Source organism: Pseudarthrobacter sulfonivorans (assembly GCF_024391045.1).
Classification (GTDB): Bacteria; Actinomycetota; Actinomycetes; order Actinomycetales; family Micrococcaceae; genus Arthrobacter; species Arthrobacter sulfonivorans_B.
In genome coordinates this window covers 1-56,828 of record NZ_JANFCZ010000024.1, presented here as the reverse complement: position 1 = coordinate 56,828, position 56,828 = coordinate 1, and the positions used below count along the sequence as shown (strand labels likewise).

General features: G+C 66.3%; 52 protein-coding genes (1 of these 52 running past the window's edge). 30 read left to right on the top strand and 22 right to left on the bottom strand.

All coding sequences use genetic code 11. The features are described 5' to 3' along the window. On the top strand, positions 1-818 hold the 3' portion of the coding sequence (locus tag NQJ30_RS15180; protein WP_255770827.1) for an SLC13 family permease. Its footprint begins 454 nt before the window's first position; 818 of the gene's 1,272 nt are visible here — the last part of the coding sequence; its start codon lies beyond the left edge, outside the window; its stop codon occupies positions 816-818. 181 nt (positions 819-999) lie between these two features. Here NQJ30_RS15180 and NQJ30_RS15175 read toward each other — a convergent pair whose 3' ends face one another. Next, the gene (locus NQJ30_RS15175; protein WP_255770826.1) at positions 1,000-1,335 is read right to left on the bottom strand and encodes a hypothetical protein; all 336 of its coding nucleotides are present in this window, start codon (positions 1,333-1,335) and stop codon (positions 1,000-1,002) included. A 17-nt stretch (positions 1,336-1,352) separates the two neighbouring features. Beyond that, positions 1,353-2,045: a GntR family transcriptional regulator gene (locus NQJ30_RS15170; protein ID WP_255770824.1), complete on the bottom strand. Its 693-nt coding sequence runs from the start codon at positions 2,043-2,045 to the stop codon at positions 1,353-1,355. A 106-nt stretch (positions 2,046-2,151) separates the two neighbouring features. On the opposite strand from NQJ30_RS15170, the gene NQJ30_RS15165 reads away from it, so the two are divergent. The 4 genes from NQJ30_RS15165 to NQJ30_RS15150 all read left to right on the top strand — a co-directional run bounded on the left by NQJ30_RS15165 (position 2,152) and on the right by NQJ30_RS15150 (position 7,875). Then, positions 2,152-2,910 carry a LamB/YcsF family protein gene (locus tag NQJ30_RS15165; RefSeq protein WP_255770823.1) on the top strand — a complete coding sequence of 253 codons (759 nt, stop codon included), beginning with the start codon at positions 2,152-2,154 and terminating at the stop codon, positions 2,908-2,910. A 99-nt stretch (positions 2,911-3,009) separates the two neighbouring features. Next, on the top strand, positions 3,010-4,362 hold the full coding sequence (locus tag NQJ30_RS15160) for an MFS transporter (protein WP_255770822.1): 1,353 nt from the start codon (positions 3,010-3,012) through the stop codon (positions 4,360-4,362). A gap of 19 nt (positions 4,363-4,381) precedes the next feature. After that, positions 4,382-6,100: a 5-oxoprolinase/urea amidolyase family protein gene (locus NQJ30_RS15155; RefSeq protein ID WP_255770821.1), complete on the top strand. Its 1,719-nt coding sequence runs from the start codon at positions 4,382-4,384 to the stop codon at positions 6,098-6,100. Continuing rightward, complete coding sequence (locus NQJ30_RS15150) at positions 6,100-7,875, top strand: acetyl/propionyl/methylcrotonyl-CoA carboxylase subunit alpha (protein WP_255770820.1); 1,776 nt, start codon at positions 6,100-6,102, stop codon at positions 7,873-7,875. Before NQJ30_RS15155 ends, NQJ30_RS15150 begins: the two co-directional genes overlap by 1 nt. A gap of 85 nt (positions 7,876-7,960) precedes the next feature. On the opposite strand, the gene NQJ30_RS15145 is transcribed toward NQJ30_RS15150, so the two are convergent. Then, entirely contained in the window at positions 7,961-8,182 is a 222-nt protein-coding gene (locus NQJ30_RS15145) for a hypothetical protein (RefSeq protein ID WP_255770819.1), read from the bottom strand. Positions 8,183-8,412: 230 nt separating this feature from the next. Between NQJ30_RS15145 and NQJ30_RS15140 the strand changes: the two genes are divergently transcribed. Together NQJ30_RS15140 and NQJ30_RS15135 are read left to right on the top strand one after the other, a co-directional pair. Next, complete coding sequence (locus NQJ30_RS15140) at positions 8,413-9,123, top strand: HD domain-containing protein (RefSeq protein ID WP_255770818.1); 711 nt, start codon at positions 8,413-8,415, stop codon at positions 9,121-9,123. 48 nt (positions 9,124-9,171) lie between these two features. Then, entirely contained in the window at positions 9,172-9,966 is a 795-nt protein-coding gene (locus NQJ30_RS15135; RefSeq protein ID WP_255770817.1) for an IclR family transcriptional regulator, read from the top strand. Between the two features lie 75 nt (positions 9,967-10,041). Here the strand turns inward: NQJ30_RS15135 and NQJ30_RS15130 are convergent, their stop codons facing one another. Genes NQJ30_RS15130 through NQJ30_RS15115 form a run of 4 tightly spaced genes read right to left on the bottom strand, consistent with a single transcriptional unit; the run spans position 10,042 to position 15,215 of the window. Beyond that, positions 10,042-11,460, bottom strand: coding sequence for an MFS transporter (locus tag NQJ30_RS15130; protein ID WP_255770816.1), 1,419 nt, complete (start codon positions 11,458-11,460; stop codon positions 10,042-10,044). Positions 11,461-11,497: 37 nt separating this feature from the next. Beyond that, complete coding sequence (locus tag NQJ30_RS15125; protein WP_255770815.1) at positions 11,498-12,823, bottom strand: MFS transporter; 1,326 nt, start codon at positions 12,821-12,823, stop codon at positions 11,498-11,500. Positions 12,824-12,878: 55 nt separating this feature from the next. After that, on the bottom strand, positions 12,879-13,805 hold the full coding sequence (locus tag NQJ30_RS15120) for an MBL fold metallo-hydrolase (RefSeq protein ID WP_255770814.1): 927 nt from the start codon (positions 13,803-13,805) through the stop codon (positions 12,879-12,881). 30 nt (positions 13,806-13,835) lie between these two features. Beyond that, positions 13,836-15,215 carry an aldehyde dehydrogenase family protein gene (locus NQJ30_RS15115; RefSeq protein ID WP_255770813.1) on the bottom strand — a complete coding sequence of 460 codons (1,380 nt, stop codon included), beginning with the start codon at positions 15,213-15,215 and terminating at the stop codon, positions 13,836-13,838. Between the two features lie 160 nt (positions 15,216-15,375). Between NQJ30_RS15115 and NQJ30_RS15110 the strand changes: the two genes are divergently transcribed. The 4 genes from NQJ30_RS15110 to NQJ30_RS15095 all read left to right on the top strand — a co-directional run bounded on the left by NQJ30_RS15110 (position 15,376) and on the right by NQJ30_RS15095 (position 19,538). Then, on the top strand, positions 15,376-16,176 hold the full coding sequence (locus NQJ30_RS15110) for an SDR family oxidoreductase (RefSeq protein ID WP_255770812.1): 801 nt from the start codon (positions 15,376-15,378) through the stop codon (positions 16,174-16,176). Between the two features lie 149 nt (positions 16,177-16,325). Next, positions 16,326-17,162, top strand: a complete 837-nt coding sequence (locus NQJ30_RS15105) for an IclR family transcriptional regulator (protein WP_255770811.1) — start codon at positions 16,326-16,328, stop codon at positions 17,160-17,162. Positions 17,163-17,326: 164 nt separating this feature from the next. Continuing rightward, positions 17,327-18,292 (top strand): PDR/VanB family oxidoreductase, encoded by a 966-nt coding sequence (locus tag NQJ30_RS15100; protein ID WP_255770810.1) that lies wholly within the window; start codon positions 17,327-17,329, stop codon positions 18,290-18,292. A 46-nt stretch (positions 18,293-18,338) separates the two neighbouring features. Beyond that, positions 18,339-19,538, top strand: a complete 1,200-nt coding sequence (locus NQJ30_RS15095) for a cytochrome P450 (RefSeq protein ID WP_255770809.1) — start codon at positions 18,339-18,341, stop codon at positions 19,536-19,538. Positions 19,539-19,605: 67 nt separating this feature from the next. On the opposite strand, the gene NQJ30_RS15090 is transcribed toward NQJ30_RS15095, so the two are convergent. From NQJ30_RS15090 to NQJ30_RS15075, 4 genes are all read right to left on the bottom strand, one after another. Beyond that, positions 19,606-20,646: an NAD(P)-dependent alcohol dehydrogenase gene (locus tag NQJ30_RS15090; protein WP_255770807.1), complete on the bottom strand. Its 1,041-nt coding sequence runs from the start codon at positions 20,644-20,646 to the stop codon at positions 19,606-19,608. A 175-nt stretch (positions 20,647-20,821) separates the two neighbouring features. Further along, positions 20,822-21,712, bottom strand: coding sequence for a helix-turn-helix transcriptional regulator (locus NQJ30_RS15085; protein WP_255770806.1), 891 nt, complete (start codon positions 21,710-21,712; stop codon positions 20,822-20,824). A 105-nt stretch (positions 21,713-21,817) separates the two neighbouring features. Continuing rightward, positions 21,818-21,964, bottom strand: coding sequence for a lmo0937 family membrane protein (locus tag NQJ30_RS15080; RefSeq protein WP_255770805.1), 147 nt, complete (start codon positions 21,962-21,964; stop codon positions 21,818-21,820). A 143-nt stretch (positions 21,965-22,107) separates the two neighbouring features. Beyond that, the gene (locus NQJ30_RS15075; protein ID WP_255770804.1) at positions 22,108-23,313 is read right to left on the bottom strand and encodes an MFS transporter; all 1,206 of its coding nucleotides are present in this window, start codon (positions 23,311-23,313) and stop codon (positions 22,108-22,110) included. Positions 23,314-23,583: 270 nt separating this feature from the next. Between NQJ30_RS15075 and NQJ30_RS15070 the strand changes: the two genes are divergently transcribed. The 10 genes from NQJ30_RS15070 (at position 23,584) to ppsA (ending at position 36,126) form a co-directional block, all read left to right on the top strand. Then, on the top strand, positions 23,584-24,861 hold the full coding sequence (locus NQJ30_RS15070) for a cytochrome P450 (RefSeq protein ID WP_255770803.1): 1,278 nt from the start codon (positions 23,584-23,586) through the stop codon (positions 24,859-24,861). 5 nt (positions 24,862-24,866) lie between these two features. Then, on the top strand, positions 24,867-25,946 hold the full coding sequence (locus NQJ30_RS15065; protein WP_255770802.1) for a PEP/pyruvate-binding domain-containing protein: 1,080 nt from the start codon (positions 24,867-24,869) through the stop codon (positions 25,944-25,946). A gap of 66 nt (positions 25,947-26,012) precedes the next feature. Beyond that, entirely contained in the window at positions 26,013-27,881 is a 1,869-nt protein-coding gene (locus NQJ30_RS15060) for a PEP-utilizing enzyme (protein WP_255770801.1), read from the top strand. 37 nt (positions 27,882-27,918) lie between these two features. Further along, positions 27,919-28,662 carry an SDR family NAD(P)-dependent oxidoreductase gene (locus NQJ30_RS15055; RefSeq protein WP_255770800.1) on the top strand — a complete coding sequence of 248 codons (744 nt, stop codon included), beginning with the start codon at positions 27,919-27,921 and terminating at the stop codon, positions 28,660-28,662. A 62-nt stretch (positions 28,663-28,724) separates the two neighbouring features. Beyond that, positions 28,725-29,045 carry a 2Fe-2S iron-sulfur cluster-binding protein gene (locus NQJ30_RS15050; RefSeq protein ID WP_255770799.1) on the top strand — a complete coding sequence of 107 codons (321 nt, stop codon included), beginning with the start codon at positions 28,725-28,727 and terminating at the stop codon, positions 29,043-29,045. A gap of 2 nt (positions 29,046-29,047) precedes the next feature. After that, complete coding sequence (locus tag NQJ30_RS15045; protein ID WP_255770797.1) at positions 29,048-30,355, top strand: NAD(P)/FAD-dependent oxidoreductase; 1,308 nt, start codon at positions 29,048-29,050, stop codon at positions 30,353-30,355. 39 nt (positions 30,356-30,394) lie between these two features. After that, entirely contained in the window at positions 30,395-31,183 is a 789-nt protein-coding gene (locus tag NQJ30_RS15040) for an HD domain-containing protein (RefSeq protein WP_255770795.1), read from the top strand. Further along, positions 31,180-32,697: an aldehyde dehydrogenase family protein gene (locus tag NQJ30_RS15035; RefSeq protein WP_255770794.1), complete on the top strand. Its 1,518-nt coding sequence runs from the start codon at positions 31,180-31,182 to the stop codon at positions 32,695-32,697. Before NQJ30_RS15040 ends, NQJ30_RS15035 begins: the two co-directional genes overlap by 4 nt. A 52-nt stretch (positions 32,698-32,749) precedes the next feature. After that, complete coding sequence (locus NQJ30_RS15030; RefSeq protein ID WP_255770793.1) at positions 32,750-33,568, top strand: pyruvate, water dikinase regulatory protein; 819 nt, start codon at positions 32,750-32,752, stop codon at positions 33,566-33,568. A gap of 152 nt (positions 33,569-33,720) precedes the next feature. After that, positions 33,721-36,126, top strand: a complete 2,406-nt coding sequence (gene ppsA / locus NQJ30_RS15025) for a phosphoenolpyruvate synthase (RefSeq protein ID WP_255770792.1) — start codon at positions 33,721-33,723, stop codon at positions 36,124-36,126. Positions 36,127-36,215: 89 nt separating this feature from the next. On the opposite strand, the gene NQJ30_RS15020 is transcribed toward ppsA, so the two are convergent. From NQJ30_RS15020 to NQJ30_RS15005, 4 genes are all read right to left on the bottom strand, one after another. Then, a complete protein-coding gene (locus tag NQJ30_RS15020; RefSeq protein WP_255770791.1) occupies positions 36,216-36,920 on the bottom strand; it encodes an alpha/beta fold hydrolase in 705 nt (234 codons plus the stop codon). A 79-nt stretch (positions 36,921-36,999) separates the two neighbouring features. Beyond that, on the bottom strand, positions 37,000-37,386 hold the full coding sequence (locus NQJ30_RS15015) for a hypothetical protein (protein ID WP_255770790.1): 387 nt from the start codon (positions 37,384-37,386) through the stop codon (positions 37,000-37,002). A gap of 229 nt (positions 37,387-37,615) precedes the next feature. Then, positions 37,616-38,425 (bottom strand): ABC transporter ATP-binding protein, encoded by an 810-nt coding sequence (locus NQJ30_RS15010; RefSeq protein ID WP_255770788.1) that lies wholly within the window; start codon positions 38,423-38,425, stop codon positions 37,616-37,618. A 32-nt stretch (positions 38,426-38,457) separates the two neighbouring features. Then, a complete protein-coding gene (locus tag NQJ30_RS15005; protein WP_255770787.1) occupies positions 38,458-39,630 on the bottom strand; it encodes an ABC transporter permease in 1,173 nt (390 codons plus the stop codon). A 168-nt stretch (positions 39,631-39,798) separates the two neighbouring features. On the opposite strand from NQJ30_RS15005, the gene NQJ30_RS15000 reads away from it, so the two are divergent. Together NQJ30_RS15000 and NQJ30_RS14995 are read left to right on the top strand one after the other, a co-directional pair. Continuing rightward, entirely contained in the window at positions 39,799-41,172 is a 1,374-nt protein-coding gene (locus tag NQJ30_RS15000) for a sensor histidine kinase (RefSeq protein ID WP_255770785.1), read from the top strand. Next, the gene (locus NQJ30_RS14995; protein WP_255770784.1) at positions 41,172-41,825 is read left to right on the top strand and encodes a response regulator; all 654 of its coding nucleotides are present in this window, start codon (positions 41,172-41,174) and stop codon (positions 41,823-41,825) included. Before NQJ30_RS15000 ends, NQJ30_RS14995 begins: the two co-directional genes overlap by 1 nt. Before the next feature lie 65 nt (positions 41,826-41,890). On the opposite strand, the gene NQJ30_RS14990 is transcribed toward NQJ30_RS14995, so the two are convergent. Further along, positions 41,891-42,361 carry a MarR family winged helix-turn-helix transcriptional regulator gene (locus NQJ30_RS14990; RefSeq protein WP_255770783.1) on the bottom strand — a complete coding sequence of 157 codons (471 nt, stop codon included), beginning with the start codon at positions 42,359-42,361 and terminating at the stop codon, positions 41,891-41,893. Between the two features lie 171 nt (positions 42,362-42,532). Further along, positions 42,533-43,108, bottom strand: a complete 576-nt coding sequence (locus tag NQJ30_RS14985; protein ID WP_255770782.1) for an NADPH-dependent FMN reductase — start codon at positions 43,106-43,108, stop codon at positions 42,533-42,535. A 204-nt stretch (positions 43,109-43,312) separates the two neighbouring features. Here NQJ30_RS14985 and NQJ30_RS14980 point away from each other — a divergent pair, with 204 nt between their 5' ends. Beyond that, positions 43,313-44,464 (top strand): GGDEF domain-containing protein, encoded by a 1,152-nt coding sequence (locus NQJ30_RS14980; RefSeq protein ID WP_255770780.1) that lies wholly within the window; start codon positions 43,313-43,315, stop codon positions 44,462-44,464. A gap of 55 nt (positions 44,465-44,519) precedes the next feature. Beyond that, positions 44,520-45,722, top strand: a complete 1,203-nt coding sequence (gene lhgO, locus NQJ30_RS14975; protein WP_255770779.1) for an L-2-hydroxyglutarate oxidase — start codon at positions 44,520-44,522, stop codon at positions 45,720-45,722. Positions 45,723-45,732: 10 nt separating this feature from the next. On the opposite strand, the gene NQJ30_RS14970 is transcribed toward lhgO, so the two are convergent. After that, the gene (locus tag NQJ30_RS14970) at positions 45,733-47,259 is read right to left on the bottom strand and encodes a SulP family inorganic anion transporter (RefSeq protein ID WP_255770778.1); all 1,527 of its coding nucleotides are present in this window, start codon (positions 47,257-47,259) and stop codon (positions 45,733-45,735) included. Positions 47,260-47,473: 214 nt separating this feature from the next. Here NQJ30_RS14970 and mptB point away from each other — a divergent pair, with 214 nt between their 5' ends. The 4 genes from mptB to betT all read left to right on the top strand — a co-directional run bounded on the left by mptB (position 47,474) and on the right by betT (position 53,134). After that, positions 47,474-49,108 (top strand): polyprenol phosphomannose-dependent alpha 1,6 mannosyltransferase MptB, encoded by a 1,635-nt coding sequence (mptB, locus tag NQJ30_RS14965; protein WP_255770777.1) that lies wholly within the window; start codon positions 47,474-47,476, stop codon positions 49,106-49,108. 46 nt (positions 49,109-49,154) lie between these two features. Further along, positions 49,155-49,751, top strand: a complete 597-nt coding sequence (locus NQJ30_RS14960; protein ID WP_255770776.1) for a TetR/AcrR family transcriptional regulator — start codon at positions 49,155-49,157, stop codon at positions 49,749-49,751. Between the two features lie 256 nt (positions 49,752-50,007). After that, positions 50,008-50,388, top strand: a complete 381-nt coding sequence (locus tag NQJ30_RS14955; RefSeq protein WP_255770775.1) for a cupin domain-containing protein — start codon at positions 50,008-50,010, stop codon at positions 50,386-50,388. Positions 50,389-51,037: 649 nt separating this feature from the next. Beyond that, positions 51,038-53,134, top strand: coding sequence for a choline BCCT transporter BetT (gene betT, locus NQJ30_RS14950; RefSeq protein WP_255770774.1), 2,097 nt, complete (start codon positions 51,038-51,040; stop codon positions 53,132-53,134). A gap of 443 nt (positions 53,135-53,577) precedes the next feature. Here betT and NQJ30_RS14945 read toward each other — a convergent pair whose 3' ends face one another. Continuing rightward, positions 53,578-53,940, bottom strand: coding sequence for a cupin domain-containing protein (locus tag NQJ30_RS14945; RefSeq protein ID WP_255770772.1), 363 nt, complete (start codon positions 53,938-53,940; stop codon positions 53,578-53,580). Positions 53,941-54,053: 113 nt separating this feature from the next. Beyond that, positions 54,054-54,383, bottom strand: coding sequence for a cupin domain-containing protein (locus tag NQJ30_RS14940; protein ID WP_255770770.1), 330 nt, complete (start codon positions 54,381-54,383; stop codon positions 54,054-54,056). Positions 54,384-54,693: 310 nt separating this feature from the next. Between NQJ30_RS14940 and NQJ30_RS14935 the strand changes: the two genes are divergently transcribed. Further along, entirely contained in the window at positions 54,694-55,281 is a 588-nt protein-coding gene (locus tag NQJ30_RS14935) for a TetR/AcrR family transcriptional regulator (RefSeq protein WP_255770768.1), read from the top strand. 244 nt (positions 55,282-55,525) lie between these two features. On the opposite strand, the gene NQJ30_RS14930 is transcribed toward NQJ30_RS14935, so the two are convergent. Together NQJ30_RS14930 and NQJ30_RS14925 are read right to left on the bottom strand one after the other, a co-directional pair. Next, complete coding sequence (locus NQJ30_RS14930; protein ID WP_255770766.1) at positions 55,526-56,173, bottom strand: DUF5134 domain-containing protein; 648 nt, start codon at positions 56,171-56,173, stop codon at positions 55,526-55,528. 129 nt (positions 56,174-56,302) lie between these two features. Next, positions 56,303-56,828: copper amine oxidase (locus tag NQJ30_RS14925; RefSeq protein WP_441339098.1), on the bottom strand; the 526-nt coding region annotated here is incomplete at its 5' end.

Genomic DNA, 56,828 nt, shown 5'->3' with positions numbered 1-56,828 from the left:
TCGCCGTGTACTACAACATCGTCAACGGCGTCCTGGCAAAAGTGGGCGTCTCCGTGGACGCCGGTCAGCTCTTCCTCTGGACCTTCATCGCCAACGTTGTCATCAACGCGGTCGCGTTCATTCTGTTGGGGGGACCCGAACTGATGCGCCGCGGACGCGAGCAAGACACCGCGGACGCCACCACCTCATACCTCGGCGGCGGCACCGCAACCATCACCAAAACCGCCACCTGGACGGGCCAGAAAATTGCCACCGTGGTGCTCATGGTCAGCGTCCTGGTCGGCGCCCTGGGCTTCAAACTCGACGTCGGATTCCTCGCCCTCGCCGCAGCCGTGATTCTCTCCGCCCTGTACCCGCAACACACCAAGGAAGCCCTCGGCCACATCGGCTGGAACGTCATCCTGCTGATCGGCGGAATCGTCACCTACATCAGCATGCTTGAAACCGCAGGCGTCATCAAAGAACTCGCCAACTCCGTCGCCGGCATCGGCACGCCATTGCTCGCCGCACTCATGATGCTCGTAGTGGCCGGCGTCGTATCAGCCTTCGCCTCCACCAACGCCATGTTCGTCGTCCTGGTCCCCCTCGCAGCCCCATTGCTTGTCACTGGCTCCGTCGGTGTCCTGGGCTTCGTGATCGCGCTCTGCATCGCAGCATCGGCTGTGGACTCCAGTCCCTTCTCCACCGGTGGCGCACTCGTCATCGCCAACACCGAGGAAGAAAAACGCGAAAAGACCTTCCGCGGCATGATGATCTGGGGCATGTCCATGATCGTGGCGGCACCCCTGCTCGCCTGGCTCCTGTTCGTAGTGATCTAATCCCGAATACCAACAGAAGGCGGGCTGAGCTCTCAGCCCGCCTTCAGCACCTCCCGGCATATCACAACAAAGACGTGGGTATAAGACCAGGCCCGCTTCGGACTCGCGTTACTGAACGTCCGCATGGCGCAAATGCTCGCCTGGAGCGGAGCCATCCCGGGCTGCATCCCGCGGCCAAAACCTAAGCCGCGCACGCCTCCGTCAGCGCGTCGACTGAGCCAGCCGGCACCTGGTCGCCGGCTTCCGCGATCTCGCCCAGCGGCGTCGTAATTTCCGCCGGCACCCCGGCGGCGTCCGCTGCGGAGACCAGGCCGCCCAGCAGGGCTTTGTCCGAAGCGCTGACCAGCCCATCCTCCACCACGGTGCAGACCTGCTTGCGGACCTCGTCGGTGGCGGCGGTGGCTACCTTGGAAGCTGCGTCATTCGCGGCGTTCCGGGCGACGTCCTGGACTGATCCACAGCCGGCAATGAAGAGAATCAGGGGGACGGCGGACAGGGCGGCAAGGCGGCGTTTCATCCGCCCAGCCTATCGGCTCACTCCAAACCGCCCTCCCCGTGCACGTCAGCCATCTTGTCTTCGGAACGGTCCAGATAGGCCAGCATCAGGTCTGCGGCCCGGTCCAGTTCGCCGGCTTCCAGTGCCTCGCAGATCTCTTCGTTGTCCCTCAGATAATGCTGGTAGAAGTGCGCATCCACGGTGGCTTTGTGGAAGAAGAGCCGCATCTCGGCCAGCACCTGGGCCATCATGCTGTTCAGCCGCCGGCTTCCGGCCAGGGCAACGATGGCGCCGTGGAAATGCTGATTGGCGGTACCCAGCGCCTCCTCGTCACCGGCCGCGGCGGCACGCCTGCCTTCCTCCACCGCGGCCCGGACTGCGGCGACGCCCTCAGGCGTGCCGCCAGCCCGCAACGAGCTGACTTCGATGGCGCGGCGCACTGTATATACGTCGTGGATGTCGCCCGCCCCCAGGCTCGCCACAAAGACGCCCCGGTTGGGATGGCGGACCACCAGCCGTTCGCTGGCAAGTTCGGCAAAGGCCTCGCGCACGGTGTTCCGGGAAACGCCCAGGTCCTCCGCAATGGTGGATTCGGTGAGCCGCGCGCCGGGAAGCAGGGCACCCTCGGCCAGCTGCAGGCGGAGTTCAGAAGCCACCCGTTCCGCCACGGACGGAACGGCCACGCGAAGGCGGCCGGGTGCGCTGCGGACGGTGGGTTCTGTTGTGGCCATACTCGAGAATTTACACGATCGTCACATCGTTGAATCGAAGGATTGTTGAACAATCGCTAAATTTAGTGCATCCTAGTAGAACCACTCAATGAGACGGGGATCACAAATGACAACCATCGACCTGAACAGCGACGTCGGCGAATCCTTCGGACGCTGGACCCTGGGCGATGACGCAGCGATGTTCGCCTCGGTCTCCAGCGCCAACGTGGCCTGCGGCTTCCACGCCGGCGATCCCAGCGTCATCCGGCGGACCTGCCGCGAGGCGGCCGCCGCCGGCGTCACCATCGGCGCGCACGTCGGGTACCGCGACCTCGCCGGCTTCGGCCGCCGCTTCCTGGACATCAGCCCCGCCGAACTGGCCGACGACGTCGTCTACCAGATCGGAGCGCTGCAGGCTCTGGCATCGGCCGAGGGAGCCCGGGTCCAGTACGTGAAGCCGCACGGCGGACTCTACAACGCGATCGTCACCCATACCGCCCAGGCGCAGGCCGTCGTCGACGCCGTGAAAGCGGTCGATCCCGGCCTGCCCATCATGGGCCTGCCCGGCTCGGAAGTCCTGCGGCTCGCAGAGAAAGCAGGACTGCGGGCGGTGACCGAAGCGTTCGCCGACCGGGCCTACAACCCGGACGGAACGCTCGTTTCCCGCTCACTCCCCGGGGCGGTCCTTCACGACACCGCCGAAGTGGCGGAGCATGTATTAAGGATGGCAATCCAGGGCTCCGTGCGGGCCATTGACGGTTCCATCCTGAAGATCCGCGCGGAAAGCATCTGCGTGCATGGTGACTCACCCGGGGCCGTAGCCATGGCCACTGCGGTGAAGTCCGCTCTCGGCGACGCCGGCGTCAGCATCGGCGCGTTCGTCTAGCCCGCCCCGGGTCCGGCCCGGCCCTCGGCCTCACAGACCGGCCCCACACAAAACCCGGCCCCACCCTCAAAGCACCACCCTCACCCCCGGAGGAAACCCATGACCAGCACCAACAAGGCCGCCAAGACGGCGGCGAGGAAGCCGCCGGCCGGCGCCCTCAAGGCATACGTCGCCAGCCTCACCGGCACCTCGCTCGAGTACTACGACTTCGCCATCTACTCTGTGGCCTCTGCCCTCGTTTTCCCGAAAATCTTCTTCCCGTCCAACGATGAGTTCGTCGGGCTCCTCCTCTCCTTCTCGGCCTTCGCGGTGGGCTACCTGGCCCGTCCCATCGGCGGCGTGATCTTCGGCCGCCTGGGCGACAAAGTGGGCCGCAAATACGTCCTCGTCTTCACCCTGGTGCTGATCGGCCTCGCCACCGTCCTGATCGGTGCGCTGCCCGATTACTCCGTCATCGGCGTCGCGGCCCCCGTCATCCTGGTGCTGCTGCGCCTGGCGCAGGGGATCGGCGTCGGCGGCGAGTGGGGCGGTGCGGTGCTGCTCTCCAGCGAATTCGGCGACCCCAACAAGCGCGGCTTCTGGTCCTCCGCTGCCCAGATCGGCCCGCCGGCCGGCAACCTGATGGCCAACGGCGTCCTGGCCATACTGGCCGCCACGCTCAGCACCGAAGCGTTCCTCTCCTGGGGCTGGCGCGTGGCCTTCCTCGCCTCGGCAATCCTGGTGGGCTTCGGCCTCCTGATCCGACTCCGACTCGAGGAGACCCCGGTCTTCAAAGCCATCCAGGCCCACGGCGAGCGTCCCAAGGCACCCATCAAGGAAGTCTTCACCACCGAACCCAAGGCCCTGATTTCCGCGGCCCTCTCCCGTCTCTGCCCGGACGTCCTCTACGCACTGTTCACCGTGTTCGTGGCCGTCTACGCCACCAAGGAACTCGGCATGACCACCGGCAACGTGCTGGCCGCCATCCTCATCGGCTCCGCGTTCCAGCTCTTCCTCATCCCGGCCGCCGGCGCCCTGACCGACCGCTTCAACCGCCGCTGGGTGTACGGCATCGCGGCCGCGGCCACCGCAGTGTACATCCCGCTGTTCTTCCTGATGATCCAGGGCAAGTCCGTGCTGATGCTGACCATCGGCACGGTGATCGGCCTGGCCCTGCACGCCTTTATGTACGGCCCGCAGGCGGCCTTCATCACCGAACAGTTCCCGGCCCGCCTCCGCTACGCCGGCAGCTCACTCGCCTACACCCTGGCCGGCGTCATCGGCGGCGCCGTTGCCCCGCTGATCTTCACCGCCCTCTACGGCGCGGCGTCCGGCGGCTGGTACCTGATCGCCGGGTACATCGCCCTCACCGCTGTGATCACCATCGTGGGCATGCGCCTGGGCCGCGACCCGCAGCCGGAATCGGACCTCCACCTGCTCCAGAACGGCAACGCCCGGGAGAGCCTCGCCTGAGCGGCGCGGCCTGATCCCCATGGAAACAGTCAGCAATCCCGCCACAGCCGCCCGCATCCTCTCCGCCCGTGTCCTGGCCGTTCGGCCGGTAGGCACGACGGCGGTGCTCGCCGAACTCTCCGGGCTCCACGACGTCCTGGCCCTGCAGGCCCTCCTGCTGGAGCAGCCGCTGCCCGGCCAGGTGGACGTCCTGGCCGCCGCTGAAACGGTGATGGTCAGGGCAGACTCGCCGGCATCGGCGCGGCGGATGGCAGCCCTGCTGCTGGACATGGACCTCGCCGTCCAGTCCCACGCGGAGGGAAAGCTGGTCACCATCGACACCGTGTACGACGGCGAGGATCTCGCCGAGGTCGGCCGCCTCACCGGCCTGGGGGCGGAGGGAGTGGTGGCCGCCCATACCGGGCAGGTCTGGACCGTGGCCTTCGGCGGCTTTGCGCCGGGCTTCGGCTACATGGTGGGGGAGAACGAGGCCCTGGAAGTCCCGCGCCGCAGTTCGCCGCGGACCGAAGTGCCGGCCGGTTCCGTGGCCCTGGCCGGTAACTATTCTGCGGTGTACCCGCGGAAATCCCCGGGCGGCTGGCAGCTGATCGGCCGCACCGCCGCCCACATGTGGGACCTTAGCCGGGAACAGCCTGCCCTGGCCGCGCCCGGTGACCGGGTGCAGTTCCGGGCCGTGCGCGAGCTCGTGGAGGTCACGGAGACCGCGGCTCGGCCTGGTGCGGCTGCGCCAGCTGATACCGCTGCTTCCATTCAATCCGGGCTCCGGATCCTGTCACCGGGCCTGCAGAGCCTGATCCAGGACCTGGGCCGCCCCGGCCACGCCGGCCTGGGCGTGTCCGCGGCCGGTGCGCTGGACCAATCCTCCGTGCGCCGGGCCAACCGGATCGTCGGCAACCAACCCCATGCCGCCGTCGTCGAGACCGTTGCCGGCGGCCTGCGCGTGCAAGCTGTGGGGGACCAGGTGCTGGCGGTGACCGGCGCGCCGTCGGCACTGACGGTTGTGACGCCGTCGGACGTTACGGACGCGGGTGACGCGGACGACGACGGCCCGCCGGACCAGGTGCGCGAGGTTCCCATGGCCACCCCGTTTGCCCTGTTGGACGGCGAGATCCTGACCGTGGGCGCGCCCGAGCGCGGCTTCCGCAGCTACCTGGCCATCCGCGGTGGCGTTGCGGCCGATGTGGTGCTCGGCAGCAGGTCCACGGACACCATGTCCGGGATCGGACCCCCGCCGCTGGCCGCCGGGCAACTGCTGGGGGCAGGGATAGCCACATCTTCCAACGTGGTGGGCAACCCTGAGCTGCAGCCCGAGTTTCCGGATGCCGGGGTGACGGTGCTGGACATCGTACCCGGCCCGCGCGATGACTGGTTCGACGCCGCCGCGCTGGAATCGCTCTGCAGCCAGGAGTGGGCGGTGACCCCGCGCTCGAACCGGGTGGGCATGCGCCTGCACGGCGAACCGCTGCAACGGAGCCGGGACGGGGAGCTGGCCAGCGAGGGAACCGTGGCCGGCGCGGTCCAGATTCCGCCCGAAGGCCAGCCCGTCCTGTTCCTGGCCGACCACCCCATCACCGGCGGCTACCCCGTCATTGGCGTGGTGGTGGACCATCAGCTGGACCTCGCCGCCCAGATCCCCATCGGCGGTTCCATCCGGTTCCGCTGGGCTCCCGGGTACGGGGTGCCCGCCAACACGTCCCCTGATTCACCCGACGCTACCGAAGACAAAGTGAGCAACTGATGCGCAAGGTCCTGATCGCCAACCGCGGAGAAATCGCCGTCCGCATCGCCCGCGCCTGCGAGGACGCCGGGCTCGAATCCGTCGCCGTCTACGCGGACGTGGATGCCGACGCCATGCACGTCTCCGCGGCCACCGAGGCGTACAGCCTGGGCGGCAACGCGCCGTCGGAAACCTACCTCAACATCCCCAACCTCCTGCGTGTGGCGGCGGAATCCGGCGCGGACGCCGTGCACCCGGGCTACGGCTTCCTGTCCGAGAATGCCGCCTTCGCCGAGGCAGTCCTGGACGCCGGCCTGACCTGGATCGGACCGGGCCCGGAGGCCATCCGGCAGCTGGGCAACAAGATCACCGCCCGCGAGATCGCCGTCCGCGCCGGGGCCCCCTTGGTGGCGGGCAGCGACGGCCCGGTGGATTCCGCGGCCGAGGCCCGGGCCTTCGCTGAAGAGCACGGCCTGCCCATCGCCATCAAGGCTGCCTTCGGCGGCGGTGGCCGCGGCCTGAAGGTGGTCCGCGAGATGGACCAGATCGAGGAGTCCTTCGATTCCGCAGTCCGCGAGGCCGTGGTGGCTTTCGGCCGCGGCGAATGCTTTGTGGAGCGGTACCTGGACCGGCCCCGTCACGTGGAGGCGCAGGTCCTGGCCGACCAGCACGGCAACGTGGTGGTGGTGGGAACCCGTGACTGCTCGCTGCAGCGCCGGCACCAGAAGCTGGTGGAGGAGGCGCCCGCGCCGTTCCTGACGGAGGAGCAGACCCGGCAGATTTACGACGCCGCCAAGGCAGTGTGCCGTGAGGCCTCCTATGCGGGGGCCGGGACGGTGGAATTCCTGGTGGCCGCCGACGGCACCGTCGCTTTCCTGGAGGTGAACACGCGCCTGCAGGTGGAGCACCCCATCACGGAGGAGACCACTGGGGTGGACCTGGTCCAGAAGCAGTTCCGCATCGCCGCCGGCGAGATTTTGCGGTTTAAGTCCGATCCCGAGCCGCGCGGACACTCGTTTGAATTCAGGCTCAATGCGGAGGATGTGGCCCGGGGGTTCCTGCCCTCGCCCGGCACCATCGCCACGTTCAGCGGCCCCACCGGCCCCGGCATCCGGCTGGATTCCGGCGTCCGTGCCGGCTCCATCGTGGCACCGCAGTTCGATTCGCTGCTGGCCAAGCTGATTGTCACCGGCGCCGACCGGCAGCAGGCGCTCCGCCGCGCCCGCCGTGCCCTTGCCGAAATGGAGATCACCGGCGTGGCCACCGTGCTGCCCTTCCACCGTGCCGTGGTGGAGGCGCCGGACTTCACGTCCGAGGCCGGGCTGGGCATCCACACCCGCTGGATCGAGACGGACTTCGCCGGTTCAATCGCCGCTGATCCGGAATTCGGCACGGCCGTTCCGGACGGTGCGCGGCGCACCATCACCGTTGACGTCGATGGCCGGCGCCTCGCCGTCGGGCTTCCTGCTGCGCTCTTGGACGGTTGGGCGAGGTCCGGAGGTGCTGTTCCGACGGGTGTTTCCGTGGACGGGGCGCCCGTGGCGGGAGCGGCCGACGGCGGTGCTGCCGCCGGTTCCGCGCATCCGGGCGAGTTGCGCGCGGGCATGGCCGGGACGGTGGTGAAGTGGCTCGTGCAGCCGGGCGCCGAGGTGGCGGCCGGGGATCCCGTCGTCGTGCTTGAAGCGATGAAGATGGAAACCCAGGTGGCCGCGCACCGCGCCGGAACCGTCACGGATGTGCGGGCGGAAGCCGGCGGGGTTGTGCTCGCGGGGGCGGTGCTGGCGCTGATCCAGTAGCCCGTTGTGCGCGCGCTGCCGCGAACACGAAAGTCCGGCCGGAACGCATAATCCGGCCGGACTTTTTGGTGTGTGTCCTGGAGGCTTAGTCCGTGTGGTTGGACAGGGCCACGAGCACGCCTGCCAAGGCAAAGTACTTGTTGCTGCCGAGGTCGCGGACGGTCTTGATGCCCATTCCCGCGAGAATTTCGTCGTGCTTCTCTGTCAGGCCGGCCAGCGCAGACGGCGGGGCGTCGAGGATATCCTTCAGCCTCTTGGTCTCGTAGTCCTTGTCGAGTTTCTTGCCAAGCTCAATTGAAACGGCCATGATCATCCTTTGCTCGAACGAAACATTAGGCACAACCCGCCCGTCACATCGCGGCGGACTGCTGTGGCGCCAAGAATGCCCGGGCGCCATAGTGGCTACGCTATCCCAGGCATCGGCGCACGTGGAGCCTTTCAGAACGATTTTTTTCGAAGGATGCACTGCGACGAGGAGGCTTCCGCTGAGTGGGAGCTTTGGTTGCCGCCGCGACCCTTGGCGGAACAAGGTGGAGCATGACGAAGTTGCAGGCAACGGCCAATCACTTTGGACAGGACGTTTCGGCGGGGATCGAGGCGGAGCCTGACGGAGTGATTGCCTTGGATCCCGGTCTCACTGCCCTGTGGGAATCCGCGGCCCCGTTGCTCAAGGTGCGCAGCAATGACGCCCACACCCTTTATGCGTTCGGCCTGGCCAGCGCGCTGCTCGACGCGCACCCGGAAGCGGATGCCGCCGTCGTGCTGCCCGCGATCATGCTGCACGATATCGGCTGGTCACAGGTGCCGCCGTCGGAGGTCCTGCAGGCGATCGCGCCCGGAGGCGGCCGGCCGGACCTCGTGCTGCTGCATGAGAAGGAGGGTGCCCGCCTGGCGGCTGGCATCCTCTCGGAAGGCGGCTACGACCCGGCCAAAGTCCCCGCGATTCTTGACATCATCGACGGCCACGACTCCCGCCGCGAAGCGCTGTCCATCGAGGACGCAATCGTCAAGGACGCCGACAAGACCTGGCGGCTCAGCCCCCACGGCATCGACACGGTTATGGACTGGTTCGGCCTGGACCGGGGGCAGGCGCTCCGGCTGTGCAGCCAACGCGTGCACGGCCATCTGTTCACAGACGAGGCAAAGGCCATCGCCCGCGCGCTGTCCGCCCTGGAATCGGTCAACGGATGGCCGCAGCGCCGACGGCTGCTCACCGCCGGCGGGGACGCCGGCCCCGCTCCCATCTAGACTCGAAGCCGGACGCTGACAGGCGCGTCCGGAAACGAGGAGGTCCCCATGGCCGGCGGCAGCCGCGAACCCGGGCGCTCGGTGACGTCCAAGGTGCTGGCCATCCTGGAGGCGTTTGAGAGCTCCCGCGGCGCCCTGAGCCTGACCGACATCGCCGAGAAATCCGGGCTTCCGCTCAGCACGGCGCACCGGCTGGTCAACGAACTGACGGACTGGGGCTTTCTCTCCCGCGAGCCCAACGGACGCTACCAGCTCGGCATCCGGTTGTGGGAGCTGGCCCAAAACACCGGACGCCAGCTGCGCGACGCTGCCCAGCCGTACGTTCAGGACCTGTTTTCGCTCACGGGCGAGACCGCGCACCTCGCCGTCCGTGCAGGGCATGATGTCCTCTACATTGACCGGGTTTACGGCTCCAAACGTGTTCCCCGGGCCTCCCGCGTGGGAGGGCGCCTCCCGATGCACGCCACCGCCGTCGGGAAGGTCATCCTGGCGTTCGAAGATGACTGGGTCCGCGACGCTTACCTGAACCGGGACCTCGAACGGCCCACCGCGCACACCCACATCGACCCCCGGAAGTTCGCCGAGGAGCTGGCCCAGATCCGGGCCCAGGGGTACGCCACCACCCTGGAGGAGGTGCGGCTGGGCTCGTGTTCCATCGCCGTCCCCGTGTTTCATACCGGCCGGATCGGCGCCGGCCTCGGGCTGGTGCTGCCGACGTCGCACGCATCAACCATGACCCGGCACCTGCCCGTCCTTAAGGGCATCGCGGTCCAGATTGAGCGGGCCACCGCGCGGATCCCGTTGGAGACGCTGATCGGCATGCACCGCGGGGGGCGGGGCTGACAGCGAGTGCGGAGGCCGCGTCTGCGGCCTCCGCACTGGTGCCTTCCGGACTGGTGCCCCTCCGGGAGTGAAGCTTCAGGCCTTGGTGGCTGCAGCCAATGCTGCTGCCTCTGCTCCAGAGGCGGACGCCTTGAGTGAGACGCCGGCAGCGACGTCAAGGCCGAGCCGGCGGCGGTCACGCTGCTGGTTGACGAAGAGCAGGGCCAGCACACCGAAGGTCAGCAGGAGGCCGCCGGCCAGGGCAAACGCGGCGCGGTAGCCCTCCGCCGGGGTGGCGGCACCGCCAATCAGGAATCCGGACACTGCCGGTGCGAACACGCCGCCGGTGGTGAGGACCGCGTTGGCGATGGAGAGGTTGGCCCCGCGCTGGGCGATGGTGGTCAGTTCCGCCACCACCAGGTAGGTGATGGCGAAGAGCGCCGGTGCGGTTCCGAAGCCGAAGACCATCAGGGCGATGGACAGGGCGGGTGAGCTGGTCATGGTCGCGGCCACCAGGCATGCTCCGGCGAAGGCACCGGCGCCGCCGAGGACCCAGCCGCGGGCCTTTCTGGTGGGCACGCCCTTGAGGTGCAGGCGCTGGGTGAGTGCGCTGAGGCCAATGGTGGCGATGGTTCCCCAGGCGGCGGGCAGGGCGATCATGGCACCGGACTGCTGGCCGCTGAAGCCCAGGACGTTTTGGAAGTAGGCAGGTCCCCAGGACATGGCGAGGGTAAAGGTCCAGTAGCCGAAGAAGGAGGCCAGCACCGCGAAGATCCAGCTTGGGGACAGGATGGTGCGCCAGTAGCGGATCTTGGTTTCGGCCATCACGGGAGTCTCCTCCGGGGCGATTCCGTCGAGCTCCTGCTCCGCCTTACGGCTGGTGTAGGGACCCTCCTTGCCCGCGATGACCCAGAAGACGGACCACAGCAGTCCCACGATGGCAAGCACGGCGAAGGCGGTCTGCCAGCCGAACTGTCCGATGACCCACGCCAGGACCGGTGCGAACGCCACAATGCCCAGCGTCACGCCGGAAGATGCCAGGGCCGCAGGGGTGGCGCCCTTCTTCTCGGGGAACCACTTGTAGATGCCGTGCATCAGGACCGGCGCCAGCGGGCCCTCGCCGGCGCCGAGCAGCAGGCGGCTGGCCCAGAGCGCGGGAAGTGAGGCGAACAGCAGGATGGGGACCTGCGCCACGGACCACAGTAGGCACAGGACCAGCAGGATCCACTTGCTGGATACCTTGTTGGCGATGGGGGCAGCAACGATCTGCGCCACGCCGAAGGTCAGGAACATGGCGCTGCCCACGAGGCCAAACTGTTCGGGCGTGATGCCCAGCTGTTTCATCAGCGGGACGGCCGCGATGCCCAGGACTGCTTTGTCCGCCCAGCTGAGCATCATCAGGAAAAGCAGGCTGAACGTCATGAACCAGCCGTAGCGGTTGCGCTTGGCCCGGGACCAGGTCCGGGGGTCGCGGGAGGTCGCGGAGCCCGGCGTCATGCGGGGATTTTCAGACACGGTTTGCCCAATCGTTGAAGGGGAGTCTTGGCCGGTTTCACCGGCGTTTCCTCGACTCTAGGATGGTGTGACCGGCCTTACATTTGATCTTTCCGTTGGGCGGAAAGCCACTTTGGGAACGTCGCGTTCCCCGCGCACAGCCGCCGTCGGACCGTCCCAGGAACACCAGCAGGACCATCCCTGCGGCGCTCAATCCACACGTCAGCCACCACGTGGTGCCCCAGCCGCCGGTGGTGCTGGCAAGCAGGGCAAACATCATGGGCCCCACAAAGTTTCCCACGTTAAAGATCTGCTGCGTCAGCCCCAGTACGGCGGTGACGGAACCGTCCGCGGGTGCGATGCGCACCGAGTAGCTGGTCACCGCGGCCGGGATAAGGCCCCCGACGGCGGAAAACAGGGCAACGAGGACAGCCTGGACGAGGATGCCGTTCGGGATGCCTTCCCAGCCGATGGCGAACGTGGCCACGGAAGCGGCGGACATCGACAGGAAGGTCCACGAAATGATCTTCCGCTCGGACAGCCCGCGCTGGATCAGGGGGCCGGCGCTGAGGGCCCCGATGGCGTTCACGCCTCCCGCGATGGCACTGAGGATGCCCGGCCATGGACCATCGAGCCCCGCTGACCGGTAGATGGACGGCAGGAAGCCGAGTACCGCCATCCACTGCGCCGTGTAGCAGGCGAAGACCGCCCCAATGATCCATGGCCGCCGGGTGGCAACGGTGCGGCCCACCCTGCGGAGCGCGGAGCGCAGCCCGGCATCGGCAAAGGCCCTGTCCTTCGGCACCCGGCGCAGCAGCAGCGGCACCGGGAGGAGCGTGAGGACGGCCATGACCAGCCACCATTCACGCCAGCCCGCGGCCTGCAGGAAGAGGGCACCCGCGGACAGGCCGATCAGCGTGGCCGTTCCCTGGAAGGTGGCCCAGCTTGCCAGCGCAACATGCAGGCGCCGCGGTGAGGTCACTTTGCGGATGAGGGCTGGGGCCACCACAACAGCCAGCAGAAAGCCGACGCCCTCCAGTGTGCGGGCTGCCATCAGCCATTCGGTGCCCGGGGCGGCAGCACCCAGGGCGGAGGCGGCGCTGAGCAGGACCAGCCCGGAGATCAGGAGACGGCGCAGGCCGGCCATTTCACCACACACGGCCGTGGCCAGGCCACCCAACACGCTGGCCACCTGGATGATGCCCAGCAGCAGCCCGGCCTGAACCAGGGAGGTGCCAAGGTCCGCCTGGATGCCGGCCAGTGCGGCAGGAAGTTTCCAGATGTGCATCGCCGCCGCGATGCCGGCAATGAGGACAGCGGGCCAGGCCCCGTCCGCCGTCGCCGTGGTGTCAGCGAGTGGTGTGGTGGGCGACGGCAGTGCCAATTGTTCGGTCCTCGCGGCGGGGTGACAGGGCGGGCTTCCTGGAGCCAGGGTCCCCTCAGGCGGGAGCCAGGACCGGGCTGCCGATGCCAAACCGCTGGCCGCTGACGGCGACGTCCACGGGGCCGTCAAAGGTTGAGGCTGCCTGGCTGCGCCACCACTGCGGCTCGGCCCGGCCGGCAAGGTGCGAAAGGACAAGCCGGCCCACCCCTGCGGCGGATGCAACGCGGCCGGCACCCTCCGGCGGAGTGTGGGCGATCCGCTGGTGGTTCACGAATTCCGGCGCAAATCCCTTGTCCGCGTAGAAGCCCAGGTTGACCGCCTCATGCACCAAAACGTCCGCGCCCTCGGCGAGCACCACCATGGCATCACATTCCGCCGTGTCGCCGGAAAACACGACAGAGCCGGCGTCGGTCTCGAAGCGGAAGGCCAGGGCAGGCCGCACGGGCGGGTGCTCCACCAGGATGCCGGTGACCTTGACCCTGTCATCCTCATAGACATCAAAGGGGCGGGCCGCCGCGGGTGACTTATGGGCGGGCGTGGCCAGGTCCACAGTGCGCACCAGGGACGCAAGGTCCGGGCGGGCCTCGTCATGCACCCGAATGTCAATGTCGTAGGAGAAGGCCTGCAGCGAGTGGGAGACCAGTTCGCCGGTGCCGGACAGTCCGGTGCCGCCCGCGCGGGTGGCGTCCTTGCCCGGGCCGACAATGGAAACAGGGCCAGTGAAGCCCTCCACCGGGTTCCCCCAGTTCCACAGCAGGAAGCCGGGAAGCTCCACCACATGGTCCGAGTGCAGGTGGGTGACGAAGCCGGCCACGAAGTCGTTGCCCCGAAGGCCGGCCTCATGGGCGGCGCGGGAGCAACCGAGGCCGAAGTCCACCATGTAGAAGGCGTCGCCCACCACCAGTGCGCTGGAGATGCCGTTTTCGGGTCCGCGGATGGCCGGGCCGGCGGCGGTGCCAAGAGTGATCAGTTCGACGCTCACAGGGAAATCCTTCTGCAGGGTGTGCGGGGGTCAGGAGTGGGGACGGGCGTTGATGACACGGGTTTCCAGGTATTCCTCCAGCCCCCAGCGGCCGCGCTCGCGGCCCACGCCGGAGGCCTTCCAGCCGCCGAACGGGGCGTCCGGTTCCACCAGGGTGTGCTGGTTGACCCAGACTGTTCCGGCCTCAAGGCGTGAGGCGGTGGCGTAGGCACGCTCCAGGTCGGGGCTCCACACGGATGCCCCCAGACCGAATTCGCCGGCGTTCAGTCCGGCGATGGTGTCATCCAGGTTGTCGTAGGCCACGATGGGCAGCGCCGCCCCGAACTGTTCCTGTTCCACCAGGTCCATGCCCGGTTCCGCATCGATCACCACGGTGGGGGAGAGGAAGTAGCCGGGCAGGTCGCAGCCCGCGGTGCCGCCGGTGATGACGCGGGCGCCCGCGCCCACGGCGGATTCAACCAGGCCGTGGACCAGCTTGAGCTGGGACTCGTTGTGCATCGGGCCCATGGTGGTGCCGTCCGCAATGCCGTGGCCCAGCACGTGGCGTGCCGCCTCGGCGGCGATGGCCTCAGCCAGTTCGGCGCTGCGGCTGCGCGGGACATACACGCGCTTGACGGCCATGCACACCTGGCCCGCGTTGCGGAAGGCGCTGCCCACGATGCCCCGGGCGGTGACAGCGATGTCCGCGTCGTCCAGGACGATGGCAGGATCGTTTCCGCCGAGCTCCATGGTGACGCGCTTGACCGTTGAGGCGGCCTGCTGCGCGATCGAGATGCCCACCTCCGTGGAGCCGGTGAAGGAAATCTTGCGGATGCCCGGAGAGGTGCTGAGGGCAACGTTGACGGTGCGCCGCGCACTGGTCCGGGCCTGCAGCACGCCGGCCGGCAGGGCCTCGTTGAGGAGATTCACCAGGGCAATCGTGGACAAGGGGGTGGACGGCGAGGGCTTGGCGATCACAGTGCAGCCGGCCACCAGGGCAGGGGCGAGTTTTACGCACAGCAGGGAGATGGGGAAGTTCCACGGCGTGATGGTGCCAACAAGGCCCACGGGCCGGTACTGGACCTCCAGGCTGCGGTCGGCACGCGGCGTGAGCTGCTGGGCTTCGCCCCACTCAAGGTCCGCGTAGTAATCGAACAGGCCCGCGGCCACGGAGAACTCACCCGCGGCGTCGGCCTTGGGCTTGCCCTGTTCCCGGGAGAGCAGGGTGGCCAGCGAGTCCAGGTCGCGGCGGATCAGTGCCGCGCCTGCACGCAGGGCGCTGCGGCGTGCCTCCCGGTCCATGGCCCAGCCGGCCGAGGCTGCACGGGCCGCTGCCACGGCGGCCTCGATGTCCTGCGCGGTATTGTCCGGAGCGTGTCCGACGAGCTCAAGGGTGGCCGGGTCGAAGACCTCGTACTGGGCTGCCGCCATGGTTTGTCCTTTCGGCCGGGAGGGGGATTCTTATCCCAGTGTCATGGCACCGGTCACACCGAGGGGGCGATCTTTCCATCCAACGGAAAGTCTGCGGCGGCCGTCCGGGCCGGCTTGCCACTATGGAGTGAAGCACGTCACGCACTATCGAGGAGTCTGCATGTCCCACGAGCAACTGCCCATCGTTCTTACCGGGGTCTCGTCCGGCATCGGGGCCCGGACGGCCGGGATCCTCGCCGGCCGTGGCGTGCCGCTGATCGGCATCGACCGCAACGCGCCCACGGAGTTTAGCGGCACCTTTGTCCAAGCCGATCTTTCAAGCCAAACCGGCATCGACGCCGCCGCGGCGGCAGTCGCGGCCGCAGCACCGCACGGCATCGCGGGCCTGGCGAACATTGCCGGCGTCCCTGGCACGGCACCGTGGCGGACCGTGCTGGCCGTCAACGTCTTCGGCGTCCGCGGGCTGGTCCGTGCGCTTGCACCCCTGCTTGGCGAGGGGGCCGCCGTGGTGAACCTCGCCTCCAGCGTTGCCGTGAACTGGCGGGAGGTCAAAGCCAAGTGCTCGGCTTTCGCGCTCGCCGACGACCAGGCTGCCGCCCTGGACTCCGTGGCGGCCGATGATGAGGTCACCGGAGAGTCCTACCTCTTCTCCAAACAGTGCGTCCGGGTCCTCACCGAGCACCTGGCCGCCGAGCTGCTGCCGCAGCGGATCCGCGTCAACAGCGTCAGCCCGGGACCCGTGGCCACCCCCATCCTCGAGGACTTCAAGAAGGACCACGGCCGCGACAAGGTGGAGGGCGCCGGCGCCCTGCTGGGCCGCTTCGGTGATCCGGATGACATCGCCCCCGTCATCGATTTCCTCCTCCGCCCCGAATCAGGCTGGGTGAACGGTTCGGATATCCGCGTCGACGGCGGCCTGGGCGCTTACCGCGGCTCCGGGCTCGCCGCAGTGGCCGGCTGAACGGCGCCGTCCAACGGCGGATGCAATAACGTACGACGCCGGTGCCTCACCTTTCGCGGTGGAGGCACCGGCGTCGGGCCTTAAGATGGCAGGAAGCGGCACCGCGGCACGTGCGGCACCGCACTCTCCAGCGCGCAGAAGGGTGACTCATGGCAAACGCTGCCCCGGCGGGCCGGACCGCCCGGCCGACGGGTACGGCCGCGCCCAGGCGTCCGGCCGGCGGCGACGGTGCTGCCGACCGCCAGGCGGCCAGTGTCACCTCACGCGCCCTGGCCCTGTTGGGCACCTTTGACGCCGAACACTCCGTCCAAAGCCTCAGCTCCATGGCCCGGCGGGCGGGGCTGCCGGTGGCCACCGCACACCGCCTCGCCGGTGAACTGGTGGCGTGGGGCGGCCTGGAAAAGGTGAATGCCGAATACCGCGTGGGCCAGCGGATCTGGCGGCTGGGCCTGCTGGCCCCGGCGCAGCAGAACATCGCCGAGGTGGCCGCTCCTTTTATGCAGGACGTCCTCTTTGTCACCCACAACGTGGTGAATCTGTTCATCCTGGACGGCGAAGAGGTGCTGCTGGTGGAGCGGATGTCCGGGACCGGTGCGGGCCAGCCGTTCCGGCGCGTGGGCGCACGCCTGCCGCTGCACGCCAGCGCTGCGGGCAAGATCATGCTCGCATACGGGGCCAAGGACCTGTTTTCCTCCGCCGTCCAGCGGCTCGAGCCGCATACGCCCCGGACCATCACCAACCCCGGGCTGCTGGCCGCCGAGATCGATAGGGTCCGGGCCGGCGGCTACGCCACCACCGAAGAGGAGGCGGGGCCGGACAACTACGGCCTGGCCGTTCCGGTATTCCTGCCGAACAAGCAGGTGGTGGCCGCACTGGGCATCGTCACCCGCGGCCGTCCGGCACCGGTGGGCACCGTGGTTCCCGTACTCAACATCGCCGCGCGGGGAATCGCCCGGCGGCTGGGTGTGGAGCATCTGCCGCAGTAGTTCCGGTCTGTGCAGCTGCCTGGGCGCGAGTCTTTCCGTTGGATGGAAAGCTGTCCCGTTCCTGTGGCGTGGAACACCTAACCTCAAGTAAGCCCTTAAAGCGGCCGGTTCTCCGGCCGAAGCCTGCCTGGCAGGCACGCCGTTCCACAGGAAGTGAAGACCCCATGAGTGCATCTGCAGGAGCCACCATCGACGCCGTCGTCGACCAGGTGGACGTCGTGGCGGACCAGGTGGCCTCCCTGGTGCTGCGGCGGGCCGACGGCCAGCCGTTCCGGCCTTGGCAGCCCGGCGCGCACATCGATGTCCATGTGGGCGATGGCCTGGTGCGCCAGTACTCCCTGTGTTCCTCGCCGGACGAACTGGACCACCTGCGCATCGGTGTGCTGCATGTGCCGGATTCCCGCGGCGGATCAAAGGCTGTCCACGCGCTGCTGCCCGGTACGCCGCTGACCATCTCCGAACCCCGCAACAACTTTCCGCTGCGCGAGTCGCGGCGCTACCTCTTTATCGCCGGCGGCATCGGCATTACGCCGCTCGTTCCGATGCTGGAGGCCGCACAGGCTGCCGGCAAGGATTGGACCCTGATCTACGGCGGCCGGAGCCGGAACACCATGGCCTTCGCGCAGCAGCTTGAGGACCGGTACGGCACCGACCGGATCCGGATCATCGCCGAGGACGAGGCGGGCAGGCTCGACCTCGACCAGATCCTCGGCATGCCCCGGGCGCACATGCTGGTGTACGCGTGCGGGCCCGGCGGCCTGCTCGGCGCGGTGGAGGAGCGTTGCATGGGCTGGCCTCCGGGCGCCCTGCACACCGAGCGTTTCGTCGCCTCCACACTGGGCGCCGCCGCTGCCAACGCCCCGTTTGAGGTGGAGCTGGCCCGGACCGGGACCACCGTCACCGTGCCGAATGACAAGACCATCCTCGAAGCGGTGGAGGAGGTGGGCGTGCGCGTCCTGTCCTCCTGCCGCGGCGGCCTGTGCGGCACCTGCGAAACCCAGATCATTTCGGGCGAGCCGGAGCACCGGGACGCGGTCCTCACCCAGGAGGACCGGGACGCCGGCGAAATCATGCTGGTCTGCGTCTCGCGGGCCGCCGCCGGCTGCCCTCGCCTCGTCCTGGATCTTTAGCAATTTCATGCGTCCCGCCACGTTTTCGTCCCCAGGAGTGTTTCCCATGACCGTTACCACCCATGAAGCCAACGTACTGGGCGAGGATCCGTTCGACACCGCGAACCTCCTGGACCCCTACCCGTTCCTGGGGCGGCTCCGCGACGCCGGCGCCGTCTCCTACCTGGAGAGCACCGGCAGTTACGCCGTGGCCGGGTACCAGGAGGTCTACGAGGTCCTGACCGACTTCGAAACCTACATCTCCTCCGGCGGGCTGGGTCCGCGGGACATCCGCAAGGACTCGGGCTGGCGTCCGCCGAGCATCCTGGAATCGGACCCGCCCATCCACACCGTCATGCGCCGCGCCCTGACCGGCGTCATCAACCCCGGCACGGTGCGTGCCCTCCGCGAGCCGTTCACGCCGCCCGCCGTGGAGCTGACGGAGCAGCTGGCCCGCCGCGAACGGTTCGACGCCATCACGGACCTCGCCGAAAAGTACCCCCTCCGTGTCTTCCCCGACGCGGTGGGGATCCCCGACGTCGGACGTGAACATCTGCTGCCGTACGGCAACATGGTGTTCAACGCGTTCGGTCCGGAGAACTACATCTTCAAGCAGGCCTTCGCGCAGGGCGATGAGCACGCCGCCGCGGTGATGCGGAACTGCCAGCGCGAAAACCTGGACGACATCGGGTTCGGCGCCCAGATCTGGAAGCGCGTGGAGGACGGGCTGATCACCGAGCAGCAGGCCACGCTCCTGGTCCGCGCCCTGCTGTCCGCCGGCGTTGACACCACCATCTTCGGCATCGGCAACACGCTCTCCGTGCTGGCGCGCTACCCGGAAGCCTGGGCCCAGCTGCGGGAAAACCCGAAGATGGCGAAGTTTGCCGTGGATGAGGCGCTGCGCCTGGAGTCGCCGTTCCAGAAGTTCCACCGGACGGTCGCCGTGGACACCGTCCTGGGTGGAGTGCACCTGCCTGCAGGCGCCAAGGTCCTGGTATTCCTCGGTGCCGCGAACTGTGACCCACGCAAGTGGGGTGAGAACGCTGATGACTTCGATCTCAACCGCAATGCGTCGGGCCACGTCGCGTTCGGGATGGGCCTGCACCAGTGTGTGGGGCAGCCGATCGCCCGGCTCGAAATGGAAATTGTGCTGCAGCAGCTGCTTGAGCGGGTGGCCACCATCGAACCTGACGGCGCCCCGGTGCCCATCCTGCACAACGTGCTCCGCGGGTTCGAGTCCCTGCCGGTGCGGATCACAGCAGCTTAGTTTCCATGGATCCAAAAAGAGAGCCTGCACCCCGCGGATGGGTGCAGGCTCTCTTCGTTGTGATGCTTTAGAGCGTCGCGGTGTCGATCACGAAGCGGTAGCGGACGTCAGAGGCCAGAACGCGTTCGTATGCCTCGTTGATCTTGCTTGCCGGGATGACCTCGATCTCGGCGCCCAGGTGGTGCTCGGCGCAGAAGTCCAGCATCTCCTGGGTTTCGCGGATGCCGCCGATCATTGAACCGGCGAAGGAGCGGCGGCCGCCGATCAGCGCGAAGGCGTTCACGGGCAGCGGTTCGGCCGGTGCCCCGACGTTGACCAGGGCGCCGTCGAGCTTCAACAGGCCCAGATAGGAGCTGATGTCGATCGAGGCGCTGACGGTGTTGATGATCAGGTCGAAGCTGCCGGCGAGGTCCGCGAAAGTGGTCTCGTCGCTGGTGGCGTAGTAGTGGTCCGCGCCCAGCTTGAGCCCGTCCTCCTGCTTCTTGAGCGACTGCGAGAGCACGGTGACTTCCGCACCCATGGCGTGGGCGAGCTTGACGGCCATGTGGCCGAGTCCGCCGAGGCCGACGACGGCGACCTTCTTCCCGGGGCCAGCGCCCCAGTGCCGCAAGGGGGAGTACGTGGTGACGCCCGCGCACAAGAGAGGAGCGGCGACGTCGAGCTCGATGCCTTCGGGGATGGTGACCACGAAGTCTTCCGTGACGACCACGTGGGTGGAGTAGCCGCCCTGGGTGATGGTGCCGTCGCGGTCCACGGCGCCGTAGGTGCCGGTGTTTCCCGCGAGGCAGTACTGCTCCTCTCCCTTCTTGCAGTTGACGCATTCGCCGCAGGAGTTGACCATGCAGCCGACGCCGACACGGTCGCCGACGGAGTGCTTGGTGACGGCACTGCCAACCTCGGTGACGATGCCGGCGATTTCGTGCCCCGGTGTTAGCGGGTACTGCTGGGGTCCCCAGTCGCCGCGGACGGTATGGATATCCGAGTGGCAGATGCCGGCGAACCTGATCTCGATCAGCACATCGTGCGGGCCGACATCGCGGCGTTCGATGGTGGTGGGGACGAGATCTCCGTCAGAGGACGGAGCGGCGTAGGCATTCGCGATAAGCAATATTTCTCCTATTGATAGGCAGACAGCGTTGGGATGGATGCTGCTGAACTTCTTGGCCGTGGGTGGGTGGCACCGGGGGCACTGTTCCATCAAAACGCATCCGGCAGTTCTGAGGGAGACCCTGCCGTGACGGGTACTGGCAGGGACCCCCTGGGGATGGTGCTCTCTGGCGCCGCTACGGTCGCCCGGCAGGGGCCTGTGCCGTCTGCACGAGGTTTTCCGTTGCGGCCCAGGAGGCCAGCAGCTTGAGGGCCTCCTCCGAGGGGCTGCCCGGGACGGCGGGGTAAACCGTCAGGGTGTGGCCGGGGTCCTCGTCGAGTTCCAGGACCTGGTAGTCCAGTTCGAGCAGCCCCACCACCGGGTGCCGGAACAGCTTGGTGCCCGAGTAGTGGCGCCGGACGTTGTGTGCCGCCCAGCGGGTGCGGAAGTCGTCGCTGCGCATCGAGAGTTCGCCGACGAGTTCGGCGATGCCTTTGTCGTGCGGATTACGCCCGGCTTCGCGGCGGAGGATGGCCACGTTGGCGCTGGCCGCGCTGTTCCAGTCCGTATAAAAGTTGTGTGATCGCGGGTCGAGGAAGATGAAGCGGGAGTGGTTCGCCGGCCGCGCCGGACCGCGGTACATGTCGGCGTAGAGGGCGTAGCCCAGGGTGTTGGCGGCCACGATGTCCAGCCGGTTGTTGCCGATGAAGGCCGGCGCGCCGGTGATGGCGTCCAGCAGGTGTTGCAGCACGGGACGCACGCCTGGTCCGGCGGCCTTGGCGGGGCTGCGTTTGCGGCCTGAGGACACGGCCGCGCGTGCCAGATCGTAGAGGTGATCGTGCTCGGCCCGGTCCAGTTCCAGAGCATGCGCGATGGCATCGAGGACTCCATCCGAGACGCCCGCTAGGTTTCCGCGCTCCAGGCGCGTGTAGTACTCGACGCTGACGCCCGCGAGCCGCGCCACCTCTTCCCGGCGTAGCCCCGGGACCCGGCGCCGGCCGCCGTAGGGTTCCAGTCCTGCCTGCTCCGGGGTGATGCGGGCGCGGCGGGAAGACAGGAACTGCCGTACCTCTGCTCGGTTATCCATGGGACTACGCTACGGGGAATCCCGGGCGGGGCGGGAGGTTCCGCTGGGGCCCGGTTGCGGGCTGCGCGTGGGTGCGGTGCCCGCAACCGGAATACAGTGCCCCAGTCAGGCGCGGGACCTGCCTTGAATGAAATGGAAGATCAAGACAACCACCGCTATCACCAGAAGGATGTGAATGAGGCCGCCGCCGATATTGGCGAGCAGGCCCAAAAGCCAGAGAACTGCGATGATGATGGCTATCCAAAGCAACATGGGACTCTCCTTGGTTTCGCTTAGCCGGGGCTGGCCCGGGCCTAAGACCCACTCGGTATCGCGTGGTGTGCTTATCACCATATTTCAGAATCCGGTCGCTGGATACGGCGAAACACTAAGTAGGCTACATAAATTTAAATGCGTCAAACGTGGCCGCTGATCACGCGGGCACGCCCGGCAAGAACGCCTGTCACGGCAAGAACCGCCATAAGGCCTGCCGTGACGAGAAGCGGAAGTGTCCAATCTCCGCTGACGTCCCGCAGACCGCCGAACATCACGGGACCCGCCGCGGCGAGGGCGTAGCCAACAGATTGGGCCATGCCGGACAACGATGCTGCCTGCGGGTAATTCACGGTTCGGAGGCTGAACAGCGACAGGGCGATGACGATGAGGCCTCCGCAGCCTATGGCCCCAAGAAGGACCCACAGCAGGACGAGGTCGGGCGCGAGTGCCAGCCCGAGGAATGTTACGAACGTCAGGGCGCCGCTGGCGAAGGACACAAGCCGCTGGTCCGAACCCCGGTGGAGGATTCCGCCTGCGGCGAGGCTGGCGAACACGCTGATGAGCAGGAAAACGGACAGGTGGATGCCTGCAGTGGCGGCGGGGACCCCTCGGCTTTGCTCGATGGTGGGCAGCCAGGCCATGAGGACGTAGAAGGCGATCGATTGCAGTCCCATGAACAGCGTTACCTGCCAGCCCAGGGCCGAGGTCCAGGGCGACCGGTAGGAGACGTCCAGCCTGGCGGCGTGCGCAGTGCCTGACGTGCGCCGGCGCAGCCACGGAAGAAGCACCGCCATGGCGATAAGAGCCAGTCCCACCCATATCCCGAGGGCGAGCCGCCATCCTGCCGGGGAAGTCTGGGCCACGGGGACGACGACGGCCGCCCCGATCGCGGCGAAGGCGGCCTGTGTGGCGGTGTAGCTTCCGGTGACCTGGCTGACCCTCATCGGGAAGTCCCGCTTGACGAGGGAGGGAACCAGGACATTGAGGAAGGCGATGGCCAGGCCGATCAGGGCGGTGCCCGCCCAGATGAAGCCGGGCACCGGCAGGGAGCGAAGCACGATGCCCGCGGCGAGGAACAGCAGCGACAGCCACAGCGCCCGGTCCAGGCCAAGGCGGGAAGCGAAGGCGGGCGCCACGGGTGAGAAGACTGCGAATGCAATGAGCGGAAGGCCTGTGAGGAACCCTGCAGCGGCGCCGGACAATTGAAGGTCACTGCTGATGTTTTCGAGCACCGGACCCACGCTGACAAAGGACACCCGGAGGTTGATTGCGATGAGCAGAAGACCGATGAAGGCGAAGCCCAATCTGACCGAGCGCTCCGACGCGTTTCTGGTTGCAGCGGTCATCGTGCTTTCTTCCATCCTTTGGGAGGTTTTAGAGCGTCCGTTGCGCCCATTGGATTCCACCCCGTCAGATCAAAATAGCCCCTGACTGGGCGTTTCATCTGCCGCCAACATACCGTACGCCGCACCGGAGCAGCACCTGGTCAGCAACCAGTTCATTTCCGCCCAGTGGAAGGTGAGGGTATCCCGCGCCGGTGATGTGGACCACACTGGTCACTAAGAACCCCCGGCACCCTGACGGTGCCGGGCGGAACCAAGTCACCAGGAGTCAAGATGTCATCGTCGACAGAAACGGCCGGCCGCTGTCCCTTCGGGTACGGCGCCGAAGCGCCCGCCGGGCACCACGGCTATGAGCCGTTCCAGATGAAGGACCCCTTCACCGCCTACGCCGAACTCCGGGCCGAACAGCCAGTGATGTTTGATGAGCGCGTGGGACTCTACGTCGTCTCCCGCTACGACGACATCAAGGCCGTCTTCGAGGACTGGGAAACCTTTTCCAGCGAAAATGCCCAGGCGCCCGTTCGTGAACGCGGGGCCGCCGCGAAGAAGATCATGGAGGACGGCGGCTTCACTGCCTACTCAGGCCTTTCCGCAAGGCGCCCGCCGGAGCACACCCGCATCCGCGCCGTGGTCCAGAAGGCCTTCACCCCGCGCCGCTACAAGGCGCTGGAACCGTTCATCCGCGAAAACGTCGTCAAACTGCTCGAAAAGATGCTCTCCCGTGAGGAACGCCGCGGCGACCTCGTCAAGGACCTCGCCTACGACGTCCCCACCATCACCATCCTGACCCTCATCGGTGCAGACGTCTCCCAGGTGGACACCTTCAAGCGCTGGTCCGATTCCCGCGCTGCCATGACCTGGGGCGACCTGACCGACGAGGAACAGATCCCGCACGCCCACAACCTGGTGGAGTACTGGCAGGAATGCCTGCGACTCGTCAGGGTGGCCCACGAACAGGGCGGCGACAACCTCACCGGCGACCTCGTCAAGGCGCAGCAGGAAGGCGCCGAAATCTCGGACCACGAGATCGCGTCGGTCCTCTACAGCCTGCTCTTTGCCGGCCACGAAACCACCACCACCCTGATCTCCAACGCACTGCGCGAATTGCTGGCACGCCCCGAACAGTGGCAGCAGCTGGTGGCCGAACCGAAGAAAATTCCGGCAGCCATCGACGAGGTCCTCCGCTACGCCGGCTCGATCGTCGGCTGGCGCCGGAAGGCCCTGAAGGACACCGAAGTGGGCGGCGTCCGCATCGAGGAAGGCTCCCAGATGCTGCTCCTGATGGGCTCGGCTAACCGGGACGAAAGCAAGTTCGTAGCCGGGGAGGACTTCGATATCTCCCGCCCGAACGCCCGCGAGCACCTCTCGTTCGGGTTTGGCATCCACTACTGCCTGGGCAACATGCTCGCCAAGCTCCAGGCCAAAATCGCGCTCGAGGAAGTGGCCCGGCTCGCCCCGGAGCTGCAGTTGGAAGACCCGGAGGCCATTCCGTTCCGGGAAAACATCTCCTTCCGCGTTCCCGAGACCGTTCCTGTCAGTTGGAAGGCATAACCACCATGCAAAGCAACGAATACATCCAGTTCTTCGACGGCGGCATTGAGCCAAAGCTCGAAAACCTCGGCGGGAAGGGCGCGTCCCTGGTCACCATGACGTCCGCCGGCATGCCCGTCCCGCCCGGCTTTGTGGTCACCACGGCACAGTTCGACGCGTTTATGGACGAGGCAGGCATCACCGAGGAGACCCACAGGCTCCTTGCCGGTCTCGATTCCGAGGACATGGCCCAGGTGGACAAGGTGTCCGCCACCATCCGCGAGGACATCTGCTCCAGGCCCGTACCGGAAAAAATGCGTGAGCTCACCATCAATGCCTACGAGTCGCTGATGAGCCGCTTCGACGCCTCGGTGCCCGTGGCCGTCCGCTCCAGCGCCACCGCCGAGGACCTGCCCGATGCTTCCTTCGCCGGCCAGCAGGACACCTACCTCTGGCTTGAGGGCGTCAAAGCCGTCACCGAGCACATCCGCCAGTGCTGGGCCTCGCTCTTCACGTCCCGGGCCATCATTTACCGGCTGAAGAACAACATCCCCAACGAGGGGCTCTCCATGGCCGTCGTGGTCCAGAAGATGGTCAATTCGAAGGTTTCCGGCGTCGCCATCACCATGGATCCCACCAACGGTGACCGCTCCAAGATCACCATCGATTCCTCCTACGGCGTGGGCGAAATGGTGGTGTCCGGCCAGGTCACCCCGGACAACATCGTGCTCGATAAGGTGACGCTCGCCGTCGTGAACGAACACCTCGGTGACAAGCACGCGGAACTCGTTCCGGACACGGGTGCCAAGCGCCTCGTGGAACGCGAGGTCGACGCCGAACGCCGCGGCCGCCGCAGCCTCACCGATGCGGAACTCACCGCCGTCGCGCAGATGGCCAAGCGCGCCGAAAAGCACTACAAATGCCCGCAGGACATCGAATGGGCCCTCGACGCCGACCTCCCGGACGGCGAGAACCTGCTCCTGCTGCAGTCGCGGCCCGAGACCGTGCATTCGTCCAAGCCGGCTCCCCAGACCGCGCCGCAGCCGGTTGTCTCCGGTGGCTTCTTCAGCGGCTTCAGCGCCGGCACCCTCAAACCGTCCGCCTAACAGCAACAAACCAGCAAGGCTTCACCCCATCAAGGCTCACCGCTGAGCCCTTCTGAAAGGACCGCCATGTCCCTGAAGTCCTTCCCTAAACCGTCCGAGCTCGCGGTCCCCGCCGGTGCCGAGGGCTGGGAAAAGATCTATCCCTATTACCTGGTGTTCCAGGACAAGCTCAAGGAACAGGAGGACGCCAAGTTCTGGTTCTGCGACAGCCAGCACTGGCCTACTGTGTTCAAGCCGTTCGAGACGATCGGTGGTGAATTCGCGGTCAAGTGTCTGGGCCAGTACAACGCCCGGCACCTGATGATCCCCAACGCCAACGGGATCGAGTTCCGGATCCATTTGGGCTACCTCTATATGTCGCCGATTCCGGTGCCGGAGGACCAGATCGCCGCCCGCGTTCCGCTGTTTGAGGAGCGCGTTGGCTACTATTTCCAGAACTGGGAGCAGTTGCTCAAGGACTGGCACGTCAAGGTTAAGGGCACCATCGCGGAGATGGAAACCATTTCCTTCCCGAAGCTCCCGGACATTGTCCCGATGGAGGACATTACCTCCGGCAAGGGCAAGGACGGTTCGGAGAAGCTCCTGGACAGCTACGACCGGCTGATCGCCCTCGCATACCAGAACTGGCAGTACCACTTCGAGTTCCTGAACCTGGGTTACATCGCGTACCTGGACTTCTTCAACTTCTGCAAGCAGGTCTTCCCGAACATCCCGGACCAGTCGATTGCCACGATGGTGCAGGGCGTGGACATGGAGCTGTTCCGCCCCGATGACGAGCTCAAGCAGCTCGCGAAGCTGGCTGTGGAGCTGGGCCTGCAGCCTCATTTCGGGAATACGGACGACGTCGAGGCCACCTTGGGTGCGATCGCGGCAGCTCCGGGCGGGGACCGGTGGCTTGCCCAGTACGAGGGTGCCAAGGACCCGTGGTTCAACTTCACCGTGGGCAACGGCTTCTACGGGCACGACAAGTACTGGAACGTGAACCAGGAAATCCCGCTGGGCTACATCGCGGACTACATCCGCCGCGTGGACGAGGGCCAGGAAATCATGCGCCCCGTCGAGGCCCTGATCGCCGAACGCGACCGGATCATCGAGGAATACCGTGATCTGCTCGAAGGCGAAAACCAGGCGCTCTTCGACGCCAAGCGCGGCCTCGCCGCCACCGCGTACCCGTACGTGGAGAACCACAACTTCTACATCGAGCACTGGACCATGGGCGTCTTCTGGCGCAAGATCCGCGAACTCTCCCGCATGATGCACGCCGAAGGCTTCTGGACCGAACCGGATGACCTGCTCTACCTGGGCCGCAACGAGGTCCGCGACGCGCTCTTTGACCTGGTCACCGGTTGGGGCGTCGGCGCCAAGCCGATCGGCCCGGACTACTGGCCGGAGGAGATCGAACGCCGCCGCGGCATCGTGGACGCGCTCAAGACCGCCCGTCCGGCCCCGGCGCTGAACACGCCGCCGGAAATCATCACCGAACCCTTCACCCGGATGCTCTGGGGGATCACCACCGAGCAGGTCCAGCAGTGGCTCGGTGCCGGCGAGGAAGTGGAAGGCGGCGGACTGCGCGGCATGGCCGCATCTCCCGGCGTGGTGGAAGGCCTGGCCCGCGTGGTCACCGACGCGGACCAGCTCTCCGAGGTCCAGCAGGGCGAGATCCTGGTGGCCACCGTCACCGCACCGTCCTGGGGCCCCATCTTCGGGAAGATCAAGGCCACGGTCACGGACATCGGCGGCATGATGAGCCACGCCGCGATCGTGTGCCGCGAGTACGGGCTACCCGCCGTGACGGGAACGGGTTCCGGGTCCACCACCATCAAAACCGGCCAAAGGCTGCGGGTGGACGGGACCAAGGGCACCGTCCAGATCCTCGACGCCGACGACGACCTCGTGGTCGCCGGTCCCGGCGCCCACAGCCACAGCCATGTCTGACCTTAATATGCCTGATCGGGAATATACTGAGGATGGCATGGAAGGGCGGACCGTCCTGATCACCGGTGCCGCCGGCGGGCTGGGTAGGGCGTTCGCGCTCGGCTTTGCCGGCCGGGGATACCGGGTGGCGGTGGCGGACATCAACCTTGAGGGTGCGGAGCAGACCGCCAAGCTCGTGCGGGAGGCCGGAGCCGAGGCCGCGGCTTTCGCAGCGGACGTCACCAGCGTGGACTCCACCGAGGACCTCGCGAAAAGGTGCGCCGAGTTCGGCGACGGACGCATCGACGTCGTCATCAACAACGCCGCCGTGTATGCGACGGTGACCCGGACCCCCTTCGAGGACATTGACCCGGCCGAATGGGACCTGGTCATGAACGTGAACCTCAAGGGGCCCTGGCTGGTCACCCGGGCCGCCAGTCCGTACCTCGCCGAGGGCGGGCGCGTTATCAACCTCTCCAGTGCCACGATTTTCAGCGGCTCGGAGCAGTGGATGCACTACGTCGCCTCCAAGGGCGGCGTGGTGGCCATGACCCGGGTCATGGCCAAGGAACTGGGCCGGCGGGGGATCACGGTCAACGCGATCGCCCCCGGCTTCACCCTCACCGAGGCCAGCTACGGGCTCATGGAAAACGCCGAGAACTACGGCGTGGACCGCGGCGCTATCAAGCGGGCCAGCCAGCCCGAGGACATCGTGGGCGCTGCCCTGTTCCTCGCCGGCCCGGACAGTTCCTACTACACCGGCCAGACCATGGTGGTGGACGGCGGCCGGCAGTTCATCTGACAAGCCTGCTTAGCCACCCGCCAAGCAACTTTTCATCCAAAGTTCTATCCAAAGGAGGACCAATGCCAACGGTTCACTTCACCGACGCCGAAGGCGCCGTCCGCGACGTCCAGGGCAACGTGGGCGACTCGGTCATGGAAACCGCGGTGCGCAACGGCGTTCCCGGCATCGTGGCTGAGTGCGGCGGCTCGCTGTCCTGCGCCACCTGCCATGTTTTTGTCCGGGAAGACTGCGCCTCGCAGCTCCCGCCGATGGAGGACATGGAGGACGAGATGCTGTACGGCACCGCCGTGGACCGCGAAGATAACTCACGGCTCTCGTGCCAGCTGCGCCTGACCGATGAGCTGGAACTGTTCGTCACCACCCCGGAAACGCAGGTGTAGCGATGGGTACGCAAGTAGTGGAAGAAGCCACCGGCGCCCCCACGGCGCCCACCCGCACCGGTCTGCTGATCATTGGCGCCAGCCAGTCAGGGGTGCAGCTGGCGGTGTCGCTGCGGGCGCTGGGCTTTGACGAGCACATCACCCTGCTGGGGGACGAGGACCACCGCCCGTACCAGCGGCCCGCGCTGTCCAAGGAGTTCCTGCAGGGCACGGTGGAGAGCGAATCCCTGATCTTCCGCTCCAACGAGTACTGGGCCGAGCACAACGTGGAACTGGTCAAGGGCGAATACATCGTCCGGATCGACAAAGAGGCTGACGGCTCCGGGGTGGCCCACGCGTCCTCGGGCCGGGAGTTCCCGTTCAAGCGGTTGGCCCTGACTGTGGGTGCCCGAGCCCGGAAGCTGGAGATCGACGGCGGCGATCTGGACGGTGTGCTGTACCTGCGCAACGCCGACGACGCCCTGGCGCTCAAGGCCCGCGTGGGCGATGCCACCGACGTGGTGGTGATCGGCGGCGGGTTCATCGGCCTGGAAGCCGCATCGAGCCTGCAGAAAATGGGCAAAAACGTCACGGTGCTGGAGTTCGGTCCGCGGCTGGTGGGTAGGGCTGTGGGGGAGGAGACCGCCGAGTATTTCCTGCAGGCGCACCGCTCCCGCGGTCTGGACATCCGGCTGAATACGAGTGCGGCGCGCTTCACCGCAGGGGATGCCGACGGCGGAACCCATGTTGCCGCCGTCGAGCTTCAGGACGGGACGGTGCTGCCGGCACAGATTGTCCTGGTGGGCATCGGCGTCATCCCCAACACGCAGCTGGCGGAGCAGCTCGGACTGGCTGTGGACAACGGCGTGGTGGTGGACCGGTTTGCGCTGGCCTCGGACGGGACCACGGTGGCGGTGGGCGATGTGGCCAACATGCCCAACCCCGTCCCTGGCTCCGAACCGGGGGAACGGATCCGGCTCGAAAGCGTCAACAACGCCATCGAACATGCCAAGGTGGCCGCCTACTCGCTGACCGGCCGGCGCGAGGAATACGCCGGCATCCCGTGGTTCTGGTCCAACCAGGCCGACCTCAAACTGCAGATCGCAGGCCTCTGCAACGGATTCGACCAGACCGTGATCAGGCGCGACGAGGAACGCGGCAAGTTCAGCGTCCTCTACTACCGGCAGGGCCGGATCATCGCCGCCGACTGCGTCAACGCACCGCTGGACTTCATGGCCGTCAGGAACGCCCTGGCCAAGGGGCAGAACATCCCCGCCGACGCCGCGGCGGACACCGCCACGCAACTCAAGACCATCACCACGGACAGCTAGCTGCACCAGGCAGCAGGCTGGCCCACCCGAAGGAGCATAATGAGCACCCACCAGACTCCGGTTGCCCCGGCAGACGTCGGCACCGCCGCCGGCACAGGTCCTGCCGCCGGTACCGAAGCTGCCGCCGGTCCTGATGCCGCCGACGCGCTGGCCGAGGCGTTCGCCGCCGAGTACAGCCTCCGCCCGGTCCCGGCGATCGGCCCGGTGGACACCGCACCGATCGCCACCACGCCCGCCGCGCTCGAGGATCTCGACTCCTTGTGGCAGGCCGTGGTCCACGAAACCCGGACCCGGGGGAACGACATCCACCTGCCCATTTCGCTGGCCTACGCCGAACGGCTGTGCCGGGCCTATCCGGACGCCGACGCGGACCTGGTGCGGGTAGCCACCCTGCTGCACGACACCGGCTGGGCCCACGTGGACGAATCCCGCATCATCTCGGAGGGATTCACGGGGGACTGGCGCAAGGCGAACATCCGCTATGAGCATGAACTCCAGGGCTGCAACGTGGCGCGCAGGGTGCTGCCCGGGCTCGGCTATTCGGCCGACTTCGTGGAGCGAATCTGCGAGATCATCGAGGGCCACGACACCCGGCCGGTGGCCCGCTCGCTGGAGGATGCCCTCATGCGCGACGCCGACAGGCTGTGGCGGTTCGACCAGGCCGGCATTGCGCTGGCATCGTCATGGTTCAAGATGGATCCCGCCACCTATACGGACCGGCTCGCGGTCGAAATCGTGCCCGAGCTCATTACCGAGGCCGCCGTGGAGATGGCCACCGCGGACCTTGACCGCTCCAACGCCCTGCTGAAGACGGCGGTGATCCGATGACCTCCGCAACGCATGACGCCCCCGCGCTTTCCACGCGTAGTGGCCTCGCCCTGCCGCACACGCATGTGGACACCATCTTCGTCGACGGCGCCTGGCAGCCATCGCGTGCCACCGGCCGGAACCCGGTGACTGACCCCGCCACGGGCGAAGTCTGGGGCTCGGTACCGGACGGCACCCCGGAGGACGTGGACGCCGCCGTCGGCTCCGCCCGGCGCGCGTTTCAGGGGGAGTGGCCCCGGCTGACGCCGTCCGAGCGCGCCGCTTACCTGCTCCGTATTGCCGACGAGGTGGAGAAGCGGGCCGAGGAGCTGTCCCTCACCAACTCACGCGAAAACGGCTCACCCGTGGCCGAATCCGCGGGTGCGGCAGCCAACGCGGCCGGCATCTTCCGCTACTTCGCCACCCTGGCCGAGTACTTGGAACGGGAGGACGTCCGCCCGTTCCCGCGGGGCGGCGGCGAGTCCGTGGTCCGGCGTGATCCGCTGGGGGTGTGCGCGCTGATCGCACCGTGGAACTTCCCCATCAACCTGGTGATCATCAAGCTGGCGCCGGCGCTGCTGGCCGGCTGCACCGTGGTGATCAAGCCGGCCTCGCCCACGCCGCTCTCCATCCGGGTGATCATCGACGCCGTGGCCGCGGCAGGGGTCCCGGCCGGCGTGGTGAACCTCGTGACGGGTTCCGGCCGGCTGGGGGATGTGCTGGTGAAGCACCCCGGCGTGGACAAGGTGGCGTTCACGGGGTCGACGCCGGTGGGCCGGAAAATCGCCGCGGCGTGCGGTGAGCTGCTGCGTCCCGTGACGCTGGAGCTGGGCGGAAAGTCCAGCGCCATCGTCCTGCCCGACGCCGACCTGGACGCCATGTCCGCGGTTCTCATCAAATCTTCCATGCGCAACACCGGGCAGACCTGCTACATCTCCACCCGCATCCTCGCCCCCGCCAGCCGGTACGACGAGGTGGTGGACATGGTCACCGCCACCATCGCCGCCGGCAAGCAAGGCGATCCGCTGGAGCCGGATACGGTGTTCGGCCCGTGTGCCACGGAGTCGCAGTACCGGACCGTGCTGGAGTATGTGGAGTCGGGGCTGGCCGAGGGTGCCCGGGCCACGACCGGGGGCCGGGCCGCGTCGCTGTCCGGCGGCCTGGAGGACGGGTTCTTTGTGGAGCCCACTGTCTTTGCCGATGTCACCCCGGACATGCGGATCTCCCGCGAGGAGATTTTCGGGCCGGTGATCACCATCCTGAAGTACAACGACGCCGGCGGAAGCGTTGAGGAGGCCGTGGCCCTCGCGAACAACACCGAGTTCGGCCTGGGCGGCCTGGTGTTCGGCGCTGATGAGAACGCTGCGCTCGCCGTCGCGGACCGCATGGACACGGGGTCCGTTGGCCTGAACTTCTTCGCCTCCAACCACGCCGCACCGTTCGGCGGACGGCACGATTCAGGGCTCGGGACCGAATACGGGATCGAAGGCCTGAACGCGTACCTGAGCTACAAGTCGATCCACCGGAAGCCGTAACGCGGGGCGCCCCGATACCTGAATCGGGGCGCCCGTGGGGCAGAATTCGTTCATGACCAACGACGTTCTCCGCCCTGTCTACTTCCTTTCGGACAGCACCGGCATCACCGCCGAAACGCTCGGTAACACCCTGTTGACGCAGTTTCCCGCCAACAACTTTGACCGCATCACCGTTCCTTTCATTACCACGGTGGATCAGGCCAAGTCTGTGGTCGGCACCATCGACAGGCTGGCCGCCACCGGCCCGCGGCCCATCGTCTTTTCCACCGCCGTCAGCGGCGACATCCGCCAGACCCTCGCTACCTGCCAGGGGATCGTGGTCGATCTCATCGGAACGCATGTGGGGCAGCTGGAGCAGGCGCTCGGCTCCCCGGCCAGTGCCGTACCCGGCCGTGCCCACGGACTGGGCAATGCCGAGCGTTATCAGTCGCGGATGGCCGCCGTCGAATACGCCATGGAACACGACGACGGCCAAAGCCTGCGCGCGCTGGAAAAGGCGCAGGTCATCCTGGTGGCTCCGTCCCGTTGCGGCAAAACGCCCACCACCATGTACCTGGCACTGCAGCATGGCATCTTTGCCGCGAACTTCCCGCTGGTGGACGAGGACTTCCAGCGGGAGGGGCTGCCCAAGCCGCTCCGGCCTTTTGTTGAGAAGTGTTTCGGCCTTTCCTCCAACCCGCTGCGGCTCAGCCAGATCCGGACCGAACGGCGCCGCGGCTCGTCCTACGCGTCGCTGCGCCAGTGTGGATTCGAGCTGCGCAGTGCCGAGCAGTTGTACCTCTCGCACCGGATTCCGTACCTGAACTCGGCCTCGGTGTCCGTGGAGGAAATGGCCGCCACCATCCTGCAGCGGATGAACCTCAAGCATTAGGGAAAATTTTCACAAACCGAGTGTGGCGGACATCATGTTGGAAAGAAGGCCCCGGACCTGTCACTGTAGACAGGATTCGCGCCCACTGACCGGCCATAGCCGTGACCGGGGCGGCACCACCGCATGCCATCATCTGCAAAGGAGCAGCACCCATGACTACAGACATCCTGTGGTTCTCAGAACTCGGCCTCAAAGACCTGGACCGGGTAGGCGGAAAAAACGCCTCCCTCGGCGAGATGGTGCAGAACCTCACCTCCGCCGGCGTCCAGGTCCCGGACGGATTCGCTACCACCGCTGACGCCTACCGAAGCTTCCTCGCAGACTCCGGACTGGACCAGAAGATCGCGGACCGGATGCTCGGCCTGGACACCGATGACGTGACGGCCCTCGCTGCGGCCGGCCAGGAAATCCGGACGCTCATGCGCGAGACCCCCTTCCTGCCGGACTTCGAAAAGCAGATCCGCGACTCCTACCAGCAGCTGGTGGACAAGCACGGCGGCTCCGAGGACCTCTCCTGGGCCGTCCGCTCCAGCGCCACCGCGGAAGACCTGCCGGACGCTTCCTTCGCCGGACAGCAGGAAACCTTCCTGAACGTCCGCGGCATCGAGAACATCCTCCTCGCCATCAAGGACGTCTTCGCGTCCCTCTACAACGACCGCGCCATCGCCTACCGCGTGCACCACAAGTTCGAGCACGCCGACGTGGCACTCTCCGCCGGCGTCCAGCGGATGGTGCGCTCCGACGTCGGAGCTTCCGGCGTCATGTTCACCATGGACACCGAATCCGGGTTCCAGGACGCCGTGTTCGTCACGTCCTCCTACGGCCTCGGTGAGGCCGTGGTGCAGGGCGCCGTGAACCCCGACGAGTTCTACGTGTACAAGCCCGCGCTGCAGGCCGGCCGTCCCGCGATCCTCAAGCGCGGACTGGGCGAGAAGGCCCTCCAGATGACCTACACGAACAGCCGGGAGATCGGCCGCACCATCGACTTCGTGCCGGTCGAGGCCTCGCTGCGGAACCGCTTCAGCCTCACGGACGACGACGTCGAGCAGCTCGCCCGGCATGCCGTTGCCATCGAAAACCACTACGGCCGTCCCATGGACATCGAGTGGGGCAAGGACGGGATCGACGGCGGCCTGTACATCCTGCAGGCCCGCCCGGAAACCGTGCAGTCCCGCCGCGCCGCGGGAAACCTGAGCCGCTTCCGCCTCAACGGGACCAGCCGCGTACTCGCCGAAGGCCGCGCGATCGGCCAGCGCATCGGTGCCGGCAGCGTCCGGATCCTGACCTCAATCGACCAGATGGCGGCGTTCAAGACGGGCGACGTCCTGGTCGCTGACATGACCGATCCTGACTGGGAACCGATCATGAAGCGCGCCTCCGCCATCGTCACCAACCGCGGCGGCCGCACGTGCCACGCGGCCATTATCGCCCGCGAACTGGGGATTCCCGCCGTCGTCGGCACCGGCGACGCTACCCACGCGCTCACCGACGGCCTCGACGTGACCGTCACGTGCGCCGACGGCGAGACCGGCCTGATCTACGAAGGTCTCCTGGACTTCACGGTCGAGGAAACCGAGGTCGCCCAGCTGCCCGAGGCCCCGGTCAAGGTCATGATGAACGTGGGTACCCCGGAGCAGGCGTTCACTTTCGCGCAGCTGCCCAACCACGGTGTGGGGCTGGCCCGGCTCGAATTCATCATCAACCGTCAGATCGGCATCCACCCCAAGGCCCTGCTGAACCTGGAGGACCAGCCGGCGGATGTGGCCGCGGAAATCCGCGAACGCATCGCCGCGTACAGCAGCCCGCGCGAGTACTACATCAAGCGCCTGGCCGAAGGCGTGGCCACCATCGCCGCCGCGTTCGCCCCGCATCCGGTGATTGTGCGCATGTCCGACTTCAAGTCGAACGAATACGCCAACCTCATCGGTGGGCCGGCCTACGAGCCGCACGAGGAAAACCCGATGCTCGGCTTCCGCGGCGCCTCCAGGTACCTGGACCCGTCCTTCCGGGACTGCTTCGACCTCGAGTGCGAGGCCCTGTCCTTCGTCCGCAATGAGATGGGCCTGACGAACGTCAAGCTGATGATCCCGTTCGTCCGCACGCTGGACGAGGCCCGGGGCGTCATCGACCTGCTGGCCGAGAATGGCCTGAAGCGCGGCGAGAACGGCCTCGAAGTCATCATGATGTGCGAGATCCCCTCCAACGCCCTCCTCGCCGACGACTTCCTGGAATACTTCGACGGGTTCTCCATCGGCTCCAACGACATGACCCAGCTGTCCCTGGGCCTGGACCGGGATTCGGCCATTATCTCGGCCGGCTTCGACGAGCGCGATCCTGCCGTCAAGAAGCTCCTCAGCATGGCCATCAAGGCCTGCAAGGAGCGCGGCAAGTACGTGGGCATCTGCGGCCAGGGCCCCAGCGACCACGCGGACTTTGCCGAGTGGCTGGTCGGGGAAGGCATCGATTCCGTCTCCCTGAACCCGGACACCGTGGTGGACACCTGGCTCCGCCTCGCCGGCGGGGCGGAGCGCGCCGGGGTTGGTGCGGGAGCGTACTGACACGAGACTGCTAAGGGCATGGCCGGCGGACACCGCCGGCCATGCCCTTTTGCGTGCGCCGGGGGCGCCGCGGATTCGGGCCAGCCCGCTTACCCCGTCCGCTCCACCGCCGCCAGGATCGCCTGTCCCAGCTCCGCGGGCTTGGTGAACTGGGGCCAGTGACCGGTGGGAAGGTCCACGTACTCGACGTCGCGGATCCTGGCCAGTTCCGCGGTAAAGGGGTGGCCGGCGTCGATCCATTCGGTGAGGAGTGCGGACGGGAACTGGCAGGTGATCACCGTCGCGGGGACGTCGTACCGGCGGACATCGTGCAGGCGCTGCTTCCCGTAGGCCACACCCTTGGGTTCGGGAACGGCCCGCGCCCGGAAGTTCCGGCGCAGGCCCTCCGTGAGGTCCACCAGGTCGGCGTCCTCGAACCCGTCCCACGGCGGCAGCGGGACGTCCTCACCGTGGGCAGGCAGCTCGTTGTTGATGACACCGCCCTCGCCCAGCGGCCCGCTGTCCACGTAGATGTTCCTGGCCACGCGGTCCGGCCGCGCGTCAGCCACCCCGTGGATCACGGCGCCGCCCCCGGAGTGCCCCACCAGGACCACCTTGCCGTCGAGGCCGTCCACAACATTCACGACGGCGGCGATGTGGTCCTTGAGCGTGATGCCGGCGCGGGATGCGTCCACCGATTCCAGGCCGGGCAGCGTCAGGGGGTGGGTTGTTTGCCCCGCCGCCTCGAGGACAGGCGTCACCTCCTCCCATGAGGACGCGTCCAACCAGAAGCCGGGTACCAGGATGATGTCCATGACGGAACCCTACTCCGGGGTACCGGCCCCGGAGTAGGGCTGACGGTGCGCCACGTGGCGTACCTGTTCAGGGTTTGGATCACCAGGTGCGGTGGTGTTCCCCTTTATCGTGCCGGTGTCCGCTGTGGTCCCACCATCCGTCCTTGTCGTGGCGGCAGCCGTCATGGCCTGTCCAGTAGCCGTTGTGGTCGTTGTCGGCGCGCCAATTGCCGGCGTCATCGCGCCAGCCATCCCCGTCGGCCCAATCGTGGAACCGGTCCTCGTTGTCAAACCAGCCATGGTTGGAGTCGTGTTTGTTGTAGTCCTTCATGTGGTGCCGGTTTTGGTACGAAGCCTGGTTCCAGGCGCTGGTGGACTCGCTGGTGGAGGCACCGACGGCGGCGCTGGCGGGAAGGGCGCTGGCACCCAGTCCCAGAGCAGCGGTGGCGGCCGCCGATCCGATAATGCGTATTGCCTTATTGCTCATGAGCGTGATCCTTTGGGAATGCCCGCATCCCCGTCCCCTGTGAATTCTCCGGCGGCCGGGCACCTGGTAAAACAAGTGCCCCGGGAGCATTCGGCGCGACGGGGGAGTCGCCGGGCAGAAATGCGTGAATCAAATTTTTTGATGGCATCGCGCCAGGATTGCTGGCGGGTGGAGGTCCGGGTCTGCAGGACCTCAGGTCACTCCGGAGGTTGTTGCCCGGAGCACTAATTCAGTTCACGCCGGCCGGCCCCTCCCGAGTAGGGACAAAGGGCCCTACCTGACCTTCCGATATCGAAGTATTATGCCCCGTCGACGGCGCCGTCAGGCCGCCGTCGCGCATTACGGCCACTGCGTCCGTCAGGGGCACGAACTCAGTATCGTGGGTGACCATCACGGTGGCCACCCTGAACTCATCCGTGACCCGGCGGAGCAGCCCGACGATCGATGCGCTGCGCTCATGGTCCAGGGCCGCCGTCGGCTCATCCACCAGCAGCACCTTGGGGCTGCCCATGAGCGCCCGCGCGATGTTCACCCGCTGCCGCTGGCCGCCCGAGAGCTGGTGTGGCCGCTTCTGCGCGGACGCGTCCAGTCCGACGAGGCCCAGCAGCTCAAGCGCCCGCGAACGGGCAGCCCTCAGCGGCCTGCCGCGCAGGTGGTGGCCAATCATCAACTGCTCGACGGCGGTGAGTGACGCCAGGAGGTTGGGCTGCTGGAAGATGATTCCCACTTTGTCCCGGCGCAGCGCGGTCAGTTCCGCATCCTTGAGATCCGCCGTGGTGATTCCGTCGATCACCACCTGCCCGCAGGTAGGGCGGACCAGGGTGGCGGCCACCGCGAGGAGGCTGGACTTGCCCGATCCGGACGGTCCCACCAGCGAGACCATCTGCCCGGCCGCGGCGCCCAGGCTGACATTGTCAAGGGCCTTGATGGTTCCGCCCCCGTCGGGATACTCGAGGGTGACGTTGCCCAGGACCAGGGGGAGTGCGGCGCCGGTAACCGAACCGGGACGGGAGGTAACAGGGGCGGAGGAGAGAGACATAACGAGGGACCTTTCGGGAGGATGAGGAGTTATCAGTTGCCGCCGAGGGCGATCAGCGGGTCCACCGTGGTGACCCGCCGGACCGCCAACGCGGCGCCGGCCAGGCCAAGGGCAACAATCCCCAGCACCGGCAGCAGCGTGGTGGCGGGCGTGACGAGGAACGGTGCGGCCTGCGCTGCCGCGAAACCGCCCAGGACACCGACCGCCCCGCCCAGCCCCGCACCGGCCACCAGCACAATGGCGGCCTGGGTGATGGCGTCGCGCAGCACGTAGCCGCCGGACGCGCCCATGGCCTTGAGGACGGCGATGTCCCGGGTGCGCTGGACAGTCCACACGGTCAGGAACGCCACGATCACCAGCGCCGAAATCCCGTACAGGAATGCCTGCATCAGCATCAGCGATCCGTTCTCGCTCCTGAACGAACCGAGCGCCTGGAACGAACCCGTCCGGCTGGCGCTCACGGTGCCCGCCATCGCGTTGGCCTCTGCCTCGTCCACCACAGCCCCGTCCTTATAGGTCACCGCGACGACGGTGGCCACCGGCGGATTTCCCGCTGCTGTGCGGCTGACCGCCGCGCTGCCGCCGGCCGGTGAAATATGCGCCACCTCGGCCCAGGTTGGCAGCGCCGTCCACACCACTCCGGTGTGCGAATACCACTGGTCATCCACGACGGCGGTGACGGTCAGGTCGGTGCCACCCACCCTGGCGGTGTCTCCCACGGCGAGGGAGAGGTCCGCCGCAACGGTGGAGCCGATCACGAGCGTCCCGGCCCGCGTCGCGGCGGGCGCCAACTGCCCGTCCGCCGCGACGCCGAACACCGCCACATTGGCGGTTCCGCCGTCGCCGGCCTGAAGCCGGGACTGGCTGATCCCCAGAGCCTCTGCCCGGGCCACGCCGGGGGCATGCTGCCAGCTGTCCACCTGCGCGGCGGTCACCTCGCTCTCGGTGAAGGACGCCGTCGGCGCATTACTGCCCGGGGCGCCGAACACGATGCTGTCCACCGGCCGGGACGCACCGCCGTCGGGCGTGCCGCCACCGGCACCGGACCCGGCGCCCAGCCTCCCGATCGCGGAGGTGGACTGATCGCCCAGGCCGGCAGTCAGCCCGGACAGCAGCACCAGCAGCAGCGTCACCAGGGCCACCACGCTGCCCATCAGGGCGAACCGGCCTTTGGCGAACCGGATGTCACGAATAGCGAGAAACACGTTGAACTTCCTTCAATTTCAGGGAGGGATTTCCTTCTCAACCCACTCTCCCGCGCACCGGTGCAGCCCACATCGGGCAGGTGGTTGATCCCGGGGGGACGAAGGGTGGAGCCGCCGGTCAACCTTTTGATTGATCCGCCGGTGGACTCTGGCGCCTAAGCTGAGGGAATGCCTGCCGCGGACCCACAGACCACCCCGTCGGGGGCCGCCGTCCTGCGCTTCCTGCGCGTGACGCTGCATGTGGGATTTGCCGTGCTGCTGCTCGTCGCCATCCTGCGGCTGCACCTGGTGGACGGACCGGCCGACGCCGGAACTCCCCTTGGAGCGCGGCGCTACCTTTGGTCCGCGCTCGCCGTCGCCCTGGCCGCAACCTACCTCGCCGGTACGGCGGCGGAGAAGCGTTACGCCGCCGGCCGTTCATCATTCAATCCGCACCCTTACGCCCTGCTGTGGCTGGGGCTGGTCACAGCGCTGTGGGGCGCGCTCCTCGCCGGCAGCGCGGAGTTCTCCTGGGTCGCCTTTCCGCTGTTCTTCCTGCATCTGCATGTGCTGCCCCGCCGTGTCGCGCTCTTCACCATTCCGTTGATGACAATTGCCGTAGTGGCCTCACAGTGGGCGGCCAGCGGGCTGCCCTCACCCACGCTGCCGATGGTGCTGGGCCCGGTGCTCGGTGCCGGGTTCGCCGTGGTCACCGGACTCGCCTACCGGGCGCTGTACCTCGAGGGCGAGGCGCAACGGCTCGCCGCGGATGAGCTCAGGAGCACGCGGGCCGAGCTGGCGAGGACGCAGCGCGAGGCCGGTGTCGCCGCCGAGCGCGAACGCCTGGCCCGCGAAATCCACGACACCCTCGCGCAGGGCCTCTCCAGCATCGTCCTCGTGGCCCGCGCGGCGGAGAAGTCCCTGGCGGCCGGAGATCTTGCCACCACCGCCGAGCGGTTCGCGCTGGTCGAGCAGACGGCGTCGGAGAACCTCGCCGAGGCCCGCAGCTTTGTCCGCGGCCTCACGGCGCCCCGGCTGCAGGAGTCATCACTGTCTGAAACGCTCCGGCGGCTCTGCAGCGAAACAGAAACGCTGGCGGCCGCCCGCGGGGAGGGGCTCCGTTGCCGGTTCGAGCTGGTGGGGGACACTGCCGAACTACCGTCGCAGTACAGTGTCACCCTGCTCCGGGCTGCCCAGGCCAGCCTCGCCAACGTGAGGCAGCATGCGAAGGCGCGCACCGCCGTCGTGACCCTCGCATTCCTCGGGGATGAAGTCACCCTGGATGTGTACGACGACGGCACGGGCTTTGAGCCCGCAGCTCACGGTCGCGGGGCGGCTGGCCGCCCCGACGGCAGCGGATTCGGGCTGCGCTCGCTGGGTGCCAGGGTGACGGAGCTGAACGGTTCACTGGAGGTTGAATCTGCGTCGGGGGAGGGGACTGTGGTCGCAATCCGGCTGCCGCTCCGCGGCGAGGTTCCTGCGGGCGGGTTGACGCCTGGCGGGGTGCTTGCCGGCGAAGTGTTTCCCGACGGAGTGCCGGGTCCGGCGCGGGAGCCGCGCTGATGGGGACCCTGCACCTGCTGCTCGTGGACGATCATCCGGTGGTCCGTGCCGGGCTGCGCGCCATGCTCACCGAATTTGAGGACTTCACTGTGGCCGCCGAGGCGGCGGACGGGGATGCTGCGCTGCGTGAACTGGCGCGGCTCCGGACGCTGGGGGAGCGCGTGGATGTGGTGCTGATGGACCTGCAGATGGGCGCGGGGATGGACGGGGTTACCGCCACGGCAGCGATCCGTCAGCTGGAGTCCGCACCTCCGGTCCTGATCCTGACCACTTATGACACGGAGGCGGACATCCTCGCAGCGGTAGAGGCGGGCGCCAGCGGGTACATGCTCAAGGATGCGCCGCCGGATCAGATCCGCCAGGCGGTGCTGTCCGCCGCGGCCGGTCAGACGGCGCTGGCACCGAAGGTGGCCGCCTTGCTGATGTCGCGGATCAGCAGCCCGGAAACCGCCCTGACGGCGCGCGAGGTGCAGTTGCTGGAACTGCTGGCAACAGGCTTGAGCAACAGGGCCATCGCGCGGCAGCTCTTTATCTCCGAGGCCACAGTCAAGACCCATTTGGTGCACATCTTCGGCAAGCTCGGCGTCGACAACCGGACCTCCGCCATCGCGGTGGCGGCGCAACGCCGGATCATCCGGGCGCCGGGGCAGTAGGGAATCCAGGGGAACCGTGGGGAGCCGGGCGGGCATGGCTCGCCCGCACAGCTAACAGGCAAGGATCAGCTGCCGCAGGCGTCCCGGAGTTCGGCCATGGCTTCGGCCACGAGCTGTGCCCGTTCCTTGCCAAGGACGTCCACAAAGTTGGCATGGACCAGTCCGGCGATGAAGCAGGCCAGTTGGTTGGCGGTTTCCGTGCCCTGCTTGCTGAGTTCAAGGTAGACAACGCGGCGGTCCTCGGCGCAGGGGCTGCGTTGGACCAGGGACCGTTTTGCCAGCCTGTCGGCGATTTTTGTGAACCCGCCGTTGCTGAACGCCACTTCCCTGGCCAGTTTCGCCATGGGCATCCGGGCGCCGGGAGTGCGGACCAGCCGAAGGAGCGTCTCGGCTTCGGCCGGTTCCAGCGAGAACGCCGAGGAGACTTCCGCGTGGACCTTCTTGTTGGTGTTCTGGAAGCCTTCGATGACCAGCCCCCACTGCGAAATCACATCCAGGTCCCCGGTGGTCGGGGTGTTTTTCTGCTTGGCTGGCATGGAATCCCTTTCCACGGCCATAATACGCCGCACTTAAGTGTCTTTCTCATGATGTGGCCGGCATCCGGACGGGCGGTGGTGCAGCCTGGTGCGCGCCCGGTTTAAGAACGAAAACCGGTGCTTCGGCGGGCGGTTGGCCCGCCGAAGCACCGGCGCTCGGGTATGCGTAAGTTACGCGGCGACGGAAGCTTCGGCGCGGACAGCTTCGAGGGCCTTGGTCCACGGCACGAGCTGGTCCAGGACCGGGGCCAGGGTCTGGGCCTGCAGTTCGGTGGGCTTGAAGACGGAGAAGTTCTCGAAGTCGGTGAACAGGGAGAACATGCCGGTCTTCTGCACGTGGGCGATCTGCAGTTCGGACAGGATGCCGCGCAGGTGCTCAACGGCGCGGACGCCGAAGGCGGAGCCGTAGGAGACGATGCCGGCTGCCTTGTTCGCGAATTCGGCGTTCAGGTAGGACAGGGCGTTGGACAGGGCCGGGGCCACGGAGTGGTTGTACTCGGGGGTGATGAAGACGTAACCGTCGAACTCGGCGATCTTGGCGGCCCAGGCGATGGTGTGGGCGTTCTGGTAGTTCTGGTATGCGGCGGGGTAGGCCTCATCCAGCAGGGGCAGGCTGTAGTCGGCAATGTCGACGAGCTCGAACTCTGCGTCGGTCCGCTGCTGTGCCTGGGCGAGGACCCACTCGGCCACGCCGGTGTTGTTGCGGCCGGGACGGGTGCTTCCGGTGACGATGGCGATCTTAGTCATGAACTTCTCCTCTGATGGATCTCTGAGCGGAAGGTTCTCCGCAACGCTTCAAGATACAACTATATTCGCGGAAACTATTTTTGTAAACAGGGCGCGGCTGTGGGGCCGGTCACCGGGCGGCGTTCGGAGCTGGCAGGGCAGATTGTCCGACGGCGGTGCGATACTGGGGGTTGCATCACAGCGACGTTTGGGGGAGCTTCGGAAATGGTCCTTGACACAGCAACACTCAGGATCGCCTTCGGTGTGATGGCCCTGGTGCTGGGACTGCTGTTCTACTTTTCGTCCTACCGCATCACGCGTTCGCCATACAGCGGCTGGTGGTGCCTCGCCCTGCTGTTTTTCCTCGGCGGCTCCGCCGCCTTCCTGCTTAACGGCACCACTCATCAGTGGTGGGCCGGTCCCCTGGGCAACGTCCTGCTGGTCCAAGGCGGCGTTGCCGTCTGGGCAGGCGCACGCTCGCTTCGGGAGCTGCCGCCGAAGCGGTGGGTGTTCACGGCCGTTCCGGTGGCCACACTGGTGGCCACGGCCGTCGATCATCCTGCCACCAACGTCTGGGCCGGCGGCGCCGTCTTCCTCGCAGGGATGTGCCTGACTCTGGGACTGGCATCACAGGAGCTCTGGCGGCTGGAGCCGGGATATTCGAGGGTCCGCGTGCCCATGGCCGCCGCAGCGGCAGCAATTTCCGCGTTCTATCTCGCCAGGCTGGTGTTCTTCCTCCTGGAAGGGCAGCACGGGCCCATTTTTGTGACGTACTTCGGATCCGCGGTGACCACCATGATCACCATGGTCCTGCTGGTGGTGGTGTCCTTTAGCATGGCGGGGCTAAGTACCGAGCAGCAGACCCGCGCCCTGCGAATGGTGGCCACCCGCGATGACCTGACCGGCCTCCTCAACCGCAAGGCCTTCGTGGACCTTGCGGCGGGACTGTTGAAGGACCGCGCCGTGACGCAGGGGACCGGTGCCCTGATCCTTGCGGACCTGGACCACTTCAAGGCCGTCAACGACACCCACGGGCACGCTGCCGGTGACCTCGCCCTGCAGGCGTTCGCCGGGGCATGCCAGGACACGGTGAGGTCCACGGACCTCGTGGGCAGGTATGGCGGGGAAGAATTCGTCCTCCTGATCCCGGGAGGCTCAGCCCTCCGCGCCGAGCACATCGCGGAGGAAATCAGCCGGCGCCTCGCCCAGGTTCCCACCGCCGACGGACTCGAGATGCCCACAGTCAGCTACGGCGTGGCACTGTATGACGCCGGAACCGCCGATGTGGAAGACCTCATCGCCGCAGCGGATGAGGCCCTCTATACGGCCAAGTCCCTGGGACGGAACCGAACAGTCCACAGCGACCGCCGCGGCTGAAGCTCCCCAGGCTCTTATACTCGGGTCAGGACCGCGAGGATAAGGACACGTTGACGTGGGCGAACGCATTGGAATCATCGGTGGCGGCATTGTAGGCATCGCCGTGGCACGGTCCCTTCTGCAGCGCGGGCTGGGGGACGTCACGGTCTTCGAGAAGGAGCACCGGCTCGCCGCGCACCAGACCGGCCACAACTCAGGCGTTGTGCACGCCGGCCTGTACTACGCGGCCGGATCCCTTAAAGCCCGGCTGTGCGTGTCCGGACGGGCAGCACTCAGGGAATACTGCCTGGAGAAGAACCTGCCCTACCGGGAAGTTGGCAAGCTGGTGGTGGCCGTGGACGAATCGGAACTGCCCGCGTTGGCGGAAATCGAGAAGCGGGCCAGGGCCAACGGGGTTCCGGACCTCAACCGCCTCGACAATGCTGACCGACTGCGCGAAATTGAACCACACACGGCAGGCGTGGCGGCGGTCCACTCGCCGCACACCGCCGTCGTCGATTTCGCGGCCATCACCGAAGCGATGGCGCAGGACGTGAGGACGGCCGGCGGCACCATCCTGCTGGGGCAGGAGGTGACCGGGATTGCGGCGGACGGCGGCAAAGTGCGCGTCCGGACGCCTGCGTCCGGGCATGTCTTCGACCGGCTCATCGCCTGCGCGGGTTTGCAGTCCGACGCCGTGGCGCGCCTGCTGGGTGCCGATCCGTCACCAAAGATCCTCCCCTTCCGGGGCGAGTACTGGTCGCTGGACCCGCAGCGGAACAGCCTGGTGAACGGGATGATCTATCCCGTCCCGGACCCGCGTTTTCCCTTCCTTGGCGTGCACTTCACCCGCGGCGTGTACGACGACGTCCACGTGGGGCCGAACGCCGTACCCGCATTGGCGCGTGAAGGCTATGGCTGGCTGTCGGTCTCGGCGAAGGACACCTGGGAATCCTTGCGGTGGCCCGGAGCCGGCGCGTTGGCGAAGAAACACTGGCGGATGGGCCTGGACGAGATCAGTGCCTCGCTGGTCAAGGCCATCTACTTCCGCAAGGCACGGCGCTTCATCCCCGAGCTCGAGATGTCCGACCTGACTGCCAAGACGGCCTCCGGCGTGCGGGCGCAGGCGTGGGGCCGGGACGGCTCGCTGCTGGACGACTTTGCCGTGGAGCAGGTGGGGGCGGTGACGCTGCTGCGGAACGCGCCTTCGCCGGCGGCCACATCCTGCATAGCGATCGCCGACCACCTCGTGGAGAACTACCTGCAGGTGCGTGCCTGAGCCCGGGGTTTCAGTTCAGCTTCCCCGCCAGCCGCTCCCGCATCCGGACGCTCGCCTCGTTCAGGCCGATCAGCTCCACCTCGCGGCCGTGGCGGCGGTACTTCTCCGTGACCGAGTCCAGCACCGCAATGGTTGACGCGTCCCAAAGGTGCGAGGCGTGCAGGTCCACGATCACGCGGGCGATGTCCGGCCCGGCGTCCAGGGCGTACTCAAACTGGGTGTAGAGGTCGTTGGAGGAGGCGAAGAACAGCTCGCCGTCCACTGTGTACGTAGCCACGTTTTCGCCGTTAAGTTCGACGACGGTCCGCTCCACCGTGGCGAAGTGCGCCACCCGCCGGGCGAACAGCGCCATGGCCGCCAGGACCCCGGCGCCCACCCCGATGGCGAGGTTGTGCGTCACGGAAACCACCGCGACGGTGATCAGCATGACGGCGGTCTCCGACTTGGGCATCCGGCGCAGCGTCCGCGGCGCGATGGAATGCCAGTCAAAGGTGATGGCCGAAACGAAGATCATCACGGCCACCAGCGCGGCCATGGGGATCATGCCCACCACCCCGCCAAGTGTCACCACCAGGACCAGCAGGAAGACGCCGGCCAGGAAGGTGGACACCCGGCTCCGCGCACCGGAGCCCTTGACGTTGATCATGGTCTGGCCGATCACGGCGCAGCCGCCCATGCCGCCGAAGAAGCCGGTGACGATGTTCGCCACGCCCTGGCCCCAGGACTCACGGGTCTTGTTGGACCGGGTGTCCGTGATGTCGTCCACCAGCTTGGCGGTCATCAGCGATTCCAGCAGGCCCACGAGCGCCATGGAGAGCGAGAACGGGGCAATGACCTGGAACGTCTCCCATGTCAGCGGAACGTTGGGGATGAACAGGGACGGCAGGCTCTCGGGCAGTGCGCCCTTGTCCTGGACTGCGGGGACGTCCACCCCGGCGAGGGCCGTGAAGAGGGTGAGCACCACGATGGCCACCAAGGGTGAGGGCACCGCCGTCGTGATTTTCGGCAGTCCCACCACAATGACCAGGCCCACCGCCACGAGCGGGTAGACCATCCACGGGACGCCGATGAGCTCGGGGAGCTGGGCCATGAACACCAGGATGGCCAGCGCGTTCACGAAACCCACCATCACCGAACGTGGAATGAAACGCATCAGCCGGGTGACCCCCAGGACGGCCAGCAGGATCTGGAACACGCCCGCCAGGATCACGGCCGCGATCAGGTGGTCCAGGCCGTGGCTGCGCATCAGCGGGGCAATCACCAGGGCCACGGCGCCGGTGGCCGCCGAAATCATGGCCGGCCGCCCGCCGACAAACGAGATGGTGACGGCCATGATGAATGACGCAAACAGGCCGATCCGAGGGTCGACGCCGGCGATCACCGAGAAAGCGATCGCCTCCGGGATCAGGGCCAACGCCACCACCAGTCCGGCGAGGGCCTCGGTCTTAAGCCGTCGCGGCGAACGTAATGTGGCGCGGACCGATTGGAGCTGCAGGGGCGTGTTGGTCCGGGTGTCCGGGACGCTTCGTACGGCCATGGCGGGGTCCAATCGTGCTGGTGAAGCGCGCTTTGGCGGCTTCGGCCTTCGGGGAATGTACGGGGCGCGCGCCGTTTCGACGGGAGATTGGGTTCGCGTCCGCTCCTACCAGTCTGGGGGACGCCGCATCCCAACTGCTAAAATGGCGTGGTTGTAGACCGGTCAATAGCTGGTCCGGCCAGCGCCGTAACGTAAGTAGGGGACCACACAGGACATGACGGCAGGCGGTTCGCACCTGAGCACTTCGGAGACTTTCCCGGACCCGTCGAACAAGACAGTGGCCGGGACAGAGCTGCCGAAGTCCGCCGCGCCCGCAGCCAGTGCACCGGTATCCGGGCAGCCGGCCAAGCGCCGGGCCTACATCGCCATCTGGCAGGGGTTCTTTGGTGCCCTGATGATGTTCCTGGGATCCCTCGGCACCGGCTGGATTGCCAACGGGTCGCCCATGATCCGCCAGCCCGTGGTCATCGCGCTGCGGACCGAGGGTTGGGGCGTCACCTTTTCCACGGTCCTGCTGACCGTCGGGGCCATGCTGCTGATGCGGTCCTGGCTGCGGCTGGGCCAGCGGCTGGGGGACTGGGGGGAGCATTCGCTGCGGTCCGTGGTGATCGCCATTTCCGCCTGGTCGTCCCCGCTTCTGCTCGCCGTCCCGATTTTTTCCCGTGACGTTTACGCCTACACCGGCCAGGGGCGGCTGGTCATGGAGGGCCAGAACCCATACGAGGTAGGCATCTCCACGCTCAGCAACTGGTTCTCCCTTGGGGCGGACCCGGCCTGGGCGGAGAACAGGACTCCCTACGGGCCCTACTTCCTGTGGCTCGCCCGGGGGGTGGTGGGCCTGACGGGGGCCCAGCCTGACATTTCTGTGTTCCTGTTCCGGCTGCTCGCCGGCGCCGGGGTGGTCCTCTGTGTCATCTACGTGCCCAAACTCGCGGAACTTCACGGCATCAACGGCGCCCGGGCACTCTGGATCGCGGTAGCCAACCCGCTGTTCCTGATCAGTTTTGTGGCCAGCGCCCACAACGACGCACTCATGGTGGGCCTCGCCGTCGCGGGCGTCTACTTCGCTGCGACAAAGCATTACCTCACGGGCATATTACTGGTGACGGCGTCCATCGGGATCAAGCCGATCACAGTCCTGCTGCTGCCGTTCATCGGGGTGATGTGGGCCGGCCCCGGTGCCTCGTGGACCCGGAAGTTCCTCATCTGGGGCGCGACGGCGGGAATCAGCTTTGGTGTGCTGGCCGTCAGCGGCATCCCGTACAACCTTGGCCTGGGCTGGGTTTGGGCGATCATGGACCCGACGCCGGGGTACACGGGTTATTCTCCATCTGGTTTCCTGGGGCAGCAGGTTGAGTTCCTCGGCAACGTGCTGGGGTTGCCTGGCGGTACCTTTGCGGACCTGCTGCGGACCGGCATGAAGTGGGCCGCCATCGGCCTGGTGCTGCTGCTGATGTTCCGCGGTGACTACTCCAGGGCCGTGCGGCGGCTGGCACTCGCCTTCACGGCAGTGGTGATGCTTTCGCCCATCATCCAGCCCTGGTACATCCTCTGGTTCCTGCCGTTCCTGGCTGTGACGGGCATCCGGAACGACTGGCAGATCCGCTGCCTGTATGTGGTGGTGACGTTCTTTGTGGTCTTCGGCGCGCAGGACCAGCTCTCTGTGTGGTCCTTCGTGGAACTGCCCATTAATGCGTCCTCGCTGGCGTTCGTGACCGCACTGCTCTTTACGTTCTACCTGCTGGTGCTGGACATTCACACGCGGAAACTGCTGGTCGAGGGCAAGCCCTTGGACTGGGCCGGACGGGCATGGGGCTGGGTGCGGGACCAGCGGGCCGCAAAGCGCTGACTCGGCAAGGCCGAATCCCCGGGCGGCGAAGGTAGAATTCGCTGGCATGAGGACACTCGCAGACGACCTTGAAGCTCCTGATGATGTCCACACCCGTATTGTGGTTGCCGCCTACGGATTGTTTTCGCGCCGGGGGATCCGCGATGTGGGGGTCGATGAGCTGATCCGCGCCTCCGGGGTAGCCAAGGCAACCTTCTATCGGCATTTCCCGTCGAAGGACGATCTGGTGCTGGCTTTCCTGAAGCGGCGCGACGAGCTGTGGATGATGGGATCGGTGGTCCCGGAGGCCAGGAGAAGGGCACAGAACCCTGAGGACCAGCTGCTTGCCATCTTCGATGTCTACGACGAGTGGTTCCAGGATGATGATTTCGAAGCCTGCTCCTTCGTGAAAGTGCTGCTGGAAATGGGGGCTGCGCATCCTTTGGGTAAGGCGAGCATCGAATACCTGGCCCGCATCCGCCAGCAGGTTCGTATCCTGGCCGATGAGGCTGAGCTGGAAGACTCCGAGGCATTCGCCCTCTCGTGGCACATCCTTATGAAGGGCTCCATCATCGCCGCTGCCGAAGGTGACAAGCTGGCCGCCCGCCGGGCCCGGCGGATGGCCGCCGGGCTGATCGCAGACCACCGTCCCCACGCCAATTAATCTTCCTCTTGAACCATTGACTTGAACAGCTGTTCATGTCAAAGTTTTGGAGACGAACAAGCGTGATTGACGTCACACCGGCGGGACTCAAGGTGGAGTGCTGCCGGGTAAGGCTTCAGGCAAGCAGGCGATCCCTCGGGAGCCCCATGGGGTTCCAACCTGAACGCAGTCGCGTCCTACCTGCATCAAAGATCGACCAGTTCTGACAACGAAGACCAGCTCTGACCTTTCTTTCCCACTATTTATAGGAGTCATCATGGAAACCACTCTCGTAGGAACCCTGAGCAAGGCCGGCGCCATCCACAAAGTGGAGAACGGCTTCATCGGCCTGCCGTCGATGGACGAGCCCGGAACGATCGCCGCGATCGGCGACTCCCTCCACAACCCCGAAGGTTCGGTCATGTGCGCCGGCTTCTTCGAGCTGAAGGCCTCCGAGCCGCTGGTGTACACCTACACCTACGACGAAATGAAGGTTGTCATCAAGGGCGAGTTCATCCTCACGGACCAGACCACCGGTGAGGTCACGCACGCCAAGGAACGCGACGTGCTGTTCTTCCCCAAGGGCACCACGGTCAAGTTCGAAACCCCGGAATACGGCCTGGGGTTCTTCGCCGGCGACCGCACCTTCAACCCGTAAGGCGGACTCCCCGCAGGCGCACCGCGCCTGCGGGGAGGCTGTGGACCGTTCGGTGGTCCACAGCCTCCCCGGCTCCGGCAGCAACCGTGTGGTCCTCCAGGGAAGGGCGCGGGTACATAATCACCCTTCCCCCGAGGCCCGCATTCCCTCTCAACACACCAACTCCGTCCTGCGGGTCGAAGGCGGTACCGGTCCCGGCCGGATGAAATGACCGTGGCGATTTCCAGAAGGTTCTGACGGAAAAGCTCACGACTCAGAAGCTTGATATTCACCCTTGCGTCCGGGGCCTGCCTGCGCTCAGGACATATTCCTCAGACAGGCCCGCAATCCTGGCTGGCCGAAAGGCCTGCCGCATTCCAGAAGCCTTTGGCTGCCGGGCTCGACGTCCGTGAACCGTTCGCGATGAACTGCTCGCAGCGGCATCAGATACAGAGCTCCGGCCGGACTTCACTGTTGGAGACCCTCAAAAAAGCAGGAGAAATGTCCCTGACCTGTGCCCTGAGGGCACCTCTGCGGGCCGCTGCTCCCTGTCAGGAGTTCGAGCGGCACCCTCTGCATCGGATTTCCACCTGATCTACCAGCAAAAGGCCGAGAACACCATCACGATGTGCTGCGTTCACGCAGCAGAGACCAAGAATTGGAGCTGGACTTGAGTACGATCATCGAAAAAGAACCTGACACGGCGCCCGCCGAACTCACCAAGGAGCGCGCGCCGAAGGTCAACTGGCGGGTCTTCATCATCGGGTCAGTCATTATTATTGCTTTCTCTATCTGGGCGATGCTGATGCCTGCCGGCGCCCAGTCCACCATGAAGACGGTGGTGTCATGGATCGCGGAGAACCTGGGCTGGTTCTACGTGCTGACTGTCACCGTCGTCATCGGGTTTGTGTTGTGGGTGGCGCTGTCCAAGGTGGGCTCGGTCCGGATGGGCCCGGACCACTCCCGGCCGCAGTACAAGCTATTCACCTGGGTGGCGTACCTGTTCGCGGCCGGTGTGGGCATCGACATGCTCTTCTACTCCGTGACCGAACCCATTACGCAGTACATGAATCCGCCGGAGGGCGCAGGCCAGACGGCCGAGGCGGCCCACGAGGCCGTGGTATGGACCATGTTCCACTACGGTATCGCCGGCTGGGCGATGTATGCGCTCCTGGGCATGGCCATGGGGTATTTCGCCTACCGTTGGGGCACTCCGCTGTCCATCCGGGCCGCCTTGTATCCGCTGCTCGGCAAACGCGTCAAGGGCGGCATTGGCGACGCGATCGACATCATCACCCTGGTGGGCACCGTTTTTGGGGTGGCCACGGCCATGGGGATCGGCGTGGTGCTGCTGAACGTCGGTTTCTCCATCATGTTCGGTCTCGAAGAGGGGCTGGCGCTGCAGATCGCGTTGGTGATTGTCGCCGTCGTACTGACCATCGCGGCCTGCACTTCCGGGGTGGACAAGGCGATCCGCTGGGTCGCGGAGCTGAACATCTGGAGCGCAGCGGCCCTGCTGCTGTACATGCTGGTGACCGGACAGACCTCGTTCCTGCTCAACTCCCTGGTGGAAAACATCGGTCGATTCATCTTCACCCTGCCCGAACGTACCCTGCAGACCTTCGCGTACCAGGACGGCGGCTCGGAGTGGATGGGCGGCTGGACCTTGTTCTTCTGGGCGTTCTGGCTGGCCTGGGGCCCGTTCGTGGGCCTCTTCCTTGCCCGCATCTCGCGTGGACGTACGCTGCGGGAATTCGTCATCGCCGCCATCACCTTCCCGGTGCTATGCGACTTCCTTGTAGTGAGTATCTTCGGCAACAGCGCCCTGCATGAGGTTTTGGCCGGGAATACGGCATTCGCGGAGCTGGCCATCACCAACCCGCAAGAGGGCTGGTACGCGCTGCTGGGGATGTTCCCGGGAGCGCCCCTCCTCATCGGCCTGGGCACGCTGTCCGGCATGCTGTTCTACCTCACCAGCGCCAACTCCGGCGCCATGATGATGTCCAACTTCTCCTCGAATATCACCAATTCCACCCAGGACGGCGCCAAGTGGCTACGGATCTTTTGGGCCTTGGTTACTGCCCTGCTGACCATCGCGATGCTGGTGGCCGGCGGAGTGACCACCATGGAGTACGCCACCCTGATCTTCGGTCTGCCGGTGACGATCATCGCCTGGCTGGTGATGGCCTCGTTCACCAAAGCGCTGCGGATGGAACGGGCCGAACGTGCGGGCCGCGTGCTGCGGCGGCAGTCGCTCGCGGTGCACGGCGGTCACACGGAGGACCGCACCTGGGGCCAGCGGCTGGCCCGCGTACGCTCTTACCCGTCCAAGAACGAGGCGGCGGCGTTTATCGAAGCCACAGCGCAACCGGCGCTGGCCGAAGCCCTCAAGGAATTCACGAAGCAGGGCCACGAGGCAACCCTGCACACCCTCCCGAACGAACACACGGGTGTCTCCAGTCTTGTTCTGGTGGTCACGATCCCCGACCACCGCGACTTCCACTATCAGGTCCAGGCCGTCCAGGCCCCAGTGCCGAAGTTTGGCCGGCATCAGAACCGGGAAACCGATGTCTACTACCGGGTGGAGGTCTTCGCGCAGACCGGTTCCGAGGGCTATGACCTGATGGGCGTGACACAGCAGCAGGTCATGGAGGACGTGCTGCACCGGTACGAGGACCACCTGGGCTTCCTCGCCTACTCGAGCCAGTACGACCACCCCACCCTCCTCACCCCGCCGGCACCGCCGGCCACGGGCAGCCTCACTTAGGGGGAGTCTACGGACCGGCTCTTTGGGAGACGGCGGCAGGTTGGCCGCCGCGGCAAGGAGTGACAGTGGATACGGAAACGGACATGGTGGGCGACTAAGTTGCCACCATGTCCTTTCCATATCCATGTCTGGTTCACCCCGTTGGTGACTTCCAGCCGTGACTTCCTGCCGCGACTGTGGCCGTGCGGGCAGGCTTGGAAGGCAACAGCGATGCGTGGATCCTGAAGCTCAGCTATAACATCACCCTTCTCGGCACGATTGCCTTCGTGGATCCGGGGTCGCTGAGGCCTCCGTCATAGGTCCGACAGCTACGGACCATTAAACCAAACAGTGCCCAGCGGCCGATTCGGCCTCTGGGCACTGTTTGGTGAAAGCTGCACTGGAGGGAGCCCTGGCTGCCGCCTGTGCGGACCGGTTGTTCCAGCGGGGCCCCTGTGCGGTGGTCAGAAGATCACGTAGAGCTTGCGGAGTGTCTCGTGAAGCTCCCAGTTGCCGCTCCAGCCCCGCGGGAGGAAGACCGTGTCGCCGGGCCCCACGAACTGCGCTTCGCCGTCGTCGGCCGTTATGGTCATGGAACCCGAAATGACATGGACGAATTCGTTGGTCTCCAGAACCCAGCGGGACGGTCCGGCTGTGCACTCCCAAATGCCGGACTCGGCTCCCTTCCCGTCCTGCCAAAGGTAGGCTCCACGGGTGTCCATCTGGTGTCCGGTGGCTTCGGGGCAGGGGCCCCAATCGTCCAGCTCCGTAACATTCTTTGCATCGCGAATGAGGGTTGCGGAGATTGAAGCTGTATGTTGTGCCATTTGTTTTGCCTTTCGTGGCTGCTATCGAGCGCTTTCCCGATTTTGTTTTGGTTGTATTTACCCGCTTGCCAGGAAATAGCTTTCTCATTCGGCCCTGGAGCGTTGGCTTGGGTTCAGACTTCGAAGTATCGGAAGGAATGTGATTCCAGGCCGGCGGGGTTGGGGCCGTAAATGGTGACCATCCGTGCGTAGACGGGCGCCCAGTATCTGCCCTTGCGTCCTGGATTTACCCGTGCCGAATCGCCGGGTCTGAGGACGACAGTTTCGCCTTCACTCTCGATATGAAGTTCGCCTTCCAGGACGAAATTCGTCTCGGTGTGGGGGTGGAAATCTTCCCATGCGCAGGCATCCAACTCCCATTCCGAGAGGATGAAGTCATCCCACGGGCCTTCCGGGGCGGAGTTAATGAACCTGCAGCGCAGGCCCTGCCAGTGGTCCTTCATGGGCGCCAGGGATTGCGCCGGCCAGAAATCTATCGGTTCCCCCGTCGTCAACGTCGGGGGCTGAGGGGTGGTAGTGACCATTGTCTATGACCATTTCTTCAGTGGGGGAGTCTGCATGGCGGCATGCTGTGATGAATACGAGCGACTTCGCATCATGCGTGATGCAGGTCACTGTGATGTCTTTACTTTACATGGACGTGCGTTCAAGTCAATCGTTCCAGACGCAAATATTGACCCTTTCTTGCGGCCAGGCAATAGTCTTTAAGGAAGTGTCCCTGGCGGGCCAAAACGGGAGACTGGAGAGTGGGCCATGCGGGTATCTGCGGAAGAACGAAAAGAACAGCTGATTGCGGCGACTGTCGAACTTATGCGCCGTGAGGGTGTTCAGTCGGTAACCATTAGGGCTATTGCCAAGGAGGCAAATGCGCCGCTGGCCACCGCCCATTATTGCTTTAGCAATAAAGAGGAACTCATGGATGCGGCCGCAGAGGCGTGGTTCAGGAACCTGAGCCGCTTTTCCAGTGGTGTGCCGGTGCACCTGGGACTTCGTAAAGCCGTTGAACAGGTGGGCGAAGGTTATTGGCGTGCACTCGAAGAAGAACCCGCAAGCATACTTTCGGAGATCGAACTCATTCTCTGGGCAACGCGGAATGCCGCGGTCAGTCCGCTGGCCGCCAAAATATACCCGGCCTATGAAGTGGAGTTGGGAACCATATTCGCCACCGCCGCCCAAAGCAACGGTGATCAGAGCCTCATTGACTTCCCCACGATGGTTCGGCTCTTCCTGATGATCTACGACGGCGCGGCCATCCAATACATGACCGACCCGAAAGCTGCGGATCACCGCTCCCAGTTCTTTATGATGATTGACGCGCTCCTCATCAAGGCCGGCGTCTAAACGGGCACCTTTTGTCCTGCCCGCTTAAGTGGCACAAGCCTCTTAAGTGGCACGGGGCCTTCCGCGTGACACAACGGAAGGCCCCGGGTTTGCTGCGCTCAGTCTGTCTCCGGGCCGGTGCAGAAGAAGCACTCCCCGCCCTCCAGGGTTGAGTCGCAAGTCTGTTCTGTAAGGGAGGGTGGCGCGCCGGGCGGCGGGGTGCCCACGGCGCCCGGCAATGGCGGCAGCCGCTCAATCGCAGCCGTCATGACATGGTGGCGAACATCAGGGCCATGACTGCGGCGCCGAGGGCCTCCAGACCGTGCTCGGCACGGATGGCAAGCCGCGAAGCGGTTGCGTGGCGGATGGCGGTTTTTGTGGTGCGGCGACGCACTAAAAGCACCATGAAGACTGCAGCCGCGGCGCCGAAGAGCACCGTCAGCAGGAACGCCAGCCCCGGGGCATGGTCAAGGGTGGCTGCCGCCGGGCCGGGGTTTGCGGCGGCCATTGCGTGGTGGGAGTTCGGCATGGCCAAGCTGTGCGACGGACTGTGGCCGGTGGTGGCCAGGCCCATCATCGCGATCATGACCGCCGCGCCGGCCATGCTGAGGCTGTGGTAAATGCACTTAATCCTGCCTTGGCTGCCTGCGCAGAATGCTTTCAACTCCGGCCGGGCGATCGCCTGAATGACGAACCACAGCGCCGCGCCGGCGAGCACCGCGATCTGCGCCAGCATCGTCGACGGCGCGAGGTTCCACAACATGGCTGCCATCAGGACGTTCATGAGGCCATGAAGGCCCTGGTTGATCCTGTCCGCGCGCCGGCGGGATCGTATGGCTTGCAGGAAGTGGTAGCTCCCGCAGAGCAGCAGGATGGCCGTGAGGGCCCAGGTAATGGCGGGGATATTGAACACGCGGATCACGCTCTCACTACTGGGTTTTGGGTGGGTGCAAGACGGTCCCCGGTGCTGTTCGCACAGCGCCGGGGACCGTCCTGGTTAGGGGTGTTCCCTGTCCAGCTCTAACGGGTCAGCTTTAGAGCCTTACTTGTCCGTGCTGCAGCATTGTCCGTTGGTGGTGGCCTCTATGTTGCTGGGGAGGTTGAGGGTGGGGTTTTGGTCGAAGAAGCCGTGGGGTTCGAGCATGAAGCCGATGTTTTGGCGGGGCATGACGGGCCAGTCTTCGAGGCGGACGACGTGGTGCATGCCGAAGGTGTACCAGACGACGAGGTCTTGATCGACGATGTTCCGGTCTTTTTGGGTCCAGATGTGCAGGCCGTCGTCGGCGCCGGTGGCTTGGTTGGGGAATTCGCCGGCGGCGAAGCGTTCGGTCCGGTCGTAGGCGGTGACCCAGAGGTTATTCCGGGCGAACTGGGCGCGTTTGGAGACGTAGGACTCGTCGCCGGCGGCGAGCTGGATCCCGTTGGTGGGGATCAGCCGGTACGCGACGGGTTCGTCCACGATGTTCCGGGAGTCGTGGTTGGCGATTTTCCAGAACCGGTGTTTGGCCGAGTCGGTTTTGCGGATCGCGGCTTGTTCGGTTTCCAGGAGCCGGTCCACGGCCATGAAC

Bases quoted from the DNA above. Each gene is read 5' to 3' on its own strand.
- NQJ30_RS14960 (WP_255770776.1), top strand. From the start codon at position 49,155: ATGAGGACACTCGCAGACGACCTTGAAGCTCCTGATGATGTCCACACC.
- NQJ30_RS14980 (WP_255770780.1), top strand. From the start codon at position 43,313: ATGGTCCTTGACACAGCAACACTCAGGATCGCCTTCGGTGTGATGGCC.
- NQJ30_RS15105 (WP_255770811.1), top strand. From the start codon at position 16,326: ATGGCAAACGCTGCCCCGGCGGGCCGGACCGCCCGGCCGACGGGTACG.
- NQJ30_RS15110 (WP_255770812.1), top strand. From the start codon at position 15,376: ATGTCCCACGAGCAACTGCCCATCGTTCTTACCGGGGTCTCGTCCGGC.
- NQJ30_RS14945 (WP_255770772.1), bottom strand. From the start codon at position 53,940: ATGGCACAACATACAGCTTCAATCTCCGCAACCCTCATTCGCGATGCA.
- NQJ30_RS14955 (WP_255770775.1), top strand. From the start codon at position 50,008: ATGGAAACCACTCTCGTAGGAACCCTGAGCAAGGCCGGCGCCATCCAC.
- ppsA (WP_255770792.1), top strand. From the start codon at position 33,721: ATGACTACAGACATCCTGTGGTTCTCAGAACTCGGCCTCAAAGACCTG.
- NQJ30_RS15085 (WP_255770806.1), bottom strand. From the start codon at position 21,712: ATGGATAACCGAGCAGAGGTACGGCAGTTCCTGTCTTCCCGCCGCGCC.
- NQJ30_RS14940 (WP_255770770.1), bottom strand. From the start codon at position 54,383: ATGAAGGACCACTGGCAGGGCCTGCGCTGCAGGTTCATTAACTCCGCC.
- NQJ30_RS15165 (WP_255770823.1), top strand. From the start codon at position 2,152: ATGACAACCATCGACCTGAACAGCGACGTCGGCGAATCCTTCGGACGC.
- mptB (WP_255770777.1), top strand. From the start codon at position 47,474: ATGACGGCAGGCGGTTCGCACCTGAGCACTTCGGAGACTTTCCCGGAC.
- NQJ30_RS15135 (WP_255770817.1), top strand. From the start codon at position 9,172: ATGGCCGGCGGCAGCCGCGAACCCGGGCGCTCGGTGACGTCCAAGGTG.
- NQJ30_RS15140 (WP_255770818.1), top strand. From the start codon at position 8,413: ATGACGAAGTTGCAGGCAACGGCCAATCACTTTGGACAGGACGTTTCG.
- NQJ30_RS14970 (WP_255770778.1), bottom strand. From the start codon at position 47,259: ATGGCCGTACGAAGCGTCCCGGACACCCGGACCAACACGCCCCTGCAG.
- NQJ30_RS15020 (WP_255770791.1), bottom strand. From the start codon at position 36,920: ATGGACATCATCCTGGTACCCGGCTTCTGGTTGGACGCGTCCTCATGG.
- NQJ30_RS15115 (WP_255770813.1), bottom strand. From the start codon at position 15,215: ATGGCGGCAGCCCAGTACGAGGTCTTCGACCCGGCCACCCTTGAGCTC.
- NQJ30_RS15035 (WP_255770794.1), top strand. From the start codon at position 31,180: ATGACCTCCGCAACGCATGACGCCCCCGCGCTTTCCACGCGTAGTGGC.
- NQJ30_RS15065 (WP_255770802.1), top strand. From the start codon at position 24,867: ATGCAAAGCAACGAATACATCCAGTTCTTCGACGGCGGCATTGAGCCA.
- NQJ30_RS14935 (WP_255770768.1), top strand. From the start codon at position 54,694: ATGCGGGTATCTGCGGAAGAACGAAAAGAACAGCTGATTGCGGCGACT.
- NQJ30_RS14995 (WP_255770784.1), top strand. From the start codon at position 41,172: ATGGGGACCCTGCACCTGCTGCTCGTGGACGATCATCCGGTGGTCCGT.
- NQJ30_RS15150 (WP_255770820.1), top strand. From the start codon at position 6,100: ATGCGCAAGGTCCTGATCGCCAACCGCGGAGAAATCGCCGTCCGCATC.
- NQJ30_RS15075 (WP_255770804.1), bottom strand. From the start codon at position 23,313: ATGACCGCTGCAACCAGAAACGCGTCGGAGCGCTCGGTCAGATTGGGC.
- NQJ30_RS15070 (WP_255770803.1), top strand. From the start codon at position 23,584: ATGTCATCGTCGACAGAAACGGCCGGCCGCTGTCCCTTCGGGTACGGC.
- NQJ30_RS15030 (WP_255770793.1), top strand. From the start codon at position 32,750: ATGACCAACGACGTTCTCCGCCCTGTCTACTTCCTTTCGGACAGCACC.
- NQJ30_RS15060 (WP_255770801.1), top strand. From the start codon at position 26,013: ATGTCCCTGAAGTCCTTCCCTAAACCGTCCGAGCTCGCGGTCCCCGCC.
- NQJ30_RS15045 (WP_255770797.1), top strand. From the start codon at position 29,048: ATGGGTACGCAAGTAGTGGAAGAAGCCACCGGCGCCCCCACGGCGCCC.
- NQJ30_RS15055 (WP_255770800.1), top strand. From the start codon at position 27,919: ATGGAAGGGCGGACCGTCCTGATCACCGGTGCCGCCGGCGGGCTGGGT.
- NQJ30_RS15170 (WP_255770824.1), bottom strand. From the start codon at position 2,045: ATGGCCACAACAGAACCCACCGTCCGCAGCGCACCCGGCCGCCTTCGC.
- NQJ30_RS15145 (WP_255770819.1), bottom strand. From the start codon at position 8,182: ATGGCCGTTTCAATTGAGCTTGGCAAGAAACTCGACAAGGACTACGAG.
- NQJ30_RS15155 (WP_255770821.1), top strand. From the start codon at position 4,382: ATGGAAACAGTCAGCAATCCCGCCACAGCCGCCCGCATCCTCTCCGCC.
- NQJ30_RS14985 (WP_255770782.1), bottom strand. From the start codon at position 43,108: ATGACTAAGATCGCCATCGTCACCGGAAGCACCCGTCCCGGCCGCAAC.
- NQJ30_RS15000 (WP_255770785.1), top strand. From the start codon at position 39,799: ATGCCTGCCGCGGACCCACAGACCACCCCGTCGGGGGCCGCCGTCCTG.
- NQJ30_RS15050 (WP_255770799.1), top strand. From the start codon at position 28,725: ATGCCAACGGTTCACTTCACCGACGCCGAAGGCGCCGTCCGCGACGTC.
- NQJ30_RS15160 (WP_255770822.1), top strand. From the start codon at position 3,010: ATGACCAGCACCAACAAGGCCGCCAAGACGGCGGCGAGGAAGCCGCCG.
- NQJ30_RS15080 (WP_255770805.1), bottom strand. From the start codon at position 21,964: ATGTTGCTTTGGATAGCCATCATCATCGCAGTTCTCTGGCTTTTGGGC.
- NQJ30_RS15040 (WP_255770795.1), top strand. From the start codon at position 30,395: ATGAGCACCCACCAGACTCCGGTTGCCCCGGCAGACGTCGGCACCGCC.
- NQJ30_RS15095 (WP_255770809.1), top strand. From the start codon at position 18,339: ATGACCGTTACCACCCATGAAGCCAACGTACTGGGCGAGGATCCGTTC.
- NQJ30_RS15100 (WP_255770810.1), top strand. From the start codon at position 17,327: ATGAGTGCATCTGCAGGAGCCACCATCGACGCCGTCGTCGACCAGGTG.
- NQJ30_RS15175 (WP_255770826.1), bottom strand. From the start codon at position 1,335: ATGAAACGCCGCCTTGCCGCCCTGTCCGCCGTCCCCCTGATTCTCTTC.
- NQJ30_RS15015 (WP_255770790.1), bottom strand. From the start codon at position 37,386: ATGAGCAATAAGGCAATACGCATTATCGGATCGGCGGCCGCCACCGCT.
- NQJ30_RS14990 (WP_255770783.1), bottom strand. From the start codon at position 42,361: ATGCCAGCCAAGCAGAAAAACACCCCGACCACCGGGGACCTGGATGTG.
- NQJ30_RS15010 (WP_255770788.1), bottom strand. From the start codon at position 38,425: ATGTCTCTCTCCTCCGCCCCTGTTACCTCCCGTCCCGGTTCGGTTACC.